The organism is Pseudobacteriovorax antillogorgiicola (assembly GCF_900177345.1).
GTDB classification, from domain to species: Bacteria; Bdellovibrionota_B; Oligoflexia; order Oligoflexales; family Oligoflexaceae; genus Pseudobacteriovorax; species Pseudobacteriovorax antillogorgiicola.
The window spans coordinates 115,343-158,844 of sequence record NZ_FWZT01000020.1 but is presented as its reverse complement, the minus strand read 5'-3'; the positions used below and the strand labels follow the sequence as shown (position 1 = coordinate 158,844).

At 46.4% G+C, this 43,502-nt stretch carries 40 protein-coding genes (1 of these 40 cut by a window edge); 25 read left to right on the top strand and 15 right to left on the bottom strand.

Annotated elements, in window-relative coordinates; translation table 11 throughout:
• Nucleotides 1-308: integrase core domain-containing protein (locus B9N89_RS32495; protein ID WP_143478128.1), on the top strand; the 308-nt coding region annotated here is incomplete at its 5' end.
• A gap of 61 nt (nucleotides 309-369) precedes the next feature.
• Nucleotides 370-603, top strand: a complete 234-nt coding sequence (locus B9N89_RS32490) for a trypsin-like serine protease (protein WP_159455572.1) — start codon at nucleotides 370-372, stop codon at nucleotides 601-603.
• 300 nt (nucleotides 604-903) lie between these two features.
• Here the strand turns inward: B9N89_RS32490 and B9N89_RS32485 are convergent, their stop codons facing one another.
• Nucleotides 904-1,233, bottom strand: a complete 330-nt coding sequence (locus B9N89_RS32485; RefSeq protein ID WP_412535460.1) for a DKNYY domain-containing protein — start codon at nucleotides 1,231-1,233, stop codon at nucleotides 904-906.
• Nucleotides 1,234-1,718: 485 nt separating this feature from the next.
• On the opposite strand from B9N89_RS32485, the gene B9N89_RS22795 reads away from it, so the two are divergent.
• Both B9N89_RS22795 and B9N89_RS22790 read left to right on the top strand, forming a co-directional pair.
• Nucleotides 1,719-2,105, top strand: coding sequence for an antitoxin Xre/MbcA/ParS toxin-binding domain-containing protein (locus tag B9N89_RS22795; protein WP_200820772.1), 387 nt, complete (start codon nucleotides 1,719-1,721; stop codon nucleotides 2,103-2,105).
• Nucleotides 2,105-2,872, top strand: coding sequence for an RES domain-containing protein (locus B9N89_RS22790; protein ID WP_132322747.1), 768 nt, complete (start codon nucleotides 2,105-2,107; stop codon nucleotides 2,870-2,872). The genes B9N89_RS22795 and B9N89_RS22790 overlap by 1 nt, the downstream gene beginning before the upstream one ends.
• Before the next feature lie 142 nt (nucleotides 2,873-3,014).
• Here B9N89_RS22790 and B9N89_RS22785 read toward each other — a convergent pair whose 3' ends face one another.
• Entirely contained in the window at nucleotides 3,015-3,587 is a 573-nt protein-coding gene (locus B9N89_RS22785) for a nitroreductase family protein (protein ID WP_159455570.1), read from the bottom strand.
• A gap of 263 nt (nucleotides 3,588-3,850) precedes the next feature.
• Here B9N89_RS22785 and B9N89_RS22780 point away from each other — a divergent pair, with 263 nt between their 5' ends.
• On the top strand, nucleotides 3,851-4,306 hold the full coding sequence (locus tag B9N89_RS22780) for a ferritin family protein (RefSeq protein ID WP_159455569.1): 456 nt from the start codon (nucleotides 3,851-3,853) through the stop codon (nucleotides 4,304-4,306).
• 29 nt (nucleotides 4,307-4,335) lie between these two features.
• Here the strand turns inward: B9N89_RS22780 and fumC are convergent, their stop codons facing one another.
• Nucleotides 4,336-5,733 (bottom strand): class II fumarate hydratase, encoded by a 1,398-nt coding sequence (gene fumC / locus B9N89_RS22775; RefSeq protein ID WP_132322753.1) that lies wholly within the window; start codon nucleotides 5,731-5,733, stop codon nucleotides 4,336-4,338.
• Between the two features lie 3 nt (nucleotides 5,734-5,736).
• Nucleotides 5,737-6,216: a hypothetical protein gene (locus tag B9N89_RS22770; RefSeq protein ID WP_132322755.1), complete on the bottom strand. Its 480-nt coding sequence runs from the start codon at nucleotides 6,214-6,216 to the stop codon at nucleotides 5,737-5,739.
• 80 nt (nucleotides 6,217-6,296) lie between these two features.
• Here B9N89_RS22770 and fdhD point away from each other — a divergent pair, with 80 nt between their 5' ends.
• From fdhD to B9N89_RS22725, 9 genes are all read left to right on the top strand, one after another.
• Nucleotides 6,297-7,145: a formate dehydrogenase accessory sulfurtransferase FdhD gene (fdhD, locus tag B9N89_RS22765; RefSeq protein WP_132322757.1), complete on the top strand. Its 849-nt coding sequence runs from the start codon at nucleotides 6,297-6,299 to the stop codon at nucleotides 7,143-7,145.
• Complete coding sequence (locus B9N89_RS22760; RefSeq protein ID WP_132322759.1) at nucleotides 7,142-9,433, top strand: FdhF/YdeP family oxidoreductase; 2,292 nt, start codon at nucleotides 7,142-7,144, stop codon at nucleotides 9,431-9,433. Before fdhD ends, B9N89_RS22760 begins: the two co-directional genes overlap by 4 nt.
• A gap of 138 nt (nucleotides 9,434-9,571) precedes the next feature.
• On the top strand, nucleotides 9,572-10,369 hold the full coding sequence (locus B9N89_RS22755) for a dienelactone hydrolase family protein (RefSeq protein WP_200820771.1): 798 nt from the start codon (nucleotides 9,572-9,574) through the stop codon (nucleotides 10,367-10,369).
• A gap of 390 nt (nucleotides 10,370-10,759) precedes the next feature.
• Complete coding sequence (locus B9N89_RS22750) at nucleotides 10,760-11,710, top strand: FAS1-like dehydratase domain-containing protein (protein WP_132322761.1); 951 nt, start codon at nucleotides 10,760-10,762, stop codon at nucleotides 11,708-11,710.
• Between the two features lie 406 nt (nucleotides 11,711-12,116).
• Entirely contained in the window at nucleotides 12,117-13,634 is a 1,518-nt protein-coding gene (locus tag B9N89_RS22745; RefSeq protein WP_132322763.1) for a hypothetical protein, read from the top strand.
• 287 nt (nucleotides 13,635-13,921) lie between these two features.
• On the top strand, nucleotides 13,922-14,362 hold the full coding sequence (locus B9N89_RS22740) for a response regulator (protein WP_132322765.1): 441 nt from the start codon (nucleotides 13,922-13,924) through the stop codon (nucleotides 14,360-14,362).
• Nucleotides 14,331-15,458, top strand: a complete 1,128-nt coding sequence (locus tag B9N89_RS22735) for a hypothetical protein (RefSeq protein ID WP_132322767.1) — start codon at nucleotides 14,331-14,333, stop codon at nucleotides 15,456-15,458. The genes B9N89_RS22740 and B9N89_RS22735 overlap by 32 nt, the downstream gene beginning before the upstream one ends.
• Nucleotides 15,459-15,678: 220 nt before the next feature.
• Nucleotides 15,679-16,194, top strand: a complete 516-nt coding sequence (locus B9N89_RS22730) for a hypothetical protein (protein WP_159455568.1) — start codon at nucleotides 15,679-15,681, stop codon at nucleotides 16,192-16,194.
• 245 nt (nucleotides 16,195-16,439) lie between these two features.
• The gene (locus B9N89_RS22725; protein ID WP_132322771.1) at nucleotides 16,440-16,925 is read left to right on the top strand and encodes a DUF3575 domain-containing protein; all 486 of its coding nucleotides are present in this window, start codon (nucleotides 16,440-16,442) and stop codon (nucleotides 16,923-16,925) included.
• A gap of 18 nt (nucleotides 16,926-16,943) precedes the next feature.
• On the opposite strand, the gene B9N89_RS22720 is transcribed toward B9N89_RS22725, so the two are convergent.
• On the bottom strand, nucleotides 16,944-19,616 hold the full coding sequence (locus tag B9N89_RS22720) for an ATP-binding protein (RefSeq protein WP_132322773.1): 2,673 nt from the start codon (nucleotides 19,614-19,616) through the stop codon (nucleotides 16,944-16,946).
• A 428-nt stretch (nucleotides 19,617-20,044) separates the two neighbouring features.
• On the opposite strand from B9N89_RS22720, the gene B9N89_RS22715 reads away from it, so the two are divergent.
• Both B9N89_RS22715 and B9N89_RS22710 read left to right on the top strand, forming a co-directional pair.
• The gene (locus tag B9N89_RS22715; protein ID WP_132322775.1) at nucleotides 20,045-20,599 is read left to right on the top strand and encodes an SCE4755 family polysaccharide monooxygenase-like protein; all 555 of its coding nucleotides are present in this window, start codon (nucleotides 20,045-20,047) and stop codon (nucleotides 20,597-20,599) included.
• A gap of 25 nt (nucleotides 20,600-20,624) precedes the next feature.
• On the top strand, nucleotides 20,625-21,104 hold the full coding sequence (locus tag B9N89_RS22710; RefSeq protein WP_132322777.1) for a hypothetical protein: 480 nt from the start codon (nucleotides 20,625-20,627) through the stop codon (nucleotides 21,102-21,104).
• A 102-nt stretch (nucleotides 21,105-21,206) separates the two neighbouring features.
• Here the strand turns inward: B9N89_RS22710 and B9N89_RS22705 are convergent, their stop codons facing one another.
• The 3 genes from B9N89_RS22705 to B9N89_RS22695 all read right to left on the bottom strand — a co-directional run bounded on the left by B9N89_RS22705 (nucleotide 21,207) and on the right by B9N89_RS22695 (nucleotide 24,315).
• Entirely contained in the window at nucleotides 21,207-22,049 is an 843-nt protein-coding gene (locus B9N89_RS22705; protein ID WP_132322779.1) for a c-type cytochrome, read from the bottom strand.
• Between the two features lie 121 nt (nucleotides 22,050-22,170).
• Nucleotides 22,171-23,850 (bottom strand): hypothetical protein, encoded by a 1,680-nt coding sequence (locus B9N89_RS22700; RefSeq protein WP_132322781.1) that lies wholly within the window; start codon nucleotides 23,848-23,850, stop codon nucleotides 22,171-22,173.
• A 78-nt stretch (nucleotides 23,851-23,928) separates the two neighbouring features.
• On the bottom strand, nucleotides 23,929-24,315 hold the full coding sequence (locus B9N89_RS22695; protein WP_132322783.1) for a PilZ domain-containing protein: 387 nt from the start codon (nucleotides 24,313-24,315) through the stop codon (nucleotides 23,929-23,931).
• Between the two features lie 352 nt (nucleotides 24,316-24,667).
• Here B9N89_RS22695 and B9N89_RS22690 point away from each other — a divergent pair, with 352 nt between their 5' ends.
• Both B9N89_RS22690 and B9N89_RS22685 read left to right on the top strand, forming a co-directional pair.
• Nucleotides 24,668-25,375, top strand: a complete 708-nt coding sequence (locus B9N89_RS22690; protein ID WP_159455567.1) for a response regulator transcription factor — start codon at nucleotides 24,668-24,670, stop codon at nucleotides 25,373-25,375.
• A gap of 120 nt (nucleotides 25,376-25,495) precedes the next feature.
• Entirely contained in the window at nucleotides 25,496-25,855 is a 360-nt protein-coding gene (locus B9N89_RS22685) for a zinc ribbon domain-containing protein YjdM (RefSeq protein WP_132322787.1), read from the top strand.
• Between the two features lie 23 nt (nucleotides 25,856-25,878).
• Here the strand turns inward: B9N89_RS22685 and rnhA are convergent, their stop codons facing one another.
• The 3 genes from rnhA to B9N89_RS22670 all read right to left on the bottom strand — a co-directional run bounded on the left by rnhA (nucleotide 25,879) and on the right by B9N89_RS22670 (nucleotide 29,250).
• Entirely contained in the window at nucleotides 25,879-26,616 is a 738-nt protein-coding gene (gene rnhA, locus B9N89_RS22680) for a ribonuclease HI (protein WP_132322789.1), read from the bottom strand.
• 105 nt (nucleotides 26,617-26,721) lie between these two features.
• Complete coding sequence (locus B9N89_RS22675; protein WP_132322791.1) at nucleotides 26,722-27,585, bottom strand: hypothetical protein; 864 nt, start codon at nucleotides 27,583-27,585, stop codon at nucleotides 26,722-26,724.
• Between the two features lie 9 nt (nucleotides 27,586-27,594).
• On the bottom strand, nucleotides 27,595-29,250 hold the full coding sequence (locus B9N89_RS22670) for a Hint domain-containing protein (RefSeq protein WP_132322793.1): 1,656 nt from the start codon (nucleotides 29,248-29,250) through the stop codon (nucleotides 27,595-27,597).
• 344 nt (nucleotides 29,251-29,594) lie between these two features.
• Between B9N89_RS22670 and B9N89_RS22665 the strand changes: the two genes are divergently transcribed.
• From B9N89_RS22665 to B9N89_RS22640, 6 genes are all read left to right on the top strand, one after another.
• Nucleotides 29,595-30,743 (top strand): hypothetical protein, encoded by a 1,149-nt coding sequence (locus B9N89_RS22665; protein WP_132322795.1) that lies wholly within the window; start codon nucleotides 29,595-29,597, stop codon nucleotides 30,741-30,743.
• Nucleotides 30,744-30,910: 167 nt separating this feature from the next.
• Entirely contained in the window at nucleotides 30,911-31,480 is a 570-nt protein-coding gene (locus tag B9N89_RS22660) for a DUF4360 domain-containing protein (RefSeq protein WP_132322797.1), read from the top strand.
• Between the two features lie 135 nt (nucleotides 31,481-31,615).
• Entirely contained in the window at nucleotides 31,616-33,682 is a 2,067-nt protein-coding gene (locus B9N89_RS22655) for a sensor histidine kinase (protein ID WP_159455566.1), read from the top strand.
• Nucleotides 33,683-33,889: 207 nt separating this feature from the next.
• Nucleotides 33,890-36,181 carry a TonB-dependent receptor plug domain-containing protein gene (locus B9N89_RS22650; RefSeq protein ID WP_132322801.1) on the top strand — a complete coding sequence of 764 codons (2,292 nt, stop codon included), beginning with the start codon at nucleotides 33,890-33,892 and terminating at the stop codon, nucleotides 36,179-36,181.
• Nucleotides 36,182-36,306: 125 nt separating this feature from the next.
• The gene (locus B9N89_RS22645) at nucleotides 36,307-37,065 is read left to right on the top strand and encodes a substrate-binding periplasmic protein (protein ID WP_132322803.1); all 759 of its coding nucleotides are present in this window, start codon (nucleotides 36,307-36,309) and stop codon (nucleotides 37,063-37,065) included.
• A gap of 423 nt (nucleotides 37,066-37,488) precedes the next feature.
• Nucleotides 37,489-38,331 carry a hypothetical protein gene (locus tag B9N89_RS22640; RefSeq protein ID WP_132322805.1) on the top strand — a complete coding sequence of 281 codons (843 nt, stop codon included), beginning with the start codon at nucleotides 37,489-37,491 and terminating at the stop codon, nucleotides 38,329-38,331.
• Between the two features lie 74 nt (nucleotides 38,332-38,405).
• On the opposite strand, the gene B9N89_RS22635 is transcribed toward B9N89_RS22640, so the two are convergent.
• From B9N89_RS22635 to B9N89_RS22620, 4 genes are all read right to left on the bottom strand, one after another.
• Entirely contained in the window at nucleotides 38,406-40,004 is a 1,599-nt protein-coding gene (locus tag B9N89_RS22635; RefSeq protein ID WP_159455565.1) for an ATP-binding protein, read from the bottom strand.
• Nucleotides 39,988-40,599, bottom strand: a complete 612-nt coding sequence (locus tag B9N89_RS22630; protein WP_132322809.1) for a hypothetical protein — start codon at nucleotides 40,597-40,599, stop codon at nucleotides 39,988-39,990. Before B9N89_RS22630 ends, B9N89_RS22635 begins: the two co-directional genes overlap by 17 nt.
• A 307-nt stretch (nucleotides 40,600-40,906) precedes the next feature.
• Nucleotides 40,907-42,631, bottom strand: coding sequence for a DNA repair helicase RadD (locus tag B9N89_RS22625; RefSeq protein ID WP_132322811.1), 1,725 nt, complete (start codon nucleotides 42,629-42,631; stop codon nucleotides 40,907-40,909).
• A gap of 68 nt (nucleotides 42,632-42,699) precedes the next feature.
• Nucleotides 42,700-43,230, bottom strand: a complete 531-nt coding sequence (locus B9N89_RS22620; RefSeq protein WP_132322813.1) for a glutathione peroxidase — start codon at nucleotides 43,228-43,230, stop codon at nucleotides 42,700-42,702.
• 53 nt (nucleotides 43,231-43,283) lie between these two features.
• Here B9N89_RS22620 and B9N89_RS22615 point away from each other — a divergent pair, with 53 nt between their 5' ends.
• A protein-coding gene (locus tag B9N89_RS22615) for a response regulator transcription factor (RefSeq protein WP_132322815.1) crosses the window boundary here: on the top strand, nucleotides 43,284-43,502 show its 5' portion. Its footprint extends 270 nt past the window's final position; the window shows 219 of its 489 coding nt (coding positions 1-219); the start codon lies at nucleotides 43,284-43,286; its stop codon lies off the right edge, out of view.

Sequence of the window (43,502 nt, the reverse complement as noted above, 5' to 3'; positions counted from 1 at the left end):
CACTCAAATACCATCGCTACTTCAAAGCTTGGTATGAGAGCCCAGAAGATGCTAGTGAATGCTTGCAAAAGTTTTTTGGTTGGTACAACACTGAGCATCGACACATAAATCTTGGCTTGATGACGCCTGAAACTGTTCATCAAGGTAAAGATAAGTCTGTAGCTAAGAAGAGAGCTGCGGTTCTCAAGCAAGCTTTTGAAGCCTATCCAGAAAGGTTTCCAAAGTCCGGACCTAGACTGCCAGTACCCGCTGATTCTGTGGGTATAAATGTACCGGTGGTAAGGAAGTCTATACCCGTTTTGGGGTGATTGTTATACTAAACTTTCACCCTAATTGTCTCAAACACCCTGACATATTCCGGTTCGTGATGTGCGCAATAAGGAGTTTAAATCCTCGGCTAATCCCTCGAAAGGGATTTGCTTTGGTGATTCTGGAGGCCCTTCGTTTATTAAGAACAGCGATGGTTTGAGAGTCGTAGGTGTAAATAGTGGGATTGATTTCAGCATAGAGTCGGAAGGATGTGGGCCGGGCCTAAATATCAATGCGAAATCGCAAGAATCCTGGATCAATCAAGCCATCGAAGACCTAGAGAATGGCAATTAGAATCAGTGGCCTGCTTTGTTTTCTACAAGGCTCGATTCGAACGTTTTTAGAGTCTGGTTGCTCGCCAAGATTATACGCTAAGTCTCGTCGGTAACGTTTTTTAGCGAGTAAAGCCAGCTTCCCTTTTGCCAGATGGGTCTTCTAATCGGAACCATATCGATTCATCGAGAGCCTTCATGAAGGCTCATAGGCATCAGATCATCACCCTCGCCTAATAGTATTTCTATCTTCTTCTGCAGAAGAGAGCTATCTCACTGATTATTCTATCATTATCCAACTGCCAAGGCAATTTACAGCGAATCACTCTCTAGTTCCTGATTTTAGGTGCTTTCTCCCATCAAAATAATAACTAGTGTCATCCTCAGCACAGGCATCAAAAGCGTAGCTACAGAGATTGTTAGCTGAAGGTTCTTGTTTGGGAAGACCGCGGCTTTTGAGGAGTTCAGAGCAATCGATCAATTTAAAGGAAAATGGATCTGCATCTGCAATTTTAGAGTCAAAAAATAGGACGTTACTATTATCGCTACAGTAATAGTTGTTCAAACAAGAAAAAGTACTGGAATCCAGATCAGGAATAGATAGTAAACCATGATAAACATTGTTTTGATCCTTTCCCCAGAAATTGTTCAGGGCTTGGAAGGAAGAGTAGATCTCAGAAAAACCAATATGATGAGTTCGCCCTGAAGTTTTCCTGACCAGGTAAGTTTAAGGCTGCTTGAGGACTCAGCTGAAAGTATATTGGTCTCCAGAAAACATGTAAAAAGGTCTGGCTTTTGTGGCCTTTGGCTTCTTTCCTCAGATTCGGAAGGCGATGTTGACACCTCATAACATGCCGATAATATGTGGTTTTCCTCACTTAGTCTAGTTAGGTCTTGGTGAGGTACTCACAAAGCACTGATATCATTAGCCATACTTCCTCAGATCGCTCAAAGGCCCGCTATGAAGATAATTAGGCATATCTATTGAAGGCTTAGGTGTTAACAGTTGCCGCTGTGTCGTAAACGTGCAATGTTACTGTCAGTAAAGTGTCAAATAAGCTGATATAATTAAAGATAATAGACATTGGAGCCGAAGAGATATATAACAAAAGAAGGGTCTTAGCAATGGAGACAAATATGAGTGCTGCAAAAGATATTTTACAAGACAGGTTCGGACTTTGGGCCGACACAGCCATGCGTAAAGCCAACGGAGAGAAGCTTCGGCAGATAGCCAAAGCTGCTGGCAAGAATATAAAGAGCTTCTCCAAAGAAGCTGGCTTAAACCGCACCATAATCTATCAAGAAGTTGTACCAGTACCAGAAGATCTGCGAGAGAGGTTGATTGTTTTAACTCGAATAATCGACAATGCGGTAGATCTCTTCGATGGGGATATGGAGGCAGCCGAAAGGTGGCTATATACACCGAATAGGCGTTTTATGAATTTCAGCCCGTTCTCTATGGCTCTCGCTGGCAAAGGCGAAACTGTTTGTGAGCATCAAGAATACGTTTTGAAAGAAGACTAATGGCACGTAAAGAAAAGCCAGAGATTCTCATCCACCGGGATGCGATTCTACAGGTTCGCAAAGACATTGAAATTCATGAAAAACAGCATTCTGAATTTCTAAGAAGAATTAGCCGTCTTTCGGAGGAGTTTAAAGATCAAGTACTGAGTGTAATAGAGTACGACGAAGCTTGGGAAAGCAGATTTTCTTCACCAACTTTTTATAGAGTCTGTAACCCGCAAGATGGGGTCTTTTCGACGACTGGATCTTTAAAAGATGGGGGTCGTTGCAACATTGGTGGTGCTCAAGAAGGTGATATCCCATCCCAAAAATATGGACCTCTTGCTAATCCCCAAGGAGCTATTTATGTCTCTGATAGTGCAGACGCAGCTATAGCAGAAGCTATCGGCGCTGAGTACGGGCCAATAGAGAGGCTTAGAGATATAGTCAAAAGGAGTGCTAACAAACAATTATATAGGGTGACCCTGCACGATGAATCAGAGCCAATCTGCTTGATTGAGCTAGACCCAATATTTCAGCAGCTGCGAGCTACTTATCGAATTGATGACTTTTTCAGTGAGACACTGGATATGAATGGCGGATGGAGGAATCTAAAAACTCCAGCACCTATTCAGCTATTCACAGCGTGGCTGTATCAATCGAGCAATGGAGCAGCTGGGATACGGTTCAGGTCTACTCAAAGCTCTGAAAAATTTAATGTTGCTCTATATTATCGGAACGCACAGGCTGCACAGAAAGTTCTCAAGGCGGAGAAAATAACCCCTTAGAGAACGATCAAAGTACGAAGGCAAGAAATATTTACTCCTGCCACATAGGCAGTCAAATCAGAATAGATAGTAGGACATCAATCTTGTCCCTAAAATAATGGCTACTCAGACAAGAGAAGGAAAAATAAATGAACTATATTCTCTAAACCGTAACAACAGTAAGCTTAGCATCGACGTCAACATCCCGACGCGGGCTATCATCAAAGCGCTTTGGAGTTCCTACATTAACCCAGCCCAGGACACTCTCCCCTTCCGACAAAGCTAGGAATCCATCAAGCTCAGGCCCAATCCCCAAACCAAAGCTTTTCCAAATCGCTCCAAAACCTAGGCCATGCGCCCCAATTGTTAGACCAAAGCCTGCACACGCGGCAGTTGCCTGCTGCTCCCAGAGAGGGATTTTTCCAGCCTTTGGTGAACAGATGATGAATATTTGCATTGGTGCAACAAGTGCCTTCGATCGAGCCTTCTCAATCTTGGCATCTGGAGCGTCAGGCTGCTCACGCTTTAATGTTGCTGCAAAGGCATCGGCTAGACGAAGCCGGGCTTCTCCCTGCACCACCACGAAGCGATATGGCTCCAAGCAACCATGGTCGGGTGCTGTGCAAGCCACATGGATGATTCGTTTTAACTGCTCTGGACTTGGAACAGGTTCTTCGAGCAAGCTGGTTGACTTACGGGTCATCATCAGGTGCAAAGGGTCATCGCTTAATGGCACATCAGGCTCCATATCTTATAGATAACGTCGTCTGAGCAAGACTACTCCCGTCTGGGCAAAAACTCTAGTCGAAAGGTCTTGCGTATGTTCGACATAGGCTACACCAACCAGCCATCTGTAGGTTATAGGTTACAGGTTTGCCCTAACTTTCCTGAAAAAAGGGCTTTCTAAGTTTGGCAAGGAACTTGCTGCTTTACTGGTGAGGTAAGTTTTAACATAGCTTCCAATCGCAAAGGAGAGATATGGAACAGAGGAGGGATGCCATGGCAACCATCGAAGTCAAGAAGCTCTTCAACAATATGAAAGAGCATCGACGTCAACTTCACAGCAAACTGGCGAGTAAGGCAGCGAGGCAGCAGCAGCATCGCAGCAAGAACCTACTCACCTATCTCGCCGAGCATGAGCAACGCAATCAAGCGGCGCTGGAACAGATCATCGATGATGTTCAACCATCCATCGAACGCCACTGGGTAAACTACTATCCAAGGGACCAAGAGCACGACTTAAATCTTCTTCTTGCTGAAGACTGGGAGGATTTTGATGATGTTATTGAAAATACCATTGCAGCAAAGGAAAGCATGGCTCACATCTATCAATACTGTGCTGAAGGCTTCGGCCACCCTGATATGAAAGACGCCTTTCAACGGATGAAAGAGCGCGAGGAAAGCCAGCTTAAGAATCTGGGCCGACGTCTCAATGAAATTGATCAAGGCTACTGATCAAGAGGCCGCCGCGAAGGCGGTTGCACTCAATCACCTGAGGGTTGGGTCATGGCCTCCGGCTGAATCGCATGTTCAAACTCTTCTGCGCTTAGGTGACCTAGCTGGCCAGCAGCTTCCTTGAGCGTCACGCCATTCTCGTGGGCAAACTTTGCAATAGCCGCAGCCCTATCGTAGCCAATCTTCGGCGTCAGAGCTGTGACTAGCATGAGTGACTGTTGAAGCAGGTGAGACATTCGCTCGCGATCGATTTCAAGACCTTCCAAACAATTCTTCGTGAAGCTCTCTAGGGCATCACTGAGCAATCGAATTTCCAGCAAGACATTGTGCACCATCATAGGCTTGAAGGTATTCAATTGCAACTGCCCTTGGCTTGCAGCAAAAGCAATCGCCTGATCGAGACCCATCACTTGAGCACACACCATGGTGAGGGCCTCACATTGGGTGGGGTTAACTTTTCCTGGCATGATCGAACTTCCAGGTTCATTGGCGGGAAGGATGTACTCTCCCAACCCACATCGCGGCCCGCTGGCAAGCCATCTCAAGTCGTTGGCGATCTTAAAGCCAACAGTGGCCAACTGCCTCAAGCTGCCGCTAGCTTTTAATACAGCATCGTGAGCCGCAAGAGCCATAAATTTGTTGTCAGCTGTCTTAAATGGCCAAGTACTTTCCTGGGCGAGAGTTGCAGCAAATGTCTCAGCAAATTTCTGGGGAGTATTAAGGCCAGTCCCTACTGCGGTTCCTCCTTGAGCAATGTCGAACAGGGTTTCAAGGCTCTCTTGGATCGCCTGCTCGCAGAAAGCGAGTTGCGCATCGTAGGAGGACAGCTCTTGGGAGACTGTCAGAGGCGTAGCGTCCATCAGATGGGTTCGACCAGACTTCACGACCCCATCAAATTCTTTGATCTTGGCCTGAAGCACCCGCCTAGTATATCCAAGTGCGGGCTGCATCCTTTCCTTGATGGCCTTGACTATCGCAATATGCATGGCGGTGGGAAAGCTATCGTTTGACGACTGCCCAAGGTTCACATGATCGTTTGGGTGAACTGGCTTTTTTCTTCCTAGCTCACCACCTAAAATCTGGCTGGCCCGATTGGCAATCACTTCATTTACATTCATGTTACTTTGCGTACCGCTACCGGTTTGCCACACTTTGAGAGGAAATTGCTCCTGGTGACGACCTTCTAAAACCTCCTCGGCCGCAGTAATAATTCCCTGGGCGATATTTTCGTCAAGACGCCCCAAACTTTGATTGACCTTTGCAGCGACTTTTTTAACAAGAGCGAGTCCGTAAATAAGATCCGGGTCCATTACGTCTTGGCCAATGGCAAAGTTCTCAAGGGATCGTTGGGTCTGTGCTCCCCAAAGCTTATCCCCGGGAACGGCAATCTCGCCTAAACTGTCTGTTTCCATGCGATTTTGAGTCATACTCTACTCCGCTGTCATTGATGATTCATCAGAACTCTCGCTTGCATCCCACTTCTGTCCCTGGTGGTGGTTGATAGCCTGAAGCATCAAATCTACTTTAGCAACCAGGGCTGTGATCAAGGTCTGGAATCGCTTCCTTAGGAACATGGCATCATCCCCACGGATTTCAAGCTGCGGCTCGGCCATAGCCTTCTCGAAGTCCCTTGGCATAAAGTCTTGCTCTCTAGCAATCTTATCCAAACTTTGACAAAGGTCGACCAATCGTTTCCGGCAGGATAGATTGCCAAGCTGGGAATCTGCGCAATAATGGACTCCTGCATACTGAGACACAAGCTCGCCACGGATCTCCAAAATACGGTCGTACACCTTATTATCTGAGTCCGATAGGGAGCGGGCTGCTGGGGCATCTGGTAATGATTGACAGCCCCAAAAAGACGTGAAACATACTGAAGTCATGAAGCAGATAGCCCAAGTTCTAAGCATAACACCCATCCTTCCCAGTGGCGCAAAGCTGTTGTGTTCTAGGCCCAGGAGTCATAATATGCCATAGAAGCTGGAAACCTATGACTATTCCGTTGCGGAGGCCCCAGATCGAAGCCATTACAGTATCGCGCACTCTCTACCAGGGTGGCAAGTTCCAGGTGCAAGAGGACGCGGTTGCCGTAGAGCGACCATTGAATATTAAACTCGCACCTTCGGAATCTAAGTCCCAAGCCCCCGCGTCTTTGACCATGACCATGAGAACTCCAGGCCACGATCACGATTTGGTGGTCGGCCACCTCCTTACAGAAGGCATCATCAGGCAAGCGGGCGACATCGTTTCGATGAGCGCGGACTCGCCTCAAAGGGGCTCCCGAGCTGATGGCTTGGTTGTTCACCTAGACCCCAAGATTGCTATTGAAAGCCAAATCTTTCATCGCTACAGCATTGCTAGCTCCGCTTGCGGCATGTGCGGCAAGACCAGCTTTGAGCAGGTTCAAGAGGCGCCCCGGGTGGCTAGCGACCTAAGACTTAAGACGGATCGTATCTCAAAATTCATGGCTCAGGCACGAAAACAGCAAACCTTGTTTCAACAAACCGGCGGCTCCCATGGGGCCACATTATTCGTTGACGAAGACCTCATCGCTACCCGTGAAGATGTGGGGCGACACAACGCAATGGATAAACTCGTAGGAGCCGTGGCGAAGCGCGACAAAAGCCTATTTTCTCGATCCGTGATTATTCTAAGCGGTCGCACCAGCTTTGAACTCGTTCATAAAGCAGCCAAAGTGGGAATCCCAATCATCATTAGCGTGGGGGCTCCTTCAAGCTTAGCGATCTGCATGGCCCAGGATCTGGGGATCACGATGATAGGCTTCGTAAAATCTAGCAGTTTCAATATATATAGCGGTGAAGAGAGGATTATCCTGTGAAAAACAAGCGGCAAGTGTGTACAGCCCCAATAATATCGGACCACAGTATCCATATCAAACAGCCAGGAAAAAGGGCTGGTGGCTGGCCCGCCGTACTAAGTAGCCAAAAATTTCTCTGGCGTGAAGTAGGCTTGCTAGAGGGCAATCGGCTGATAGCCAGAATGAACCAAAGGAAGGGCTTTGACTGCCCTGGTTGTGCGTGGCCCGACCCTGATGGCAAACGCTCCTTTGCTGAGTTTTGCGAAAATGGAGCCAAGGCTTTGGCTGAAGAAGCCACCTATAAGATGCTCCACCCCGAGTTCTTTAAGGCTCATAGTGTTGAAGAGCTATCTCAACTGAGCGACTACCAGCTAGGACAACTGGGACGCATCGAACAGCCTATGGTTTTAAAGCATGACTCGAACCACTATCAAGCGATTTCCTGGGAAGAGGCTTTCGCTATGATTGCGGCTCGTCTACGGGAGCTAGCATCCCCCCATAGGGCTGTATTTTATACCTCGGGCCGCACTAGCAATGAAGCTGCCTTTCTTTATCAACTGATGGCTAAGGCTATTGGCACCAATAACCTCCCCGACTGCTCGAACCTCTGTCATGAGTCCAGTGGCACAGCTTTGAACCAAAGCATAGGGATCGGCAAGGGAACAGTTAAACTAGAGGACTTTGACAAGGCCGACTTGATTCTCGTGATCGGCCAAAACCCTGGGACCAACCACCCCCGGATGCTGTCAGCGTTGCAACAGGCGGTAAAAAACGGGGCTCACATTGTATCCATTAACCCTTTGTTTGAAGCTGGCCTCAAGGCATTTCAACACCCTCAGCATCTTAAAGATATGCTAGGCAGTGGCACCCCCCTCGCCAACAAGCATATCCCCATTCGCATTAATGGCGACCGCGCTCTGTTCCAAGGCCTGGCCAAAGCCATCCTGGAAAAACATCCGCAAGGCTTAGATCCTGATTTTATCCTCGATTCATGTGAGGATTTTGGCTCATGGGCCCAAGAAATTAATCGTCTGTCCTGGCAAGTTTTAGAAGAAGTGTCCGGAGTTTCTCAGAACGAGATCCATCAGCTAGCACAGCAGATAATGAGTAGCAAAGCAGTCATATCTTGCTGGGCCATGGGTTTAACCCAGCAACCCGATGCTGTGGCTACCATCCGTGAACTATGCAACCTTCATTTACTTGGTGGGTTTATTGGTAAACCTGGCTCGGGGCTTTGCCCCGTCCGTGGTCATTCTAATGTGCAAGGGAATCGAACCGTCGGGATCTATGAAAAGCCAAGCTCTGATTTTGTTGGGTCTCTTGAAAAACTCTATGGTCTATCATTTCCCAAAGACCCTGGCTACGATGTGGTTGATAGTATCAAAGCGATGATTGCCGGTGACGTCGATGTCTTGATCTCCATGGGCGGCAATTTTTTGTCAGCCTCTCCCGATACAGAGCTGACAGCCCAGGGCTTGCGCAAGCTAGAGCTCAGCGTCCAGATCTCCACCAAACTCAATCGTTCTCACCTTATTACGGGTAGGGAGGCATTGATTTTGCCATGTTTAGCGCGCTCCGAGCTAGACATTCAAGGCAGCGGACCTCAGTTTGTGACGGTTGAAAACTCCATGGGTTTCGTTCATCGTTCGGAGGGCCAAAGAAAGCCTCTTTCTGAGCATTGGCGTAGTGAGGTTGCCATTGTCTGTCAGCTTTCTTATCACTGCCTCGACTCCTCCCAAATACCATGGCTTGACTACGAGCACGACTACAAACGCATTCGCGATGACATTGGCAAAGTCCTTCCAGACTTTGGGCGCTATGATGAGCTGGTTCGCCAGGACTATGGCTTCTATCTGACGAACCCACCACGGGATAAACGCTCCTTTAAGCCAGAACTGGGGGGCAAGGCATCTTTCGCGATTAGCCCTTTGCAAGAGTGGACACTTAACGCAGACGAGTTCATTCTGATGACCATTCGCTCCCATGACCAGTACAACACTACCATTTACGGGCTGGATGATCGCTACCGTGGAATCTACCAAGGCCGTCGGGTCTTATTTATGAACCCTGATGACATGGATACTTTAGGACTCACCAAAAACGAGGAGCTGGACATCACCAGCCACTTTAAAAAGCAAACCCGCGTCGGCCAATGTTTTCGCGTGATTCCATACGATATTCCTCGGCGCTGCTTAGCTGCCTATTTCCCAGAAGCAAATGTCCTTGTGCCACTTGAATCCTATGCCGCTGAGTCTCAAACCCCCACCTCAAAGTTTATCAAGGTAACTTTGGAGCGAAGCGGCTCTTAGACGATATTTCATGGATTGGAAAGCTGCATAAGTAGGCAAGAATAAATGCAACCTTTCCGCCATTTCAAGACCAAAGCTTCCTATGTTAAAACCGAGGCAAATAAAACAACTGTCTGTGCGCAATCCAAGGAGAAATTTATGAAACGGATTCTTTCGACTTTCGGTTTAGCTGCTTTGATGACCAGCGGAATCGCTCTTGCCCAACCTGTCCAGCCTGTCGGCAAAGGCCAGGAACTGATTCAATACGAACTCGATGGCGTTACATTCGAATCGCGGTTTATCGCCAGCCAATCGGAATCTAAAGCAAACGTACTTATGTTTCCCAATTGGCTCGGGCCAGATACCGAAGCATCAGTTGCCAAAGCCGAACTTTTTGCTGAGAAAGGCTACAATGTTTTACTCGCCGACGTTTATGGGATCGACACACGCCCCTCAAACCAAGAGGAAGCTGCCCAAGCGTCTGGCAGCCTTACTGGAGATCGCGAATTGCTGAGGCGTCGCGCTCAAAAAGCACTGGCTGAATTCAGGCTGCGATTGGCTGATACTGGATTGGAATCTAAGTCTAAGCCATTGGCCGCCATCGGCTTTTGCTTTGGTGGTACTACTAGCCTGGAACTTGCCCGCAGTGGTGTAAACCTACCCTACTTTGTTAGCTTTCATGGCAATCTAAGCAGTCCCACTCCCGCAGACGCCAAACAAATCAAGGGTTCAATTCTAGTTTTCAACGGCGCTGATGACCCTATCGTCCCAGCTAGCGAAATCCGCTCTTTTGAGGACGAGATGACAGCAGCCAGTGTTGATTGGACCTTTGTGAATTTTAGCAATACCGTTCATTCATTCACCGACCCAACTGCAAACGTGCCTGGCGTTGCTGAATACAACCCTGTTGCAGCTGCCCGAGCCTATGGCGCCATGGAGCTTTTCCTGCAACAATAGCTTTCAACTCAAAGGTGTTTGCTGACTCCCTGAATAAGGGAGTCTTCATCATTCCTCGGCTTTTGAATCGAATCATACAAAACCGAACGTCCTTCATGACGACTTCATCCTTAGCGCTCGACCATTGAAATCTTTAAAAATAATCAGAATACTTGGTCACGATCGAGACTTAGGAGATGTGAATCTTTGCCTTATTTTGAAAGAGAAATTACTTACACCGTAATGAACACCCATGCCGAAAAAAACATCGAAATTGTAGGGTTTAATCTTTGAAAGAAGCACTTAAAACATTATCAATTGCCATGTCAATTACCGACAATCAGGTTTGCAAGCCCCTTGCCGGCACTCCTGGTGGAGGGGCTAGATCAGAACCATAGAGTGAGGATTATCATGGCAATTTCAAATGTCCAGGTTGCTTACCCTGGAACCCGCACAGAGAACTTGGTGGACTTGCATCACCCAAGCTATCTCCCTAAGTATATCTATGAGATGACCCAAGGTTTGCTCAGACCCCATCGACCTAAGTTTTCTGAGACGGTGCAGCCGGTCACCAGGCAAGCCCAACTGAGCCGACAGGATTACAAGAACTGGAATCGATTTGTTGGTGCTCTAGGCCATCAGCGGCCATCGCCGCTGACATACTACAACAGTGCAGGTGCATTCGGCTTATTCGAATTGCTGTCCCAGATGGGGATTAATTTTTCCACCATTCTCCATCTTCGCGGCGATATGGAGTTTCACAATCCAGATATAAAAACGAAGGTTGGAGACCTATTCACTCTCCATATGCATTTAGAGGACGTGATCGAACGTGAGGGGCAGTGTATCTTAGTCGTTAGTGGGACTGTAAGAAATGATCGCGATGAATTGATCCGTAGTCATCGGGATTACTGGTTCGTGCGACGCTGCGAACAAAAATACTTAGATGACTGCGTCTATCCCAAGCACTTTAGTGCGGCTCCATTCAAAGGTATGTCTAAGCGAGTTGCAGAGCTACCAAAGGCTTCTGGAACAGGCGCCGAAAAACGAAGCTTCTTTCTGCCACCAAGCGCTGGCCATCAATTTGCAAAGGTTTCCGGTGATTACAACGTTATTCATACCACGACCCTCGGTGCCAAGCTTTGTGGGCAGAAGCGGGCTTTTCTTCAAGGCTACGGCTCATTGAATCTTTGCCTTCACCATATCAATCAAACTTTGAGTGGCGACTTCAAAGAGTTCTCCATGTCTTTTTGTAAACCAGTTTTGCTGAGCCAAAACTTAAACCTTTGGATCAAAGACGGATCATTCGAGCTTTGTGATTCCGAGGATCATTTGCTTTGCTTTGGGAGCTATACCGTCTAGCGTCACGGGGCCCTGGAATGCCCCCCAGGGCCGCCTTCTCTAAAGCCCAGTTCGGCTTAGACTATACCAACTAAAATCGTAGCAAAATGCCCATGCAAGGCTATTGAAATGAGTTCAAGTGTCATTGATCCCTCTGAAGAGGGAAAATTGAGTTGCACAACTTTCCCCTCTATTCTAGTGTCAGATACTGCTCAAATATAAACCTACCATCTTATCTTTATTTAGATTTTTAAAACATAATTTGTACAGAAAATCATCGTAATCACTATATAAACTAGTCGATCACCACATCTTGGTGCCCCTTGGCCGATCAACGGCAGCCTTGTGAAAAACTCTGCCTTAAGGTAAGCATCTTTCTAGCAAAATTAAGGTCTTTAAAAATCAATATGCGAACGCAGGAGGGATTATGCGTCTAAAAGCACTTTTCGCTAGCTTATTTTTAAGCACATCGATTTATGCCATAGACTCGTTTACAGACTACAGTATCAAGCTTGATGAGGGTTATCCAAGACTTTACCCTCACATCAACAACAACTCACTAACCATTGACGAGATCGAACAGAATTTAGATCAGTCAACAAACTATCAGAGTTTTCTTGAGTATCTCAAGATCAGGGAACCAAAATTATTTGAGCACTTTATATTATTTCACCACTCAGGCTCCTTGCAATTGGCTAGTCCAGAAAAACCAAGAACTGTCTTATTCTATGGTGGTTTGATTCTCGCCTTTGCTGAAGATCAAGATCAAACTACTAGGCGGGTAGAGATCATTGAGTTTGACGCCCAAGCAATGAGGTTCAATTTCCACGAGCTCAGATTCACACATGGCATGGAAATCGAGCGTAACCCCAAAAAATGCCTTACTTGCCATGGAGATGATCCGCGGCCTATCTGGGAGCCTTATGATTTTTGGCCCAAAATCTATGGCAGTCATCTCTCCCGATTCGGTACTCAAAAAGAAAAAGATGGCTATACTGCCATTCAAGCTGAGTCTGCAAAAGACTCAGTTTTAAGCTATCTTGAGTTTGAACCCCTGCGACGAAATTACAATGAGGTGGTCGAAACTTTCACCCAGTACATTTCAACAATGGCTATGGTACGCATGATGGATCGTTGGCGATCTCATGATGACAAACTATCGCCCTTTACCTATACCATTGCTGCAATTCTAAACGGCTGTACCGCAAGCAATGATCCCGTAGGCCAAATCCAGCGATTAAAAAACTATCTAAGTCCCCAGCAACATATTGCCCTTGAGCAGCGGTTTGAAGGTCTCTGGCAAGATACATTGGCTACGCGGTCGCACTTTAAGCAGTACCTTATCAATCGCTATGACTCCTTTTACCCTAATGAACCGATTATTTTCTCGATGAACCATGATCGATTGATAAGCGAAGTTCAATCGATCGCCCAGCTCCGATTCATCCTAGAAGGAGTTGGGATTTTTCTTGATGAACACACCATGTCTCAGGGCGACAACCCATTCTTCTTTAGCGTTCCTGGCAATTCAGCCCGAGACCTACTGGCAGCATTCTTTCAATTCGATGCCGACAGTCTATTCGCTGCCAATCCAGATTTTGTTCATAGCCAATTCCAATGGCCAAACTTCAACTGTCAAGACCTGGCGCGACGAGCACAGTCGAATGCTGCTTCAGGACAACTTTATCAATCAACCCATAATAAGTCTGAGTCTAGCTCCTTAGGCACTTGTATGTCGTGCCACACTGTAAACAGCCGCGCCCCTTACATTCCATTTGATGACAGTTCGAAGCTCCGCGATTGGATGGTCAGATCAGGCGGCCTGTCGAAACTCCAAGATCGCCTCTCTCGCACGGGCAGTGGCCAAATGCCACCTGATAGGAATTGGCCTACTGATAGAAAAAGCAGCCTGCTAGAGGTTTTCGAAGCTATTTCGAAGCGCTAATCAACGGCCGCGACGCTTACTCCTTCGCGGCCACTCCTAACAGACTATTTTAGCCTTTCCCGTAAGAAACCATAACCCAAAGAGTTTGCAAGAGAAACAAAGGATAAAGTGCGAGCATTCCCGAGCCTTGACCTTACCAAGACGAAATCTTTCGCCAGGCTCCGGTGATCTACAAGAATTCCCATTGGATACAATGAAAGTATTTAATCCTCGGAATCAACCTTCCCTGACCGACAGGTTTAATATGCAGGATAGAGCAGTACTGTAATTGCAAGCGAGGTTTCGACATGAAAGCGATTATCATTGATGACGATAGAGAGATTCTAGACATAGTACAGGCCTATCTTGAAAATGCAGGAGCTGAGTCTGTTCGCGCCTTTGCTGATCCTTTGAATGTTCAGATCGAACAAGATGCGCGAGATGCTGACCTCATTATCTCAGACGTGAACATGCCACACATCAAGGGACCTGAGATATTTTCTAAGTTCACTCAGTCTCTGAAGGCTGGAAATTCCAATGCTAAGTTCTTCTTTCTTACAGGAGTACCTTTACAGTTCATGTCCCAACAAGATGTAGATCGCATGCAACTTGCCGATGAAGTTTTGATCAAGCCCCTACACCTTGATGACTTCATGAATATTCTAAAAAAGCACTATCTCCTTGATCGGCAGATCAAGATAGCGTTGGAGGGGCAATTTGAAGACGAACCATTGGAGCAAAACGCCTGAAAAGGCTTTAGATCTTAAGTTTATATACTTAAGAATTTCGAAGCCCACTGCTAGAGGATTGATTGTGGGCTTTATAGCAACGGCTAGCATTTCTTGTGGTAATACAGCCGAACCAAACATAAGCAGCTTCGATCAGCAACAGACCCAAAACTCCGAAGACGCCATTGCAGATCAGCAGCCTACTCACCCACCGTCGGAATCTATAACAAACGACAATGCCGATGCCGAATATGGTCCATTAGATGATGAGCCTCTCTCTCAGCTAGAGATTCAACTGGACAACTGGAATCAATGGGCTCCTATGTGCGAGGGCTACCCCTCCAAAGAGTTTTGTGACGATGGAGACAGCACTCTTTTCTCTGGCTTACTTTGTTCAGCCAACGTTGAGATAGGCTGTGAAGGTGTTCGCCAAGCCCAGAGCTCTGACGGTCGATTTTGGCGATCTCCAAGAAGAATCAATCAGCCTGAGCCAAACTCGTTCTCAAGGGACATGGCCATGGGGGTTCTACTCTATCTGGTATCAACAAAAGACAAGGGGGCAGCAGAAGCTTGGCTATCGTGGATTCATGACAATCGCATATGCGTTGTCGATCTGGGAAGCCGCTGTGCCCTATTCCTATATAAGCTCTGCACCGATGATACCGATGGCCGCTGCGTGATCACACCTGGCTTGTGGGCTATCATGAATCGGGTGTGGACTTATTTGGAGCTAGACCTTCACAATGAAATGCTAGGCTGGCTAGAAACTGGAGAGTCCGTCTATGCTAGCGAAGCCCAAAGTACTCCCGCCGGTTACCAACTACACCTGAAGGGAGTTTCCAACTACATTTACCAGATGCTAGGCTTAGATCTGGACTTTGTGATCAGTGCCAGACAGACTTTGCTTGATAAGCAAGGGGACAACCTATTTTTTCGTTGGCTTTCGGGAGAAGATTATGATCTTGAGGCAAGATTGCTTCGCATTTGCCCCAGCATAGAGCCAGCGAGAAAGTACCAATGGGCTTGGGAGCGGGATACTCAAGAGCAAGCCTGGCTGGAGAGTTCTGGCTGGGATTGTATTTTCTTAGGAAATTTGATCCTAAGCAACCGTAATTAAAATATATTTCAGCATAACCAAGGAATCGCTTCTCAAATCTGAAAATTTTTTATCCCTAGTTTCAAAAGTTTGACCAGTTTGCCTTAAGCTTTTCCATAGTTGATCCGATAGACGCACACGAGGGGAGCTTAACGAACAAAAAAAACCTACGAACTTGGGAGAGATCACCTGAGTCGGGGTTCATATCGTTTTTCTTCCATTCGGACACGCTCGAAAATCAATGGGACACCAACGGGGTAAAATCATGAGTTTGCTTGCAAGAATACTTCTAGCTTACATGGCCTGGGCACTTGTAGCCTGTGGCGTAAACCAGGACACCAATGCAGGAGCCTATAAGAGGAGCCAAGAAGGCGGAACCAGCCAAGGGGCAAGTCCTGCTTCTGGCGATCAGTCTGCACAAACAGCTGGCAATTCTGACGAGGATACAGCGACCACTGGTGAGGAAGAGGTAGCTGCCGACGAAGAAGAAGAGGCTGAAGACGGGGCCGTTGTCGATCCTGCAGAAGCAGAGGCACAGGCGGCAGCCCTACTCAAGGCCCAGGGTAAAGAAATCTACGATAATAATTGCATGGGTTGTCACATGGCTCCGGCTGCAACGACGCTCAATGCCAGAGATCCAGCCTTGCTTGTAGGTGCAGCGAACATCGCGCCCCATGTGGCTGCTGGCATCAACGCCAACTTCCCAAATAATGGGATGGCCGAAGCAATCATTGCTTATCTTGTGGACCCAACTTAATAGCGCATCGCGAGGAGGCAGCCCAAGCTGCTTCCTAGCCCTGTGACTTAGAAAGCACAATAGAGACAAAGAATTACAAGGCCAGGCTCGCCACCGTAACCTTCCCTACACAGACTACACTACTCCAAATCAGCACACAAAGATTAACTGGTTATATTTATTTGATTTTTTGATCGAAATAGAAACGGTCCACCTCTTGCTCTTAGTCCAGCAGTGTACGATAACTACTGGAATTAAGGACCAAGATGAAAATTAAAACACTAGCCCTCGCGGGCCTTCTATCACTACTAGCAAGCTCAACGTCTTTTGCGACAGAGAAAACATATAATATTAAAACTGATCCATTGTCACTGGCTCTAGGTGTACCTAATATTGGTGTTGTTTTTCAATTGAGCGAAAATGTGGGTATGGGAGTTTCCGGTTCTATGTCTCGATTGAGATGGGATGATGATGACATTACAGCTGTCGGCGCAAATCTAGAAGCTGGCTACTACTTTTCGGGAGTCTTCGAGGATACTGGCTACCTAAAAGCTTTCACAGGATTGGCAACCGTAACGTCGTCCCATGATGATATCGGGTCGACAGTAGCAAATGTCGGAGTGATTGGCGGTTATCAATGGATGTGGGAAAACTTCAACACCTCAGTAGGTGGTGGTGTTCAGTACATCCAATCGGAAGGACTGAGTATTGGCCTGCCAGCACTTGAATGGACTATCGGTTACGCGATCTAAAATCCTATTGGGAGCAGGTCAGCCTACTAAGAGTTGATCTTGGCTTATCGGTAAGCTGATATGAAAGCGAAATCGTTGCCGAGTTCGCTCATCACCTTCAACGAGTGATAGGGCTACCTGACCTCCAACCTCTTCGATAAAAGATTTTACAGCATCTAAACCAACCCCCCGACCTGATATATCATTGGTCGATGATGTCGTGGAAATTCCCGATGTAAAAATGAGATTTGCAATCTCGAAGTCACTGGCGTCATTCGCAATAGAATTGCTATCTCGGCCGCGTTTACGGAGTTTTTCAAGATCGAGACCCTTGCCATCATCCCAGTATTCGATTTGCAGTTGACCTTCATGAACAGCAGCTTGGATGAAAATTTGACCCTGCTCGGCTTTGCCATCTAGCATGCGATCTTTTGGTTTTTCGATTCCATGGCTCAAACTATTGCTCATAAGGTGCGGCAAGATTTTCCTAACAAGACTCGCCCGATCGTCGTCTAATGGTATATCCGCCATGGTTATGTGAAACTGCGGTGCTGGCTTACTGAGTTTTTCGGCGACGTCGCTGATCTTATGAACATAAACGTTGATTATATCGTGAAGGTGTTCTTGCCCGTCGTGTTGGTTGACAATACGGCTCAATATAGCGAGAGATTGTTGTATAGGTACACTCTGAATTTCTTCGTGCAATAGACCAATAACACTTTCCAGCTGATCGATCACAACTTGATCGGTATCTTTCTCGTGCTTTAAAAGATGGTTCTCAAAGAAGTCAGAGTACACTAATACCTTAGCTCTGATAGCTTCGATCCCTTTTTTAATCAATCTACGCTCAACCTTTGTATGTGGGTTCTGACGATAGGTATCAAGGAGCGATTCAAGCCCATGAGCCTCATCACTCACATAGCTCAAACCCTTTAGTCTCGCGTTACCCTTGACAGTGTGGATATTGCGAAATAGTAGGGGAATCGCTTCAGTGTGAGTCCGATCAGACTCTAAAATATCATTACAGAGGTCTAGTTGATCCAAGGATTCTCTCTTGAACTGACGAAATCTTTCTTTGTCTATATCGAGAAGCTCGCCGATCATTCTAATTTGTGCTTCTTGTTGCTTCGCCTTTGATTCGAGTTCCTTAAACTCTGTCATATCGCGAACCGTAATGATAATCTTTTCTGTTAAAGCACCTTCCGACAACACAGGATGCCAATCGACGTCGAGGATCTTAGCCCTTTCACCTTCAAACTGAATCGTTTTCGGCAGAAGGTCCATATTCGCTTCAAAAGTCAGTGGATCGTCACCTAGGGCTACGCCAAGTGTACTTAAAACTTGATCTTTTTGATCACCGCTCAGGTTAGAATGATCCAATAAAACATCACGGATATGGCTACCAGCCAAGTTTCTAGTTTCTAAGATCTCCTGGAGATGCTCTGAGTACTCAGGGTCCACTTGGAGCCCTTCTGAAATTGTGAATATACCCTGTCTGATATGCTTCAATATTGCTTTGATCTCGGCATTTGCATGCCGTAATTCTCTTGTTCGAAGTTTGACAGTGGCCTCTAGATTTCGATTGTTTTCTTCGATTATTTCTAGCAACTCGATACTATTCAAACGAATTGCAATGATCCGCGCAAGAGAGTCGCAAAAAATAAATGCTGTGTCCTTTAGTTCTTCTTCTACGGTAAGGCAAATGTATCCAAAATTCTTTTCTAGTGATGCAATAGGAATGACCACCAAGCGAGCGACCTTCTCATCCGTAAATATTTTGATACTTTCATCATCCTCAAAGACTTTTGTTGTCTTAAATGAAATAATGTATTTCATATCCTGATCAACCTCGATCAGGGTTTTGAACACTGATGCAGTGCCAAGGGTTTCTAACTTATCGCTCGTCGCACGATAGTAAGCCACAGCTTCAGCTTCGAGAAATTCTTTAAAGATACCTTTGGCAAAGTTAATTATAAATTCACGACCATTTTCAGCATTAACCTTAACTCCAGAGTCGTTTAGTAGATCCAGGTCACTAATCTTTCGCTTCACTGATTGCCGCATTTCTTCTAGAGTTCCTGACAGAATAGCAAGCTCATCATTACCCGTCGTTTCGATGCTATCTTCAAGATTGCCCTTGGCAAGATCAATAGCTCGAACAGTGAGACGATTGATGGGAATCTCAATTACAGATTTAATATTACTCTGCAACGAATAGATAATCGACATGCATGCGATAATTGCAAACAGGATGATGATCAAGACCGTTAGCCGGATATTGTAGAACGCGGACTTTTTTGAAATGGCAATTGCAACCCTGCCTATGGGCTGCTCATCCATATACATAGCTTTTTCAAGATATATAACTTGAGAGGAGCGTTTCAATCGACTTAAGGTCTTGTACCTCTTGCCAATATCACTTTGGTAAAAGATGGTGTTGTCTTTATCTCTTACCTCGATACCAAGGACATCTGCGTCTTGCAGAATCGCCTCTGCAATCTTCGCTACATTTTCGCTATCGTAATCCCACACAGGCCCCTTCAGTGAAAGTGCGCCTAACTCAAGGGTTCTCTGGGATTTCATCTCAAGGCTTTTCGATATGTTTTCGTAGTTGTAGACACTCAAAACCATTGAGAAGGCTGCGAGTCCAACGACAACAACGAGGATGGTTTTAAGGCTCAATTTTTCGGATATTTTGCGGTACTTAACCACGAAGCAATCCCGTCAAAATCTACTTGTGTTCATTCGACTCCTATTCGGACTTCACCTAGAAAAGATAAGCCTACGATGACAGAAGATTTGGAAATTACTAGATAATTTCGGGAACGTAAGAACTGGGTGGGCTGAACTTATGAGAATCGTAGAGTAACTGAGCTATCTTTATTTTGCCCTTGGCGTGGCTCTCACAGTTGTCGAACCCAGTCCAAATCTTAAGGCCTGAATTTCATTCTGCCTTCTGCGTAAAGTTCAGGACCACTCTATTCTTCCTCCAAGGCAGAAAATCACGACCCCAATGCCACTTTATTTCCGTAGAGATCTCTGCATTTTATATTTTTTGTTTAGTTTTCCTTGAGTTCTGGCCGATATGGTTCGAGTGGGTGAAAACTTTTGTCTATAGGACAACACAGGGGGACCTTATCGTGAAATTATTAACGATGATCGCTAGTATCATCTTGAGCGGAGCATTAGCACCAGACCTCGGCTTTAGCCATGCCCGACTTCGGGTTGTAAATGCTGATAACACAGTACCAAAATTAGTTCCACGAAACAGCAGCGATGCAAACAAGGGCGGTGCAACCACCGACGATATGCCTTGTGGTCGGAACAGCGTCAACCGAGGGACCAATCCAGTTGTGTTGGTGGTAGGCGAGACTGTTGAATTCGAGATCGAAGAAACGATCAACCACAACGGTCGTTATGAGATGAACCTTTCTACCGCTGGCCAGATTAACTTTACCAACATCGTTACGATTACAGATGATCAGGCCGGAGCTCCCTCACGAGCAAACCCTAATCGCTATACCGGTAGCTTTGTCGTTCCCGACACCCCCTGCACAGATTGCACCTTGCAGATGGTTCAAGTCATGGTGAATGGCGCAAACGAGACTTACTATAAGTCATGCGTTGATGCCATCATCACTAGTGCTGACGCGCCACCGCCAGCAGCACCAACTGGCTTTGCAGTAAGTAAGTAAAACGACGAAAACTAGGAACTAAATTATGACTTTAAAACATTCTATTGTTAGCGTATCAGTTCTACTTTCAGGAGTTTGGCTTCTTTATGCTTGCCAGCCAACACCTGAAATCAAGCCTCGCCGCACTCTAGCCAGTGGCGAAGCTGGTACAGAAAATAATACTGGTGATTCATCCGCCGAGGGCGAAGACCAAAGTGCGGGAGATGGCGGTGAGGAAGCCCCAGCAGAGGTGTTCAGCATGAGCTGGGATAACGCTGCTGATCCCGGCATTACCGCGTATAAATTATTTCTCATTCCACCGGGAGAACTTCCCCTGGAGATCAGTAGCACAGCCATTGCTGACCTTGTCTTAGAAGGCAACCAGTATTCCCTCTCAGTGACCGATGCTCAGATCAAAGAGGCTTTAGGAACCACAGTTGTCGATCCAAGTGCATACTGTTTTTCTATACTTGCCGTCAATGGGGTAGGTAATTCTCAGCATTCTCCTAAGATCTGCCCTGAATAGTAGGGCTGATCTGTTACTTAGTACTAATTAAAAATTAAAAGGAAGGTCTCTAAACTGGAGGCCTTCCTTTTTCCGTTGCTGCTATTCAGGGTAGATCTTGTCTTATTGAGTCCTCATCCAAGCAATAATCGATCGAGCTTCGGCATCGGTGATCATGCTGGCAAAAGCATGTGGGTCAACTTCGGGCAGGTCATCACCACTGCATTGCCCTGATCCACTGTAAGCACCATTGAGAATGACACCAACTGTCTCATCATCGGAACAAATCTTAATATATTCACCATTGAGGACAGGGGCTGTATTACCATCACTATGGCAGGAGATACAGGTTCCCTCATCGTTGGCTCGATTATTGAAAATATTCTCTCCCGAAGTGATGGCCTCATCGGTATAGGTTGTCGCAATAATCTTGAAATCGTCAACCTCCAGATTATCAGAACTGCCCAGCTTCACGTCGATGTCCCCTCCTCCTTTGGTGTTGAAGACCATGGTCCAACTCATATCATCGGTTGCACTTGAACTAGCTAGTTCGGCAAGGTTCTCGTCAAACTCTGCGGTAATGGATCTGTCCGAAAACCAATTATATTCCAAGGCCCAATCGGACAGCGCTTGATAAATGATATCCACGTATTCCGCACCAACTCGCTCTGTGATTTGCTCTGAACTGAGGCTAGGGTTACAGGTCACCCGAATTGTAAGTGTAACGTTAAACGGTGAGTTTGCATTAAAGCCCGTGTAGTTGGGAATCAGGCTGCCGTTTCGGGCTCCATCATGACTAAAGGTTGGGCTTGTTCGACACGCTGCCTTCATTTCATTGAGCGCTTCCCCGTAGGAGGTATCCGAACTCGCCGCTTGAGGCTGGGCTTCATTAGTCGTTTTTTCTTCACTTTTGCAGGATAAAACACATAGACTAGTAGCGATACCTAGATATAAAACTTTACTCATGAGACGCCTTATTAGGAATATTGTGAGTTTGCATCGCCATTTAGCTCGCTCCTTCGGCTACATCTAAACAGGAGTAAATGGGAGTGAGTTTTTGTCAATGATTCTAAGGTATGAACGACATTTAAAGACCGAGGATAATTTGAAGCAAGTCCTGGCGTTGCTCTGGATTGGGGATCTTGCTCGCGAAATGTGGTGGCATCTGTCCTTCTCTGAGCCTGAACTCGATAAGCTTCTTGCGAGAACGGAGTTGATCGAGAACCATCTTTTCGCTAGCACCAGCAAGAAATGGGGGTGGTAAATCTTGATGGAGATGGCATTCACTACAAAACTCGAAGAATGGCTTAAGTCTTTGATCACTTAGATCTTTCTTAATCAAATAAGACTTGCTTTTGGAATACGTTTCTTGGCTAATAGCTTGATCTTCCTGACAACAAAGATCTTGCCAGAACTGGGTTGCTAGGTAGCCGTCTAATTGCTTGAGAACCGACTCACGGACGATGATTGCCCCTTGAGAATGGTGAATCTTTTGAAATGCAGATCTCATGAGTTTCATGGGCGAGCCATAACAAAAAACTTTCAATTCACTTTTCTTTTGGTCTAAAACATCCTTCATGCCCAATGCCGATGGAATACAGTAGCCATCGGTGGCATGCCAGCGATCCAACGATAGATCATATGCAATGGCTTTGGTTTGCTGCCCCCGCGGATCTCCAATGTGCTCACGGAGCAGTTCGAAATCTTTCTCCGTAAAAAGACTTTCGCCCATACTCCGCACCAGAATATAGAGTTTGTAGTACTGATCTCCAAGCTGGTCTTTCTTGGATGGCAGAATCAAACGAAGATTAGGTCGGTTCCGGCTGGGGTCCTTGTTCTTTGGGAGCTGATAGGAGAGCTTACCATTCTGAACAGGATCATGATCAGGAATGCGATCTTCAGGAATATCGATGGTGCCGTCTCCCAGCACCTTATAGAATTGGTCGAGCAAACGACGAGGTACGGGAAATCCTTGATCTGGGTATAGGTTGCTGAATATCATCCATGAAAGCAAGGTCGACCAGCAGTCTGACCGCTGGTATGTCGCGGGACATAACTCTTGCCATGCCTTTTGATAGCCTATGAGGCGAGCCCCAATGTTGACCATATCATCGTAGCGCTCTGGTCTTGGCCAGAGATCGTAGGCCTCAGCTTTTTGATCCCGGGCCAAGGGAACTCCAAGGTATTGGTTGCTATTCATGGCTTCTTCTACTAATGACCGCAGACTATGATTGAATGCGGTGGCTTCGAGCCAATCTCCCCCAGCAAAGATCGGAACTCCACCCTGATGACAGCGAAGGCAAAGCTCCCGACGGGCATATCGAATTTTTGCCTTGCCTCCAGGAATCAGATCGTCAACTATCTGAAATTCAAAACGCCCTAACTGATTGTTGTAACTAATAACTTCTAGCTTTCCGGTAGGCTCGACATAACCAATGAATAGCCTCCCCTCAAGATGGGTATTCAATCCCGCCTTGTCAGCAGAGCTTGCAAGCAAAAGACGTGGATACTTAAGGCTTTGTGGGTAGCTCGCCATTTTTTGAAGTGAGCGCCCAAAGGGAATGACAGCGCTGAAGAATGGCGTGAACTGATTGATCGCCTCTGCCATACGGCGATAGGGATGTGGCGTTAGCGGTTGCTCCCGACCATCATAGGTGATTCCAGCTTCTTTCAAGAGATAATCAAAATACGAAGCCCCACGATGGGGAACATCATCGTCGCCAAGTGCAGACTGACTCAGCAAGAAAAAAAGGAGTAGGCGAAGCATGGCTATCCTGTGCAGGTTTTGCTGATATTATCGCAAACTTCCTACCTTAGGATCAATAGCCTCTCGGCTCAAGATGGATTACGCACCCTTCTGCTTAGGAAAGCGTCCGACGTCTTGCTCGCCCTGATCGATAACAGCTTCATGAATCTTACTGGCAAGGAAATTTTGAAAGATGTGATCCAAGTCTGTGCCACTGCAATTCAAACCAATGTGAGTGTTACCATCATCCCACTTAGACCAAACGGTATTCATTGGTATAAACAACTGCCGTTCTCCAACCACCAAGATAATCATGGCATTCTGCTCCAGATCTAACATGCCGTTGACATTGAGACAGACACCTTCACCTGAAAGATCTTTCATTTCGCAGTCGTAGTATTGGCCCAGGGATAGCACTTGGAGGTTGTCGTTGACAACATCAAGGGAAACTTGCTTACGGTTTGCTTGTCGTCGTTCTGTTGTCATGAGTTTTGGTTCTCCGTTTTAATCAAGCTGTGAATATAGTCCGCTAGGGGTATCGCATACAGAGACCAAATCAATGCCTATCCAGCATTGCTCGCTTTCATGGGCGACTTATTTCCCTCCTTCGAAATCATTGACCCTGATTAGACTAAGAACTCTTAGGCTGCACTTTATGTTTTAAATACCCCGACATATGCACTATTGAGCCGGACTTTTACCACAGGGTCACGATTATCAGAGTCGCAGAAAAATGTGATTGCACCCCAAGTTTCCCAATAGATCAAACATCCGTACTAAACAAGACACTCAAGTATTTGTTAGGGTCACCGAACCCTTAGATAGGAGGTTTGTTACGGTGCAACGGCATGATGTTTGGCTCCTCGACGATGACTCTTTACTTTTAGAAACCATTGCCCAGGGCTTATCAGAGTACTTCAACATAGAGTGTTTCGAAAGTCGCCAGGCTATCTTCAAAAAGCTTCGCGAAGCGGAAAATTATTACCCAGATCTTCTCATCAGTGACTACCATCTATCATCTGAATATACTCTGATCGATCTACTCCAGTCCGCAGAAATGCAAGATCTTAAGGCCCATTGTGGAATTATCGTACTCTCCGGGCGTCCGAGTCTTGATATTGTACGAAAATTCCTAGCTTTAGGAGTTGTGGATTTTATCAGCAAACCAGTTAACTTAGATGAGTTAGCAGCAAAGAGCCTGAATGCTATCGAAATGCAATGCAGCGGTACAGCTCAGCAGGAGTACCTTGGGATTCAGCTGGACCCTAAACTTCGCAAGGTGTACTTGCATAACGAGATGATAGCAGAACTTACAGGCAAGGAGTTTCAAATACTCGACGCTCTCTTAGAACATCGCGAACAGGGTGTTAGCAAGACAGAGCTCAATGAAGAAATTTGGTCTGGCCAATCGGTAGCACCACGCATTCTTTCAGTACACCTCGCCAGCCTTCGGAAGAAGATTGCGTCCTCAGGCCTCGGGGTTATTTTTGATCGGAACCATGATGTCTATCGCCTCGAAGACCTTCTGGCTAGGCAATCTTCTTGACCATAGCGATCAACTTAGGCACCTAAGTTTTCCTTACATATTGCCCCCAGATGAGATACTACTATCGTTCATGGGGTCAAAAGTCCCCCTAGAATCCTCTGAAAGATGCAAGGGAAAAATATGTCAGATGCCGATCAACCAACGTGTTCACAATGCAACTCCAATTACCCCTACCAAGATGGAAGCCTCTGGATTTGCCCAGAGTGTGGCCATGAGTGGAGCGTTCATCAAGCTTCCGAAGGCTCTGCTAATGACGAAACTGTGATTCGAGATGCCAACGGCAACCCCCTTCAAGATGGGGATACCGTCACCGTAGTGAAAGACTTGAAAGTCAAGGGAGCATCCTCTCCCGTGAAGGCAGGAACCAAAGTTAAAAACATTCGGTTGGTGCCTGACAGCCCTGACGGCCATGATATTTCTTGTAAAATCGATGGCTTTGGAGCCATGGGACTCAAGTCTATCTTTGTCAAAAAGGCCTGAGAGTAGGTTATGGCCTCGCTACATTAACTGAGGCCCCAGTCCTCTTTGATCTGCTGCTCATCAGAAGCGCTCATAGCCTTTTTAAATTTTGCTCCGCTTCGCCCGCGAACGCGAGCTTCGCACTCTGCCCAAGTCTTATGAATTTTTAGCTCCCCATTAACGTAACTTAGATAGCTGTAGGCTTTCTTTTTAGCTCCTGAAGGCTTTTCCTTGCGCTCGGGAAGAGAAGTATCCTCTGGAATGTTGTGGATGTCGTGATCGTAGCGCAGAAGAGTGCCATCGTACAAGTCAACCTTATGCCCTAAGGCCAACTCTGAAGCAATGTGATCAACACGCTCATTGCCCTCGATGCCTCGATGCCCACGAACGTAGTGCCATGAAATCTTGCCGATCTTCTCCCGTCCTTGGACAGCAGTGAGAAGGCTCTGCCATAGCTCCTTGTTGCTCACATCGTTTCCTGAAGCTGTTTTCCATCCATTTCTCATCCACCCCCAGATCCACTGGGTGATGCCCTGGATGACATAGGTTGAGTCCGTAAGAATCGCCACATCACCTGGGTCTTGGCCCAAAGCGTGGAGCGCTTCGACAATAGCAGTCATTTCCATCTGGTTGTTAGTGACGTTCTTATGACCCCGCCCCAACTCGAAAACATGCCCATCAGGCTTTGCGATAACAGCGCCCCAGCCACCTGGCCCAGGATTGCCCTTGCAGGCACCGTCGGTAAATATAAGAATTGTTTCATCAAGAATCAGCTTGTTCATGTCACACTCTAGATCATTCAGCCATATTTCAAAGGCCACAGTTTATCAGGTACAGGGGGATTTTTCCTCATGAAACTCAGGGCGGTATATTTAGGAAGGGCTGAACTAGAGCAAGCCAAATATCTTGCAACTCGGATCGTTCCGGGGAATGGTGATGATCATTGTGTCACCGTCCATTCGTGCAGGAATAGAGCCTAGCTGACGGTGGGATTTAGCTGAAAAAGCCGCTTGGTTGCTCCCACTCCCCCCCTGCCGCAGCTTGATAAGCTTGGCCATTGCCTTGTAGTGCTTGGCGTCCATAACCGTGTGATCAATCATTTTCGCCATGGGGCCATCTTTCAGGAAGCTTTGAAATAGGTAAATGCGATCCTTGCGTGGGTAAGCCCGTTTTCCCGCAACGGCGTCTCGGTGCCAATCAAGTAACCCGCTCATGGAATCAAGCTTCTTATTATGACAATACCCACGTCGCGAGCTATCCTGGCAGAGGAAAATCCCAAAGTGACCGTGATCCAAGTTCTTTGGCAGGGGAAAACGGTGAACGAACCCTTCTTTAAGATCCTTAAGCTTGACCGGCTTGATATTCGATCGGGATGCTCCAGGCTGGGACAGGTCTTCTAAACTAAGAATAATATTAGGCTTCTTATGGTAAGACTGGTCCAATCCAATCAGATCGTAATCCCCGACCTGGCAACGTTTGACCAGTGGTTCAATGCGAACCTTCACCCACTGCTGCCCATCCTTCGCGGGAAGTGTCATGGGAGACAATCCTATAGCATTTTCTAATCGGACAATCTTTTGCTGACGCTTCAAAGCTACCTTACGCTCCTTGCCAACGTCCCTCACTTTGGAAATGGTTGGTTTCTTTAAAGGCTGCTTTATGGGAGCTGTAGGCCTAGCTTTGTCAGAATTGAATCGATAAACAAAGAAAACCACCAGAAGACCAAAGCCGACCATGACCATGCGAAACATAGCAATACCTCAACGACTCACAAAACGGGGTTTCATGGCTTCAAGGTCTTGTTGCACCTTAAAATCACCGCTGGTCACCCCATTGGCAAGCACCCAGTGATGCTGGTGATCTTCAGGGCCATCAAGCTCCAGATTCCACACGACTTGATCGTCTGTCGGGGCCAGAGTCTTAAGAACTTCGATTTTTCCCCAGATACCCGGGCGGATTGCGATTTCGTCATTTAATGTCAGGTCCCGAGCCATCTTGGTTCCTGAGCGAGTCGGAAACGGATGGTTTAGAGTAACCTTTACTTGCTTACCCTGGTATGAAATAACTCTCATGGGCTTCCGCTCCGGCCCAACGATGAGCCTCTTCACCGGATAAGACCTTTGTGTTATTGGGTTATATACTAGATCGCCCTTTTTAAGTTCAGTAATGACCGTCTCCTTGCCGTCCGCCAAGCGGATCTTAGTTTCAGGATCGAAGCAACCAATATTATTACGACACTGGATAAAACCCTTATTTTCGCAGTTTTGTACGGCATAGATGGCCTGATTCTGCGCGATACTCATATCACCTGACTTGATGACTGCCGCCTCAATCGCAGCTTGAGATCCATAAAGGCTGTGTTGAAAGCACACCCGATAACCGGCAGCAATCTCAGCGTTGGTAAAAAGCTTCGGCGCAACACCCAAACCATACTTCAAGTGGTAATCGTGGTGGAACGGTGTGTTAGCAGCCTGCGTTCCGCAAGGCATAGCGGCGCTACACCCTTGGGGTTGAGGGAATTCCATTGGAGCGATGTTCTGCCCGCAATTCTCAGCAACCGAGAATTGAATGGTCCCGGTTTCACTACATGTCCCAGGTAGGTCTGCTTGGTAGTTTCCTTCGGAGTCAAGGCGACCAACACCTTGCGCCCGCACCGTAACTGTAAAATCACCAGTCCCTGGATTTTCAAAGGTTGTCGTGTAAGTCTGTGTTTCACCGTACTGCCCCGTATTAGCAGCCACCAATTTAGATTCCATCTGGGAACCCATTAGCAGTTCAGCCCTTGCATTAGCGACGATCCCCGTGAGTGTAATTCTCGCTTTAATTTCTTCTGGAGTCTGATCGAGAATTGTCACGCTGCAATTTGGAACTGGCGGCGCGGGAATCGGAACAAACGCGTGGATCGCTGATTGCACATCTTCCGTCACAGTTTTTGACTTAAAGTGGATTCCCGTCACTAAAGATGTCCCAGGATACATCTCTGGTACTATAAGATCTGCCTCTGTCTGAATCTGATCTAACTTCTTTTCACTACCAGATTCAAATAGTTCATCAAATGCCTCGACCTCCACATCACTCACATCTTTTGTCTTAAGAAGAATTTCCTGGCCCTTATTGAGAGAGATCTTAGCTTTAGACTTGGCATTGAGCTCTAATCTTGCCTCTGAAGGATTGAAGTAATCTTTCAGGTAGAGGATTGGCTTGTCGTCCACCTGGTGATGGAAAAGGGTTCGGACTACGGCTAGTGCAGACAGATTATTTTGGCCCTTATCTTGGCTCGCACGTGCCTGCCGGACCATCTGCGACTCTTTCTGAGTCTCGCTAACCTGCATCAGCATGTAACCTGATGCAAAAAGGGCTGCCATTAGGCCAAATACAGTCGAGCTGCCTTCTTCCGAGCGGAAAATGGAAAACATATTCAATTCCTCAAGCCAATTTGATTCAAGTTCCTTAACGGCTCAAAATCACAGGCGACTAAATAAGTCATCATTTCCATATTTTTTCATTGACTTGAAAGACCCTCTAAAGGTTTTTGAGACGCAAATAAACGTGATGTGAGAGCTGGCCTCACAAAAACGCACCTGATCGCCTTATTTTAATCCTGGGTAGTTGCTTGTAAAAAGCTGTGAAAACCTTCTGATCAGAATCTTTATTTTAAGTGCTAAGCCGCAGTAAAATATCAGGAAATGAAATCCAGTTTAGACCTCTCCCCTTCGGCGCGATAGGAAATAAAACCCCTTAGAAAAGGAAAAAACCTAGCATGTTGAGACGTTTCGGAATTGTGACGATCTTCCTCTTTAGTGCCTCATGCTCAGAATCTAGCGAACCCATTTCTAAGAGGGATTCCTATGACACACCGTCTGTACAAGTGGCCGAGTCACCAGCAAATAGCACTAGCCAAGCTCTAGTCTTAAGTCACGAGGGTCGTGATATCAGTTTCGAACTGGATACCGCCATCGATCCTGAAACCGTTGACGCTTATATCATGGGGGCTGCCGAATACTTCAGCGCCAGTCACAGCTCCGGTGGGCGTTATGAAATCATCAATGTTCCCTTAGGAAACCAAATACTTCATATCAAGGCGAATCGAAGCGATGGCGTCGCCGTAGGCGCGGTCCGCGATATCTTCGTCTCTGGGGCCAAGGGTAGCCATCTGGGTGCTGTTGACCTGGAACCTTTGGGGGCTTTGCAGGGTCGTTATAAAGGACTGACGTCAGATGAGACCTACATCAAATTCGTGGGACTGGATCAGGGGACCTATCGTCTCGATGATAACGGCAACTTTTACATTCTCGACCTCGCCCCTGGTGACTATCGTGTCCAGGTCGTCGACGGCGACTATCGTCACGATACACGACTCACCGTCGAGCCAGATACTACCGTTCAACTGGGGACCAACAACCTAAACGGTTCCTACTGGAGTTCCGAAACGGAAACTTATACTCGCTACCGCCTTGCAGTTGAGAAGCTTGCCGGAAGTGCCAGTTACGCGGCCATCGCGTACTTGCAGCTCGCGATTGACAATACTTGGCAAGACGCATTCTTCATTTCATCTAGCGGCTACATCGGCAACCATTCCGTATATGTGACAAGCTCAGCAGCGGCAGCTGGGTTTGATGGCTGGAAGGCATTCAGTGACACCAGCTTTAGTACCCGCTGGCAATCCAGTAGTGGTTTGTTCTCAAGTGAGGGCGACCTCGCTGTGGACGAAGCACCCTATTTGGAGTTTTCTTTCTTTACCGCAGTGGCACTCGATGGAATTCGCATCGTTGGTAGCGCCGGTGAGGACTCAGAAATCTCACCCACGTCTATCAGTATCAGAGGCTCCCATGATGGCGTCAATTGGTTTAGTGTTGGCCCTAGTACTATTGAAGTCGATACCGATACTGGTGCACAGATTTCCCTATAGCAACGATTTCATGCTAACTTTAGGCTGATTCAATACATCCCTTAGTACCCGAATTTCCTACACTGTTTCCTAAAGATTGAGCTTACAGAACACATGTTTCTGTAAGCCTAGACCTGGCCCCTCACTTGTCTTAGTCTAGGATCAGAGACACGAAGCAGGAGGTCAGTATGAACAGGAATTTGATATTTTTAAGCATTGTTTGGATTATTTCAACCCTAGCAGGGGCGACACCAAGCACCGAGGTGGCAAGCATTGTCGCCAATGGCTCAGGCTGCCCCATGAACGATCCCCGATTTAACGTGAATGGCGACACCATTCTGATTAACACCGAACCACTAGAAATCTTCATCAGTGGCGATGACCGCTTTGATCGCCAGAACTGCCAAGTAACCCTTAACATTGCCCCAGCTGCTGGCTGGTACTATGTCGTGGAGCAAATTCAAGCGACTGGGTATGCCCACGTAGGACAAGGCGTGGAAGGCAGCGCCCGGCTCGCAGCCTACATCCAAGGCCAAGGCTTTGGCCCTACTGTTGAACAGCGATTTCAGGGCTACACCCAACAAAGTTTTCGCCTGCAAAGCAGCGAAGCTATTCGAAGCTCGTGTGATGAAGACCGAGCTTTGAACATCAATACAGCTATTCGATTGCTCAACCGTAACTCTTCAAGATATGGTTGGGGCTATCTAACAGCTAACAGCCAAACCAGCGTGCGTATCCGCTGGCAACGCTGTACCTAAACATCTTTTACCAATTTAAAAAACTGGGCTGGTCCCCTAGTCCAGTTTGTTCTCCTCCTCTCCTACCGGCAGCTTTTGCCTTCCAACCAGCTCAGCACACGACCGATCAAGCTAGGAACCATGAAAGCGAATGGTATGCTTCTCAAAACAATGCTGTGGCTCACACTCACTTGCCTCTATGGCCAAGCGATGCCGGTGCAAGCTGCCAGTTTGATAGCAAAAAAAGGTCACGTCACCGTGCCCATTGCGTCCCTTGAGCAGTTGCAGAACATCAAGGGTGAGTGGGAATTCTATTACCAAGAGTTCCTAAGCCCCCACGAACTTCGTAGTCTTGACGATAAATACCGCACCTATTTCTCCGTACCTGGTAAATGGCACAACAACAAGGCTAACGGCTTCCATTTGAAAGGCAACAGCTTCGGAACCTATCGCCTAACCTTGCATTTTGATCGCAGGCCTATGGGCAGTGTGAAGCTAAAAATTGACGAAATTCCGTCCGCGTATCGCTTTTTCATCGATGGCGAATTGGTGGTGGAGCAAGGTAAGGTGGCAAAGGAAGCAGACAGCGAGCAACCGAAGGCGGGAGCACGGGTCGTTGAGCTAACCCCTGGTGATCGAAGTGTCGAACTAGTATTTCATACGTCTAGCTTTAATCACTATCAGGGTGGAACATGGTATCCCTTGGTAATCGCAAAGACCGCGGTTTTTGAGCAAAAGAGAGTCATCAATCAGATTGGCAATCTAACGCTAACCGGTGGTATTTTGATCATGGGTCTATTCTTTCTCGGGCTCTACCTGTTCATTCGCCGAGAGATCGTATTCTTGCTCATCAGTGCCATCTGCTTGACTGGAATCATTCGCTGCTCGGTGGCTCATGGGGATACCATTGCTCATATTTTTTTCCCCGACCTTAGCTGGCACATGTCCAGACTCTTGATGTTCAGTAGCTTCTATCTTTTTGTGCCGGTCGGAATGTCACTGGGTGTCGAGCTACTGCCCACCAAGCTTGGCCGTCATGCAACCCGAGTCTGTTGGCTGTTCCTCCCGGTATTCCTAGCGTTATCCCTATCAGGTAACACAAACCTCAGCTCCAGAATGAACATCATTCCAAACTTACTTACACTCTGCTTGGTTAGTGTTCATCTCGCTGCGGTAATCATCACCTACTTACCTCAGATCCAACGTCATATGGCATCCATCATCGGTCTTTCGGCATTGGTCTTAACTGGCTTTCACGACCTCCTAGTAGCTATGGATGCCCTTGCATCGCCCAATCGCTTCCAAAACACATTGCTCATTGGACTAACGCTTTTTGTAATTCTCCAAACCCTTAAGATTGCGTCGCAATTTGCTAGAGGCGAGTCCCGCGCCAGGGATTCCAAGTCAGAGGTTTTAAGGCTGAATCAGCAACTTGAAGAGAGCATTAAACTTCTCAACGAAAGACTCACCGAAGCCGGAGCGAAGCTGATACAAAGGGAAAAGACGGCATCCCTAGGATATTTAACCGCAGGCATTGCCCACGAGCTAGGAACCCCTCTTGTCAATATTGAAAACGCATTTTCGAAGCTAGACCATAAGGATGGCGAAGCGCCCATCAGCCCGAAGCAGATCACAGAGTTTCGAGAGGGCATTGAAACGGGGATTCAGCATATCACCCACGTTGTGGAGAGCCTCAAACTAGTCGCTAAACCAAGTGAATCGACGCCGACAAGCTCTGTCAGCATTGAAAACATCTTGCTACATGTTCGTTCCTTGACCAAAGCAAGATTTCTTCATAGCGATATTCGCTATCAAATTGTGAACCACTTAGACGATGACAAGGTTCAGGTACAAGCCCAGGAATCGCAGATTTGTCAAATCATCATCAATCTGTTGAATAACGCTTTCGAATCCCTCCAATCGTTTCGTGTTATAGGACCCAAAGTAGAAATTCATGTGGATCAGACTTTTGACTCAGTTCTTTTCACAGTGATGGATAATGGAAGAGGAATACCAGAAAAAATAAGATCGCAGATATTCGATCCGTTTTTTACTAGCAAGAATTTAGGAGAAGGTGTAGGTCTGGGACTCTCCATGGCCCGTTCTATGGCCGAGCAAAACCAAGCTGATCTCTATTTAGATGAAACACAAGCTAACACCGCCTTTGTTTTAAAAGTTCCCCTCGCCCAGGAGGAAACCACAGAGCTTTCCGAAGTATCATAGAAAATCCGAGATGACCTACCGCACGAGAATATATTGATGCCATGATACATGATGGATACAGCCGAATGTGAAACTAAGCGAGAGTCTGGCTAGATTTCGAGCTCTACTGCAAAACTCCCCGCAGGTCACAATGCAAAAAGAGGTAAAATACTGTATGGAATCAAAATAGAGTGGCATGATAGTATTTTTAAAAATGAAGGAGTTCAAATGAGAGCCATATTATCAGGTCTGATTTTTTTGCTGCCCTTAAGATCAGTAGCTGACAGCAATTCGTTGGATATGTCTTTGAGCGATATTCTAAGCCTAGAAGTGGAAACAGCATCATCTAACAAAGAATCGATAATGGATGCACCAGCATCAATAATTGTTATCACAGAGGATGACATCATCAATCGGGGCTATGAGAACCTCATGGAAGTGTTGTCAGACCTCCCAGGCTTTGATGTTATTGGTACATCGGCTTGGGACATTGCTTACCAAAGAGGTTATAGAACCCCTTTTCTCCAAAGAACTCTAGTTATGATTGATGGGCAAAATATCAATAATCTTTGGACACATAATCCTGACATCAACCATGTTTTGCCCCTTGAGAGCTTTAGTCGCATTGAAGTTTTATATGGTCCAACATCAGCAGTATATGGTCCTAATGCATTTCTCGGAATCATTAACTTTATCACTAAGAAGTCTCAAGATTTAGAGTCTGGTCAACTAGAGAACTACGCAAAAATATCTTTTGGCACAAAAGAAACAAAGATTCTAGATGCTCGTTCATCTGGTAACCTAGGGTCGTTTTCTTTCTCAGTTGACGCAAAGTATCACCAGAGCAAAGGTTTTGATTGGACTTGGGATGAAAAATCATACACTGGTTTTTATGACAATCGAGATGTCTGGGGGCCAATTGTCGATCACAAGTCAAACTCATTCACTGGCAATATTGGTGACAATATAAACCCCAAAGAAAATAAGTTTGTTTCGGTTTCTCTTGAGACAGGTAAATTCTCTCTAGCCGTTGAATACAGAGATCGTCAGCAGGCATATGGACCGTTTTATTCGTCTGTAAAAGCTCAATCTAATACGCCATGGGGAGGCGGATCAACTAGAATATTTTCAGATTATAGCTTTGCAGGGAGCAGCTTCAATTCGAAGACATTTCTTCAATATCGAGAAAGCTCAACTTACGGCGATTGGGCTGAAGGCTACTACCATCCATCTCAAGAAGGAGATGAAGATGCCTACAAGGGAATCACTCTTACTCATTGGAGATCCGATAGCTGGGCGGCTCTATTAAATCAAGATTTTGAATTTGAACTATCATCAAGCCTTAGGATTCTCGCAGGGCTGAAGGTAGAACGTAAGAATCTCCAAAAGGCTTACATCATTCCTGGATATTGGTGTACAAACGATGCTGACGGCAATCCTATACCAACAGCTAACAACGGAACCAAAACAGTTCTTGGAGTTAATTGCGGAGACAGTGTGCAATCAGCAGAGGATTCCGAAGTGGTGTCGATGCCAATACCAGACCCTTGGACTCACTCTGGTTCTGGCAATCGAGTCTATACGACAGATGCTGGAATTTATGCACTAGCTCTCTACAAACCAAGCGAAAACTGGACATATAATTCAGGAATAAGATATGACGAAAACACTTCCTATGGAGCTAGTATCAATCCTCGATTCTCTGTGATCTATAAGCCGAAAAAAACTATGGCGTTCAAATTAATATTAGGGACCGCTTTTCAAGAACCAGCCCCTCTTCAAGTATATGGTGGATGGAATGGCCGTGCTGGAAACGAGGACCTAAAGCCAGAAAAAGTCCGAAATGCAGAAGTAGTTTTCACACATGTTTTTGGTAAGTTGTATCATGAAGTCGGCTCTTTTTTCTCAAGTTATGAGGATGTCGTCAAAGAAGAAGCTGAAAATGCGGGAGAGAGAGAAGTTTATGGGCTCGAATATAAGATGAACTACTCATTTTTGAGTCCACTTTCCAGCAGAGATGCTGAAGTTGATTTCAACTACACATATACTATTTCGAAGTCAAGCATCACCTATGACCACGGAGTATTCGTAAAAGGTGACAACGCCTCAACAGAAGAGGGACAGGGCTGGATAGACAACGGGAGTATGGAAGATCTTGGCGACATAGCACCTCACAAAGCCAATCTTATCGTAAACTTACCGACCGCAGAGCAATTCAATATGAACTATGCCTTGAACTATGTCTCGTCTCGCGATCTATACCTAAGAAACCCATTAAGGCGAGATAATGAGGCCCTTGATGGTTACCTGAATATTGATACTGCGTTTGCTTATAGACCCAACAAAGAAGTTTCTTTAACCCTAAAGGTACAAAACATCCTGGACAATGAGTATTTTCACCCTGGGGGTGAGCAAGCGGATTCTGGGATAAATCGTAATCAACCTGCCGCAGGATTTAGAAACTCATTGATACCTCAACCCAAAAGAACATTTCTCGCCGGACTCAAAGCGAAGTTCTAATTAAGTATCAACCAAATACTAGATTCTCAACCTAGCTTCGATCACCTTTTAACACAAGCCCTTATTGTATATATAGTGGTACTGTTAGGTTTAACAGCTTCATCAACCACTCGACGGAGAACCAAATGGTTTCGAAGACCTTTTTGGGTCTGACTTTTCTCAAGTTAGCAATCACAACCTGTGCGTTTTCTGCCGAAGGTAAGATCATAAAAATGACAACGCTCAACTGGGAGCCCTATTACGGAGAGAACTTAAAAAACCAAGGTGTCATTACCGAGCTGGTAAATGAATCATTTAAAAGAGTCGGACTTCGGACTACAATAGAGTTCATGCCTTGGCAACGGGCAATGATTCTTGTTGAGTCGGGTCAGTACGATATTCTGATGGGCGCCTATCACACAAAAGACCGTGAGAAAAAATTTTTTATAAGCGACCCCATATACAATGTAAAAATTCGAATCGTAGCCCATAAGGACTCAAAGATTCGCAACTACAAAAGCTTGGTGGACCTCAAAGGCTTCAAAATCGGTGTATCTCAAGGCTTTGCTAATCGTGAGGATTTCGATAAGGCCGACTACCTAATCAAGGATGTCGCAAAATCACCCCTCTTGAATATACGGAAGCTCCTCACTAGAAGAGTCGATATGATAGTGATTTCGGAAGAAATATTGCTCCATCGATTAAATAAATTCAAGGTACGAGACAGACCTCCCCTCGTCTATATAGATCCAATTCTTAACGAAAGTAGTTTACATCTATTGTCTAGCAAAGTACGGAAGAGCAACTCCCGTATCATCGAAGATTTCAATACAGGCATACGGGAAATCAAAAAGGACGGAACCTACCTTGCCATTCTAAAGAAGTTTGGCTTTAGAGGTATTTAACTAGGGGGCCTCTGGGTCCAATATCTCCCTTTTTGATGGGCGTCTATTTTGCTAAATACATCTTTTTTCTAGAAATCTAATACCTTATCTCAAAAGGATGTTTCTGGAGTCGCCAAAACCTACTTTAAATCAAATCAAATCACAAGATCACATCCGATAGAAGGTGATCCGTGGCGGAATGGCGTTTATAAAACGTTGTTCCAAGAATAGGATGCTTTTCTGATCTTTTGTTAGTGTGCCTTTCCCCTCTCCGATGTAAAGAGCGATCGTACAAGGCCACGACATCCGAGATACTTGGTCCAAATTTATCAGTGTGTTAGATAACGGTCAGTATCTTGCAAGAAGCGGAGCGATTAGCAAACAAGTTTTTTTAATCATTAGAAATTATTAGGACCAACCATGCAGCAGAAAACTAGATTCCGAATGACAAGTCTCAAAGCCCTCAGCCTTTTCACCCTATTCCTTCTATGGTACGTACCGGCCGGCGATGCGGAGGCTGGAAAGCTAATCGACAAACTTCGCAAGAACCACCTATGTGACAACGACAGTACGAAATTAGCCCAGAAGCGCTGGGATGCGTGTAGTAGCGAAGCCCCTGTCGTAGATGTGAATAATAAAGTTCATGGTGATGTATTCGACTGTGACTGCTGGACGAAATCAGCACTGGGTGGCAAGGTGTTAAACATTCGAAAGGTCAATCGCTACGATGATAGTACCGTAGAGGAAGGAGAGAAGTATGTGGCCGTTTTTTCTCCTGGAGACAAGAACAACGATAACTGCAAATGTGCAGTTGTTACTGATTTAATTGAGCCTTGGCATGCCCTTGATAACAATCAATGCCTACGTTATGAGCGACGATCCAAAAAGACCAAGCATGCTATTAAAAGGCGCCGAAAGACGATATACTACAACGTTTGTGTTGAAAGAGGCCCCAAACAGGTCGGCTATGCATCCTCATGCATCGGGCTCTGCGGGGCACACTGCGGCATCGATGATCGGGGTCAAGAGATCAGCGAATACAACAAACGATATGCTAGTCTGGTGATTCACGACGTCTGCCAGGCATATATCAATTCTACGGCTTCAATGGCAAGTAAAGAAGGTCGGCGAAATAACTGTGGCGATGAGGGAAGCAAGTCGGGTGGCGCTGCTCGCGATGCCATGGGTGGCGTCGGTACTATCGCGGCGACTGGGCTATTCAACGGCCACTGCGGACCAAAATGCCAAGACATGAAAGACCTGGGTGGGAATGTCTGCGACAACTAGAGCAACCCTGGCCTCTGGGAAATCCTGCACAAGGATAGCGGGATTTTCTCTAGATCACTTTATTAAGCCAAAAATTACGCTCTCTTCTTGATAAGTTCAGCATGCTTGGGAACTGCATCAGGAAGGTTTTTCAAGACACTCTCTAAGACTGGTCTCATGATAGACTTCGCCATCACCTCATTCATTCCTGAATCTAGACACAACTGAAGATCGTCTTCGAGGACGCTGGCTGTTAAGGCAACGATGTAGGGTTGCTGTTGAAGGTTGAGTTGGCGAATTCTCTGGGTCGCCTGATAGCCATCGACCTGCGGCATGTAGCAGTCCATGAGCACGAGGTCATAAGCCTTTGTCTGCACCATTGTCACAGCCTGCTCTCCATTTTCTACAAAATCTGCGGAGATTCCATAGTGCTTAAGAAAACGCTCTGTCACCAGGCTATTGACACGGTTATCTTCTGCCACCAGGACATTCAGATGCTTTAGATCCAATGATGCCTTGTGATCCTGAGAAAGCATTTCTAAAACCGGTAAGCTAATACCTTCTGCAATCTCAACGGGAAGAGTAATCAAGAAACGAGTTCCTACACCCAGCTCACTCTCCACATGTATTGTACCTCTCATCAATTCCGTTAAAGATTTGACAATGCTTAGGCCCAAGCCAGTACCGCCGTAGCGCTCTGATGTACGGTGATCAGCCTGACTGAATGGCTTAAAAAACTTGACAAGTTGCTTCTCGCTGATTCCGATGCCGCTATCCTTAATCTGAATATCAAGCTGAGGAGGGGTGTCCTCATCTAATTTAGCTTGGATCAAAACTTGACCACCTTCACTAAACTTGATTCCGTTTGACACAAGGTTGCCAACAATCTGTTGAAGTCTCATTTTATCGACACTAACGAGTTTCATAGAATCAGCCACATCGAGTTCCAGCCCCACATGCCGGGCCAAGGCCATACCCTGATACAGAGTCAAAGTCCCGGCCAAGACTTCTTTAACAGAAACAACACTAGGGCTCAATTCGAGTTTATGAGCTTCGATTTTCGAATAATCCAAAATATCGTTAATGATCGTGGTCAGGTTGTGTCCGCTTTGAATTACCAAGTCCAGAAGATGGTAGTGAGGGCTAGTAGCTTTGGTCTCGGCAGCGATTTCCTCGCACAGGCCAATGATGCCATTAAGAAGAGTTCGAATCTCGTGGCTCATATTCGCCAAGAAGCTCGACTTAGATCGTTCTGCGGCCAGAGCTTTTCGCTCTGCGACTTTGAGTTTTGTTACCAGCTTGCGATAGTTGCTCATCACCTCCTGGGTTTTGCTGACATTTTCGATCAGGATGACCAAGTCCCCTGAATCCAAGGGGAGAAGATAAGTCTGATGGGTTTGATAATCCTCATCGTCACTATCTAAAGGACAGGGAATCACAAACTTGTGGATTTGAGCAGAAAAAACGGCTGGAACCGAGAGATCGATCGCCAGCTTAAAGCGGTCTTCATAGATTCCTTCTTTTAGCTTCGGGCAAAAGTCCTGCAATGGCTTGCCAAGCACATCCTTGCGTGCCAAGCCAGACCAATGCTCAAGCACCGCATTCCAAAAGATCACCTTAAGATCCTTATTCAGAACACAGTAGCCATGAGGAAGGTGATTAAAAAGACCATAGGGATCATGCGAGCCGAACATCAAGAGATTCCTTCCAATGACTAAGCCAGCCATCAACGTTTTCAAATTGGATGAGTATCGCGATATTGCCAAAGGAGTAAGGGCCTGAAACCAGTTTGGTTTCTACTAGAATGGAATTTAGATCCGTAAAGCTTCCAAATTTATTCAACGTATCTGGTTCAAAATGCCCTTCCGTTTGCACTTCAGGTATTCGGTAGCTGAACTTCCTGCCACCTCTCTTGACGATGGTACTCATAAGCGACTTAAAAATAATGTTCCCCACCTCGATCAGTATGGATTCTTTGAGAGCGTCTCGTTCAGGGTATGGGGCTTCGATTGTTGGTACCAACGACGACAAGAGATACTGGGCTGCCTGATCATTGAATATCGCCAAAGCCTGGCCTGATACCGGCCCCTCGAACGAGGAAATAACAACTCCTACCGGCACTCCATAGAATGCCGTACCTATATCTTGATAGTGGGTGAAATCCGACTCCTGAATCTCAATCGCCATGGGTTCCGTGATCATTGCGTCTAGGGTGTGTGATGCTTTTTGTATTCCAACACCAAGGTGCTTTCGCACGTCATCCCATGAAAATTTCTCAAGACTATCCAAAACTGGCCTCCCTTCATGAAGGGCGGTTGCCCCCCTTCTTGACATAAATACATAAGCCAAGAAAACTCCATCTTAGTCCTGAAGTTACCCATGTGACGTTCTCTAAGCTCAAATTATTGCTCCGACCATCGTAGTATCCCATCCCAAGACACTATTACCGGGGCCGGTTCCTAGAGCAATCGGGGTAGATCAGGAATCGCTTAATTGCTTTGCAGAGACCGTGTTTGAAAGGTAAACAAGGGAGAGGCCCAAGTATCTTAAGAAGCTACAATTCTTCGGGTACCTTAGGATTGGTTGGGATTACAGTCTAGAATATCTTCTCACGAACTTCCCAGAAGTACTTCGTTTTTCTAGCAATCACAAATAGGGGCATGCGAAATTTTTCCTGGGAGTTAATAGCCTCATCAACTGAACCAATTGTCAAAGTCGCTCCAGGGTTCCTAATGTGCATTCTAACAAAGTTATAATAGAAAGCTTGCGCTTGTCTGCTATTACTCAAATAGTAATATTCCTTGAGAGCTTGGGCATCCACATCGAAATAAGCCACTTCTAGTCGCTCTCTTTTTTTCTTGTCAAACGAACGCCGTAACATCATGGTATCGGGGCGCATGACATGAGCGTCACGAAGCTCCATAGCTTTCTTTAACCGGCTATCCACATCAACTATTTGCTCCTTACAGCTATGACACTGGCGAGCCGCGATGTCATTCTCAGCCCCACAGGCATCGCAGATTTTGAACCGGAATCGAAACGAGCACGTTTCTATTTCTAGTGTGTGAGGGTTTTCATGAGCGCCTTTGCACTTGCGGCCAAAATGCTCCATAACCTGACCCTCGTCATCAACGCGCCCCCAGAATTGATTTTCAAACCCACATTCAGGACAAGGCACCTTGACCAATTCTGTATCTTCGCTAGGCCTAGGATCATCGATCTCAGGAGCAAAGAGATCATAGGCTAAACCGGTGTAGTCAAGGACCAGACAGTCTTTTTTACCTGGAGACAGGCGCAGGCCTCGACCTACAATTTGTTGAAACAGACTGACTGATTCTGTGGGCCTGAGCAGTGCGATCAAATCCACATGGGGCGCATCAAACCCTGTTGTAAGAACCGATACATTGACCAAGAACTTGATCTGTCGCTGTTTGAAATCGTGGATGATACGATCTCGCTCTTGTCCCGAGGTATCACCAACCACCAAAGCTGCCTCACCGCTGGGGAGGAGGCTCAAGATTTCTTTGGCATGAGCTACTGATGATGTGAAAATCATCACAGCCTCGCGCTCTTGAGATAACGAGACAATATGCCCCACAATTCCCGGAGTCACACGGTTCTGTTCGCGCAGGCAGTTTTCAATATCCGCAAGCTTGAACGTTCCTGTTTTCTGGCTTAAGCGTAGCTGGCTAAAGTCATAGCAGGCGACGGGAGCATCGATGCGAATGGGTGGGGTCAAGTATTTATGGTCGATCATATAACGGAGGGATAGCTCAAAAACGCAGTGTTTGAAGAAACGTGGTTCACGGCTGCCCACAAAGCCCCGGTAGTGGTATTCGAAAATCCAACCCATTCCGAGCCGATATGGGGTCGCCGTCAAGCCCAAGATACAAAGACTTGGATTGGCGCGCTGCATTTTGCGGATGACCTGAAGATATTGGCTTTTTTCATCGAGTGAGATTCGGTGACATTCGTCGACGATTAGAAGGTTGAAATCCTGAAAGAACTCATCCTTCGCCCTGGCAACAGATTGAATGCTGCCGAAAATCACCTTCTGACCCTGATCTTTTCGGCCTAACCCAGCAGCAAAGATCCCAGCTTCAAGATCGTAACTTTCATACTTACCGTGATTTTGTTCCACCAGCTCTTTCACGTGGGCGAGGCACAGCACGCGCCCACGGGCCATGCGAGCCAGCTCAGCGATAACCAATGACTTTCCGGCTCCGGTAGGCAGGACCACAAGAGCAGGATGCCGAGTCTTCCTAAAATGGGCGATGACAGAACTTACAGCTTCAGTTTGATATGGTCTCAACGAGTACAAGGTGCCGGATCTCCAAAGTCTTCAGACGTTGAGACAATCTATTCTGGCACTTGCCTTGGGTCAAGGCCTCAGATCACTTTGCGGAGCTCTTGCACAAAAGTCTTTGAGCTGGGACTTTCAGAAGAGCGAAATCGCTTCACGACCTTACCATCGCGGGAGATGATAAATTTTTCAAAGTTCCACCGCACATCACCACCTTTTTCAGGATCTTTGTCTGTGAGATACGAAAAAATGGGATGAGCGTCTTTGCCTTTGACAGCCACAATGGACGCCATAGGGAATTTAACTCCGTAATTTATTTTACAGAACTTTGCTACTTGAGTGTCATCTTCCAGCTCTTGCTTGAAACTATTCGATGGGAATCCAAGCACGACCAAGCCTTTGTCCTTGTATTTGGAATAGATCTTTTGAAGGTCATCCAATTGTCCAGTGTATCCGCACTTCGAGGCAGTGTTGACCACCACGATCGCCTTGCCTTTGTATTCTTTAAGGCTAGATGATTTGCCACTGATCGTCTTGAATGGGATGTCATACAGAGTACTAGCAGCTAATCCTGGGCTTGAGACTACTAAAAGTGAGGCAAGAAAAAATCGCAACATAATGAACTCCTTGTATTTTCCCTCTAGAATGCCCGATTCTTGAAGCACTGTAAATGCTCCGAAAGTCGGCTCTCAAGGCTGTCGGTGTGACGGCTATTAGAAACAAGGCTCTGGGTATGGTACCATATCGGTATCCCTTTGAACTGTTTGCTTCAAATCACGGACTTGCCATGACTTCAGTTCTCGTCGTTGACGATGATCCCTTCTTTCGAGAAGTGGCCAAAAGGCAACTTGAACATCAGGGTTTTCAGGTTTTCGATGCTGGAAATGGC

What these genes read in the sequence shown, in the direction of transcription:
- fdhD (WP_132322757.1), top strand. Translation starts at nt 6,297, where the DNA reads ATGACTATTCCGTTGCGGAGGCCCCAGATCGAAGCCATTACAGTATCG.
- B9N89_RS22655 (WP_159455566.1), top strand. Translation starts at nt 31,616, where the DNA reads ATGCTTCTCAAAACAATGCTGTGGCTCACACTCACTTGCCTCTATGGC.
- fumC (WP_132322753.1), bottom strand. Translation starts at nt 5,733, where the DNA reads ATGACTCAAAATCGCATGGAAACAGACAGTTTAGGCGAGATTGCCGTT.
- B9N89_RS22780 (WP_159455569.1), top strand. Translation starts at nt 3,851, where the DNA reads ATGGCAACCATCGAAGTCAAGAAGCTCTTCAACAATATGAAAGAGCAT.
- B9N89_RS22685 (WP_132322787.1), top strand. Translation starts at nt 25,496, where the DNA reads ATGTCAGATGCCGATCAACCAACGTGTTCACAATGCAACTCCAATTAC.
- B9N89_RS22730 (WP_159455568.1), top strand. Translation starts at nt 15,679, where the DNA reads ATGGGACACCAACGGGGTAAAATCATGAGTTTGCTTGCAAGAATACTT.
- B9N89_RS22620 (WP_132322813.1), bottom strand. Translation starts at nt 43,230, where the DNA reads ATGTTGCGATTTTTTCTTGCCTCACTTTTAGTAGTCTCAAGCCCAGGA.
- B9N89_RS22665 (WP_132322795.1), top strand. Translation starts at nt 29,595, where the DNA reads ATGTTGAGACGTTTCGGAATTGTGACGATCTTCCTCTTTAGTGCCTCA.
- B9N89_RS22700 (WP_132322781.1), bottom strand. Translation starts at nt 23,850, where the DNA reads ATGCTTCGCCTACTCCTTTTTTTCTTGCTGAGTCAGTCTGCACTTGGC.
- B9N89_RS22770 (WP_132322755.1), bottom strand. Translation starts at nt 6,216, where the DNA reads ATGCTTAGAACTTGGGCTATCTGCTTCATGACTTCAGTATGTTTCACG.
- B9N89_RS22675 (WP_132322791.1), bottom strand. Translation starts at nt 27,585, where the DNA reads ATGTTTCGCATGGTCATGGTCGGCTTTGGTCTTCTGGTGGTTTTCTTT.
- B9N89_RS22795 (WP_200820772.1), top strand. Translation starts at nt 1,719, where the DNA reads ATGAGTGCTGCAAAAGATATTTTACAAGACAGGTTCGGACTTTGGGCC.
- B9N89_RS22745 (WP_132322763.1), top strand. Translation starts at nt 12,117, where the DNA reads ATGCGTCTAAAAGCACTTTTCGCTAGCTTATTTTTAAGCACATCGATT.
- B9N89_RS22710 (WP_132322777.1), top strand. Translation starts at nt 20,625, where the DNA reads ATGACTTTAAAACATTCTATTGTTAGCGTATCAGTTCTACTTTCAGGA.
- rnhA (WP_132322789.1), bottom strand. Translation starts at nt 26,616, where the DNA reads ATGAACAAGCTGATTCTTGATGAAACAATTCTTATATTTACCGACGGT.
- B9N89_RS22755 (WP_200820771.1), top strand. Translation starts at nt 9,572, where the DNA reads ATGAAACGGATTCTTTCGACTTTCGGTTTAGCTGCTTTGATGACCAGC.
- B9N89_RS22695 (WP_132322783.1), bottom strand. Translation starts at nt 24,315, where the DNA reads ATGACAACAGAACGACGACAAGCAAACCGTAAGCAAGTTTCCCTTGAT.
- B9N89_RS22705 (WP_132322779.1), bottom strand. Translation starts at nt 22,049, where the DNA reads ATGAGTAAAGTTTTATATCTAGGTATCGCTACTAGTCTATGTGTTTTA.
- B9N89_RS22750 (WP_132322761.1), top strand. Translation starts at nt 10,760, where the DNA reads ATGGCAATTTCAAATGTCCAGGTTGCTTACCCTGGAACCCGCACAGAG.
- B9N89_RS22670 (WP_132322793.1), bottom strand. Translation starts at nt 29,250, where the DNA reads ATGTTTTCCATTTTCCGCTCGGAAGAAGGCAGCTCGACTGTATTTGGC.
- B9N89_RS22740 (WP_132322765.1), top strand. Translation starts at nt 13,922, where the DNA reads ATGAAAGCGATTATCATTGATGACGATAGAGAGATTCTAGACATAGTA.
- B9N89_RS22650 (WP_132322801.1), top strand. Translation starts at nt 33,890, where the DNA reads ATGAGAGCCATATTATCAGGTCTGATTTTTTTGCTGCCCTTAAGATCA.
- B9N89_RS22640 (WP_132322805.1), top strand. Translation starts at nt 37,489, where the DNA reads ATGACAAGTCTCAAAGCCCTCAGCCTTTTCACCCTATTCCTTCTATGG.
- B9N89_RS22725 (WP_132322771.1), top strand. Translation starts at nt 16,440, where the DNA reads ATGAAAATTAAAACACTAGCCCTCGCGGGCCTTCTATCACTACTAGCA.
- B9N89_RS22790 (WP_132322747.1), top strand. Translation starts at nt 2,105, where the DNA reads ATGGCACGTAAAGAAAAGCCAGAGATTCTCATCCACCGGGATGCGATT.
- B9N89_RS22660 (WP_132322797.1), top strand. Translation starts at nt 30,911, where the DNA reads ATGAACAGGAATTTGATATTTTTAAGCATTGTTTGGATTATTTCAACC.
- B9N89_RS22645 (WP_132322803.1), top strand. Translation starts at nt 36,307, where the DNA reads ATGGTTTCGAAGACCTTTTTGGGTCTGACTTTTCTCAAGTTAGCAATC.
- B9N89_RS22635 (WP_159455565.1), bottom strand. Translation starts at nt 40,004, where the DNA reads ATGTTCGGCTCGCATGATCCCTATGGTCTTTTTAATCACCTTCCTCAT.